At 71.2% G+C, this 46,250-nt stretch carries 36 protein-coding genes (1 of these 36 running past the window's edge); 15 read left to right on the top strand and 21 right to left on the bottom strand.

Annotated elements, in window-relative coordinates; all coding sequences use genetic code 11:
• From INT49_RS21190 to INT49_RS13595, 3 genes are all read left to right on the top strand, one after another.
• The coding region (locus INT49_RS21190) for a hypothetical protein (RefSeq protein ID WP_226850533.1) at positions 1-211 on the top strand (211 nt) is incomplete at its 5' end.
• Positions 212-477: 266 nt separating this feature from the next.
• A complete protein-coding gene (locus tag INT49_RS13600; RefSeq protein ID WP_226850531.1) occupies positions 478-2,283 on the top strand; it encodes an HNH endonuclease in 1,806 nt (601 codons plus the stop codon).
• Positions 2,284-2,416: 133 nt separating this feature from the next.
• Entirely contained in the window at positions 2,417-2,962 is a 546-nt protein-coding gene (locus INT49_RS13595) for a hypothetical protein (RefSeq protein WP_193118279.1), read from the top strand.
• Positions 2,963-3,094: 132 nt separating this feature from the next.
• Here the strand turns inward: INT49_RS13595 and hemL are convergent, their stop codons facing one another.
• The 8 genes from hemL to hemE all read right to left on the bottom strand — a co-directional run bounded on the left by hemL (position 3,095) and on the right by hemE (position 12,165).
• The gene (hemL, locus tag INT49_RS13590) at positions 3,095-4,426 is read right to left on the bottom strand and encodes a glutamate-1-semialdehyde 2,1-aminomutase (RefSeq protein ID WP_193118278.1); all 1,332 of its coding nucleotides are present in this window, start codon (positions 4,424-4,426) and stop codon (positions 3,095-3,097) included.
• A 65-nt stretch (positions 4,427-4,491) separates the two neighbouring features.
• Positions 4,492-5,499: a porphobilinogen synthase gene (gene hemB / locus INT49_RS13585; protein ID WP_193118277.1), complete on the bottom strand. Its 1,008-nt coding sequence runs from the start codon at positions 5,497-5,499 to the stop codon at positions 4,492-4,494.
• A gap of 70 nt (positions 5,500-5,569) precedes the next feature.
• Entirely contained in the window at positions 5,570-6,409 is an 840-nt protein-coding gene (locus tag INT49_RS13580) for a uroporphyrinogen-III synthase (protein WP_193118276.1), read from the bottom strand.
• Positions 6,409-7,425, bottom strand: coding sequence for a hydroxymethylbilane synthase (gene hemC / locus INT49_RS13575; RefSeq protein ID WP_193118275.1), 1,017 nt, complete (start codon positions 7,423-7,425; stop codon positions 6,409-6,411). Before hemC ends, INT49_RS13580 begins: the two co-directional genes overlap by 1 nt.
• Positions 7,422-8,666, bottom strand: a complete 1,245-nt coding sequence (locus tag INT49_RS13570; RefSeq protein WP_193118274.1) for a ferrochelatase — start codon at positions 8,664-8,666, stop codon at positions 7,422-7,424. The genes hemC and INT49_RS13570 overlap by 4 nt, the downstream gene beginning before the upstream one ends.
• Positions 8,667-8,703: 37 nt before the next feature.
• Complete coding sequence (gene hemQ / locus INT49_RS13565) at positions 8,704-9,459, bottom strand: hydrogen peroxide-dependent heme synthase (protein WP_193118273.1); 756 nt, start codon at positions 9,457-9,459, stop codon at positions 8,704-8,706.
• 79 nt (positions 9,460-9,538) lie between these two features.
• Positions 9,539-11,113 (bottom strand): protoporphyrinogen/coproporphyrinogen oxidase, encoded by a 1,575-nt coding sequence (locus INT49_RS13560; protein WP_193118272.1) that lies wholly within the window; start codon positions 11,111-11,113, stop codon positions 9,539-9,541.
• Positions 11,110-12,165, bottom strand: a complete 1,056-nt coding sequence (gene hemE / locus INT49_RS13555; protein ID WP_193118287.1) for a uroporphyrinogen decarboxylase — start codon at positions 12,163-12,165, stop codon at positions 11,110-11,112. Before hemE ends, INT49_RS13560 begins: the two co-directional genes overlap by 4 nt.
• A 286-nt stretch (positions 12,166-12,451) precedes the next feature.
• Here hemE and INT49_RS13550 point away from each other — a divergent pair, with 286 nt between their 5' ends.
• Positions 12,452-14,035, top strand: a complete 1,584-nt coding sequence (locus INT49_RS13550; protein WP_226850529.1) for a glutamyl-tRNA reductase — start codon at positions 12,452-12,454, stop codon at positions 14,033-14,035.
• A gap of 139 nt (positions 14,036-14,174) precedes the next feature.
• Here INT49_RS13550 and INT49_RS21185 read toward each other — a convergent pair whose 3' ends face one another.
• Positions 14,175-14,747 (bottom strand): hypothetical protein, encoded by a 573-nt coding sequence (locus INT49_RS21185; protein WP_226850526.1) that lies wholly within the window; start codon positions 14,745-14,747, stop codon positions 14,175-14,177.
• Between the two features lie 99 nt (positions 14,748-14,846).
• Here INT49_RS21185 and INT49_RS13540 point away from each other — a divergent pair, with 99 nt between their 5' ends.
• Positions 14,847-15,137 (top strand): hypothetical protein, encoded by a 291-nt coding sequence (locus INT49_RS13540; RefSeq protein ID WP_193118271.1) that lies wholly within the window; start codon positions 14,847-14,849, stop codon positions 15,135-15,137.
• A gap of 8 nt (positions 15,138-15,145) precedes the next feature.
• Here the strand turns inward: INT49_RS13540 and INT49_RS13535 are convergent, their stop codons facing one another.
• The 5 genes from INT49_RS13535 to INT49_RS13515 all read right to left on the bottom strand — a co-directional run bounded on the left by INT49_RS13535 (position 15,146) and on the right by INT49_RS13515 (position 25,269).
• Entirely contained in the window at positions 15,146-17,245 is a 2,100-nt protein-coding gene (locus INT49_RS13535; RefSeq protein ID WP_319021622.1) for an acyltransferase family protein, read from the bottom strand.
• A complete protein-coding gene (locus tag INT49_RS13530; protein ID WP_193118270.1) occupies positions 17,242-19,416 on the bottom strand; it encodes an acyltransferase family protein in 2,175 nt (724 codons plus the stop codon). Before INT49_RS13530 ends, INT49_RS13535 begins: the two co-directional genes overlap by 4 nt.
• 18 nt (positions 19,417-19,434) lie before the next feature.
• Positions 19,435-20,745 (bottom strand): M18 family aminopeptidase, encoded by a 1,311-nt coding sequence (locus INT49_RS13525; RefSeq protein ID WP_193118269.1) that lies wholly within the window; start codon positions 20,743-20,745, stop codon positions 19,435-19,437.
• A complete protein-coding gene (locus INT49_RS13520; protein WP_193118268.1) occupies positions 20,742-22,922 on the bottom strand; it encodes a DUF6541 family protein in 2,181 nt (726 codons plus the stop codon). The genes INT49_RS13525 and INT49_RS13520 overlap by 4 nt, the downstream gene beginning before the upstream one ends.
• A gap of 85 nt (positions 22,923-23,007) precedes the next feature.
• The gene (locus INT49_RS13515; RefSeq protein ID WP_319021621.1) at positions 23,008-25,269 is read right to left on the bottom strand and encodes an acyltransferase family protein; all 2,262 of its coding nucleotides are present in this window, start codon (positions 25,267-25,269) and stop codon (positions 23,008-23,010) included.
• A 530-nt stretch (positions 25,270-25,799) separates the two neighbouring features.
• On the opposite strand from INT49_RS13515, the gene tgt reads away from it, so the two are divergent.
• The gene (tgt, locus tag INT49_RS13510) at positions 25,800-27,101 is read left to right on the top strand and encodes a tRNA guanosine(34) transglycosylase Tgt (RefSeq protein WP_193118285.1); all 1,302 of its coding nucleotides are present in this window, start codon (positions 25,800-25,802) and stop codon (positions 27,099-27,101) included.
• Positions 27,102-27,191: 90 nt separating this feature from the next.
• Here tgt and INT49_RS13505 read toward each other — a convergent pair whose 3' ends face one another.
• The 3 genes from INT49_RS13505 to INT49_RS13495 form a co-directional block, all read right to left on the bottom strand.
• Positions 27,192-28,061 carry a hypothetical protein gene (locus INT49_RS13505; protein ID WP_193118266.1) on the bottom strand — a complete coding sequence of 290 codons (870 nt, stop codon included), beginning with the start codon at positions 28,059-28,061 and terminating at the stop codon, positions 27,192-27,194.
• A 115-nt stretch (positions 28,062-28,176) separates the two neighbouring features.
• On the bottom strand, positions 28,177-29,007 hold the full coding sequence (locus INT49_RS13500) for a hypothetical protein (RefSeq protein ID WP_193118265.1): 831 nt from the start codon (positions 29,005-29,007) through the stop codon (positions 28,177-28,179).
• 119 nt (positions 29,008-29,126) lie between these two features.
• On the bottom strand, positions 29,127-32,150 hold the full coding sequence (locus tag INT49_RS13495) for a glycoside hydrolase family 2 TIM barrel-domain containing protein (protein ID WP_193118264.1): 3,024 nt from the start codon (positions 32,148-32,150) through the stop codon (positions 29,127-29,129).
• Between the two features lie 230 nt (positions 32,151-32,380).
• Between INT49_RS13495 and INT49_RS21405 the strand changes: the two genes are divergently transcribed.
• From INT49_RS21405 to INT49_RS13480, 3 genes are all read left to right on the top strand, one after another.
• Entirely contained in the window at positions 32,381-32,638 is a 258-nt protein-coding gene (locus tag INT49_RS21405) for a type II toxin-antitoxin system Phd/YefM family antitoxin (RefSeq protein WP_193118263.1), read from the top strand.
• Positions 32,635-33,030 carry a type II toxin-antitoxin system VapC family toxin gene (locus tag INT49_RS13485; protein ID WP_193118262.1) on the top strand — a complete coding sequence of 132 codons (396 nt, stop codon included), beginning with the start codon at positions 32,635-32,637 and terminating at the stop codon, positions 33,028-33,030. Before INT49_RS21405 ends, INT49_RS13485 begins: the two co-directional genes overlap by 4 nt.
• A 116-nt stretch (positions 33,031-33,146) precedes the next feature.
• A complete protein-coding gene (locus tag INT49_RS13480; RefSeq protein ID WP_193118261.1) occupies positions 33,147-34,730 on the top strand; it encodes a DUF3375 domain-containing protein in 1,584 nt (527 codons plus the stop codon).
• 74 nt (positions 34,731-34,804) lie between these two features.
• Here INT49_RS13480 and INT49_RS13475 read toward each other — a convergent pair whose 3' ends face one another.
• Positions 34,805-36,295 carry an MFS transporter gene (locus INT49_RS13475; protein ID WP_193118260.1) on the bottom strand — a complete coding sequence of 497 codons (1,491 nt, stop codon included), beginning with the start codon at positions 36,293-36,295 and terminating at the stop codon, positions 34,805-34,807.
• 101 nt (positions 36,296-36,396) lie between these two features.
• On the opposite strand from INT49_RS13475, the gene INT49_RS21175 reads away from it, so the two are divergent.
• A complete protein-coding gene (locus INT49_RS21175) occupies positions 36,397-36,630 on the top strand; it encodes a helix-turn-helix domain-containing protein (protein WP_226850524.1) in 234 nt (77 codons plus the stop codon).
• On the top strand, positions 36,627-37,268 hold the full coding sequence (locus INT49_RS13470; RefSeq protein ID WP_226850522.1) for an MmyB family transcriptional regulator: 642 nt from the start codon (positions 36,627-36,629) through the stop codon (positions 37,266-37,268). Before INT49_RS21175 ends, INT49_RS13470 begins: the two co-directional genes overlap by 4 nt.
• A 40-nt stretch (positions 37,269-37,308) precedes the next feature.
• Here INT49_RS13470 and INT49_RS13465 read toward each other — a convergent pair whose 3' ends face one another.
• Positions 37,309-37,680, bottom strand: coding sequence for an MGMT family protein (locus tag INT49_RS13465; protein ID WP_404801951.1), 372 nt, complete (start codon positions 37,678-37,680; stop codon positions 37,309-37,311).
• A 104-nt stretch (positions 37,681-37,784) separates the two neighbouring features.
• Between INT49_RS13465 and INT49_RS13460 the strand changes: the two genes are divergently transcribed.
• Together INT49_RS13460 and INT49_RS13455 are read left to right on the top strand one after the other, a co-directional pair.
• Positions 37,785-38,864, top strand: a complete 1,080-nt coding sequence (locus INT49_RS13460; protein ID WP_226850520.1) for a YeeE/YedE family protein — start codon at positions 37,785-37,787, stop codon at positions 38,862-38,864.
• Positions 38,865-38,938: 74 nt separating this feature from the next.
• Positions 38,939-39,169 carry a sulfurtransferase TusA family protein gene (locus INT49_RS13455; protein WP_096165342.1) on the top strand — a complete coding sequence of 77 codons (231 nt, stop codon included), beginning with the start codon at positions 38,939-38,941 and terminating at the stop codon, positions 39,167-39,169.
• 105 nt (positions 39,170-39,274) lie between these two features.
• On the opposite strand, the gene INT49_RS13450 is transcribed toward INT49_RS13455, so the two are convergent.
• Positions 39,275-40,933 (bottom strand): hypothetical protein, encoded by a 1,659-nt coding sequence (locus INT49_RS13450; protein WP_193118258.1) that lies wholly within the window; start codon positions 40,931-40,933, stop codon positions 39,275-39,277.
• 179 nt (positions 40,934-41,112) lie between these two features.
• On the opposite strand from INT49_RS13450, the gene INT49_RS13445 reads away from it, so the two are divergent.
• The gene (locus tag INT49_RS13445; protein WP_193118257.1) at positions 41,113-41,811 is read left to right on the top strand and encodes a DUF4194 domain-containing protein; all 699 of its coding nucleotides are present in this window, start codon (positions 41,113-41,115) and stop codon (positions 41,809-41,811) included.
• A 212-nt stretch (positions 41,812-42,023) separates the two neighbouring features.
• Here INT49_RS13445 and INT49_RS13440 read toward each other — a convergent pair whose 3' ends face one another.
• Positions 42,024-43,853: a CDP-glycerol glycerophosphotransferase family protein gene (locus INT49_RS13440; RefSeq protein WP_193118256.1), complete on the bottom strand. Its 1,830-nt coding sequence runs from the start codon at positions 43,851-43,853 to the stop codon at positions 42,024-42,026.
• 475 nt (positions 43,854-44,328) lie between these two features.
• Between INT49_RS13440 and INT49_RS13435 the strand changes: the two genes are divergently transcribed.
• Positions 44,329-46,250 carry the 5' portion of a glycosyltransferase family 2 protein gene (locus INT49_RS13435; RefSeq protein ID WP_193118255.1) on the top strand. It continues 76 nt past the right edge of the window, so 1,922 of the gene's 1,998 nt are visible here — the first part of the coding sequence; the start codon lies at positions 44,329-44,331; its stop codon lies beyond the right edge, outside the window.

Here is a 46,250-nt window from a genome sequence, read left to right as displayed (position 1 = left end):
TTCGCTCGACTACTCGCCGGCGAACCCCATGTTGCTTCCACGCTTTGACACCACCTCGGGACGTTCGACGGAAATCATCCTTCCTCCCCACAGGGTGGTTTTCCACATCGTGCTGGTGGGCGATCAGAAAATGTGTCGTGGAGAGGCAATAGCCAACCTTTCCTCCCCAGGGGTGGTTTATCCACAATGGGAGTATCGAGGCGGCCGATGAGTGGCGTGCGGTGCGGCGAGTCTCGGTGTGAAGGGATGTCGTGCGTGCTGTTGACCTGGGATGTTGTGTGCCGTGGTGAGGCATGTCGTGCAGGCTCCTTGCTCGGGGGCGGTCAGCGAGCTTTGAGGGGTCGGGGGTCGGGGGTCGGGGGTCGTCGGGCGGTGAAATCAGCGGAGCGATCCGCAGGGCCGAGAAGGTGCATGGAGGTTATCCACATTCTGTGACCCGCTCTTTCTTTTGTCGGTGCCCGGCGGAACAATAGAGGCATGAACACGGATTCGCAGGATGTCGACGCGGACGACGGGGACCCCACCCGCCGGCAGCTCGATGTTCTGCGGCACGGCGGCCCGGTCGCTCTCGCGGAACTGCTCGGAGACCAGTCCTATCTGCTCGCGGAGCTCGCTCTCGAACCGGGCGCCATGTTCGCTCTCGACGGCCCGGAGCGGCTGTCGGCGCACTACTCCGCTGTCGTCGGGCGGCTCCATGAACAGCGCTCCGCCCTGGAGGCGCTCGAGGCTCGAGCCATTGTGAGCCTGGCGGAATCGATTCGTCGCGAGACCCATGCGCAGGAGGCGGCGAACGCCGCTCAGGAGATCACAGCCATGGCCCCGGAGGCGATCCTCGACAAGCGGGCCGAGCGCGCTGCGACCCGGGAGATCTCGATGATCACCCACCGCTCCCCGTCCGGTGCCGGGCGCACCCTGGGTTCGTGCCGACGCATGGTCGAGTCCATGCCGGAGATGTTCGAGGCCATCGTGACGGGGCAGGTGACCTTCGAGAAGGTCCACAGCGCAGCCGCCTCCGTCGCGCCCCTGTCCCCGGAGCAGCGCCAGCAGGTGGATCGCGGTCTCGCGAAGCGGCTTCCTGCCCTCGACGGTGCGGGCACCAAGAGATGGAAGCGCGAGGTCGCACGGCAGATCGAGGCAGCGGACCCACAGGGGGAGGCGCGACGGCATCAGTATGCCCGCACCCGTCGTCACGTCACAGTGCGGCCTGGCGAGCACGGTATGGCGACCGTCTCCGCGCGGCTCCCCTCCCTGGACGCCGCACTGATCCGCAAGCGCCTCTCGCTCGACGCCGAGAAACTGCGAGCCCAGGGGGACCGCCGGGGTCACCAGGCCATCCAGGCGGATATCTTCGTGGACACGCTCCTGGGTCGCGAGACGGGCATGGCCCCCATGACCCTCGACATCGGGGTGATCATCACCGACCGTGCTCTGTTCACTCCCAGCCAGGGCGACATCGCCCATATCGAGGGATACGGGCCGGTGCCCTCCGAATCGCTCCGTGAGGAGCTGCGCGCCGCGCTCAGCAGCAAGAAGAACGTGATGGACGAGGCGCTGGGGGAGGACGGGCCTGCTGTTCGAGCCGAGCTCAGACGCCTCTATACGCACCCCACCACCGGTGAGCTCGTCGCCATGGAGTCCACAGCCCGAGCCTTCCCTCCGGCGCTCGCACGATTCATCCTCTGGCGCGACGTGACCTGCCGCGGCCCCTTCTGCGACGCCCCCATCCGCCAGACGGACCACATCAAGCCCTACTCCGAGGGCGGTCACACCTGCCTGGACAACGGAGACGGTGACTGTGTTTTCTGCAACGACAAGGAGCAGCAGACGCGCAGCGTCGAACGGGACGATGCTCCGGAGACCCAGGGGCACAGCGTCACGTGGACCAGCGTCAACGGCGTCACCCGCACCACCACGCCAGAGCCGCTCGGTCCGTCCGAGGAGGCCGTGAGTCCACCGATGGCGTCGGGAGGGCAGGACTCGTCCCGAGCATCCGACACATCGACTCCACCCGATGAGTCGACCGCAACCAACAGGTCAACCGCGTCCACCAAGTCGCCCGCATCCAACAGGTCGACTCCGTCCGACAGGGAGGCACCGGCCGGCGGCCCTCGCCGTTATCGCCGAGTGCGTCAGATCCGTGCATCTCGCCGCCGAGGGGACACCAGGACAAGGACCCGGGTGAGCAAGCGCCGTCGCGTACCTCGGCGCAGTTCCCGAGGACGAGGGCCCACGCAGGGCAGAGGACGAGGGTCCACCCAGGATGAAGGGCGGGAGTCTGTCTGATCTGCGGGAGCGGTCTCCTCGGGGCCGGGAACTCCGCCCCGAGCCAGGCCCGCGCGCACCGATGCCCAGGACGCCCCCGAGACCTCCACAACTTCTCCCTCGCCGTGGGGGCCCCTGGTGTCAGGATCTCGTCATGACCACGTATTACGCCTCGGCCGCCGCCTCACCGAGCATCAGAACCAGGGCGAATCCGGCTTCTCGATGGATCGGGGTCGGGGGCACGGCGCTGGTTCTCGCCTATGCCGTCTTCGCAGCCCTTCAGATCCAGGTGCTGAACCCGCTCGCGGCGGTGCCGGGCAGCTCGCTGCGAGAGATCAGCGCGGCGGTGGGGAACACCGCCGACACCATGGGGTGGGGTCTGATGATCGTCGTCCTGGCGCTGGGTCCCCTGATCGCCGTGCTCATCACGATCATCGGGTGGCGCGGACGGATCCCCACCACAGGCATGCTGGTGGCGATGCTCGGGCTGCTCATGCTCGGCACACCGGCGTACTTCGTGGCGTCGTTCCCCGCCGGGATGACTCTGGCCGACACGTTCGGGATCGGCGGAGCCGACCATTCGCCGTGGGCCGGGGTCCTCCACCTCGTCAGCCTGCTCGCACTGATCGCTCTCGTCGTGATCGCAGTTCGCGCCGTGATCCGAGCGACCGTCCGGAGCGTCGCCCCGGGCAACGCCTGATGAGCTCGGGCATGCGGCACTGAGTCCCTGAGTCCCTGAGTCCCTGAGTCCCTGAGTCTGGGCACCGACTCCCGGTGCCCAGACCCCGGGCCCTCACCTGAGGGCGCGCGGTCAGCTCACGCCGCGGTCAGCTCACGCCGAGGCGGCAGCCTTCGCCGCTCCCGGCAGCGCAGCGGCGATGCGATCGAGCACCTCCGGCGTGTGCGCTGTGGAGACGAACCATGCCTCGAAGGCCGACGGAGGCAGGTAGACCCCTGCCTCGAGCATCGCGTGGAAGAACCGGGTGAAGGCCGCGGTGTCCTGCGCCTTCGCGTCCGCATAACCCGTCACCGGATCCTCGCGGAAGAACACCGAGAACAGGGTCCCGGCACTCTGGATGACGTGGGGGACCCCGGCCGTGGTGAGAGCGTCGGCCACCAGCTGCTGCAGCGTGCTCGACGCCGCCCCGAGAGTCTCGTAGGCCGCCTCGTCCAGGCCCGCGAAGGTCGCCAGACCCGCCGCCGTGGCGAGCGGGTTCCCGGACAGGGTTCCCGCCTGGTACACCGGACCGGCCGGTGCCAGCAGCCCCATGAGGTCCTTCCGGCCGCCGAAGGCGCCGACGGGCAGCCCGCCGCCGATGACCTTGCCGAAGGTCATGAGGTCCGGCGCCCAGGCATCATCCGCCCCAGCGACCCCGGTGGGGCCGTCGACCCCGTAGTAGCCCTCACGGCTCGCCCGGAACCCGGTGAGCACCTCGTCGCTGATCAGGAGCGCGCCGTTCGCGTGCGCGGTCTGCGACAGGAAGCGGTTGAAGCCGACCCCGTCGGCCTCCAGCGGCGGGACCACGCCCATGTTCGCGGGCGCCGCCTCGGTGATGATCGCGGCGATCTCGGAACCGCGCTCGGCGAACAGCGCCGTGACCGCCTCACGATCGCCGTAGGGCAGCACCACGGTGTCCCGAGCGGTCGACGCCGTCACGCCGGCGGACCCCGGCATCGCGAAGGTCGCGACCCCGCTGCCCGCCTCGGCGAGCAGGGCGTCGACATGGCCGTGGTAGCAGCCGGCGAACTTCACGATCACGTCGCGGCTGGTCGCCGCCCGAGCCACGCGCAGCGCGCTCATCGTCGCCTCGGTCCCGGAATTGACCAGGCGCAGCTGCTCGACCGGCGCGATGCGGGAGATGACCTCCTCGGCGAGCGTCACCTCACCGGGCTGCGGAGCCCCGAAGGACAGCCCGCGGCCGGCGGCCTCGCGCACCGCCTCGACGACGCCTTCGTGGGCGTGGCCCAGGATCATCGGCCCCCAGGACCCCACCAGGTCCACGTACTCGCGGCCATCGGCGTCGTGCAGCAGAGCGCCCTTCGCGGAGGTCAGGAACGGCGGGGTGCCGCCCACGGATCCGAAGGCGCGCACAGGGGAGTTGACCCCGGACGGAATCACCTTCTGGGCGCGGGTGAAGAGGTCGGCGGAGGATGCACTGGTCATGGGAGGTCTCCTGGAGGGGTCGCGGGAGGTGGGTGGACTGGGTGAGCCGGTCGGGGTGCCTGGCCTCAGCGGAACTCGCGCAGGTGGGCGGGCAGCCCGTCGCGGTACCACTGGGCGACCTCGCTCGCGTAGTAGGTCAGCACGGTCGAGGCCCCGGCACGGCGGAACGCCAGCAGCGACTCGAGGATCATGCGGTCCCGGTCGATCCAGCCGTTGGCCGCGGCCGCCTCGATCATCGCGTACTCGCCGGAGACCTGGTAGGCGCCGACGGGGACCGGCGAGATCTGGGCGACCTCGCGCAGCACGTCGAGATACGGCAGCCCGGGCTTGACCATCACCAGATCGGCACCTTCGGCGAGGTCGAGCTCCAGCTCGCGCAGCGCCTCGCGGCCGTTCGCCGGATCCTGCTGGTACGTGCGCCGATCGCCCTGCAGGGAGGAGTCGACGGCCTCGCGGAACGGTCCGTAGAAGGCCGACGCGTACTTCGCGGTGTAGGCGTAGATCGCGGTCTCCAGATGCCCCGCCGCATCGAGCTCCTCACGGATCGCCGCGATCTGGCCGTCCATCATCCCCGAGGGGCCCAGCAGGTGGGCGCCGGCCTCGGCCTGGGCGAGGGCCATCTCGCGGTAGCGCAGCAGGGTGGCGTCGTTGTCCACGCGGCCGTCGGCGTCGAGCACGCCGCAGTGCCCGTGGTCGGTGAACTCGTCCAGGCACAGATCGGCCATGATCACGGTCTCGTCGCCCAGCTCGGAGCGCAGGCGCGCCAGAGCCCGGTTGAGGATCCCGTCGGGGTCGGTCGCCCCGGAGCCCACGGCGTCCTTGTGCTCGGGCACGCCGAACAGCATCACGCCGCCGACGCCGCGCTCGGCGGCCTCGGTCGACGCGCGCACCAGGGAATCCATCGTGTGCTGGACGACGCCGGGCATGGAGCTCACGGGCTTGTTCTCGTTCGCCCCCTCGCGCACGAACATCGGCAGCACGAGATCCGCCGGGCGCAGGGTGTTCTCCCGCACCAGGGAGCGCATGGCGGCGCTCGAGCGCAGGCGGCGGGGTCGGTCGACGGGGAGGGTCATGGGGTGGCTCCTTGCGGATGGAGGGGACGGGTGGAAGAGCGGGCGGGGGATCCGGGAAGAGGAGCGGCGGTCAGGGGCCGAGGTCGAGCGCTCGCACGACGACGGCGGCGAGGGCTGCGTCGGTCGGCTCCTCGGCCTGGAGGGTGACCCTCAGGCCGGCCTCACGCACCGCCTCGCTGGTCGGGTCGCCGATCGTGAGGATCGCGGTGGAGGGGTGGATCCCGATCGCCGCCGCACGGCGCGCAATCATGGGACTGGTCAGCACCATCGCGCTGTAGCCGCCGGTGCGCAGCGCCTGCGCGGAGGCCTCCGGGAGATCGACGGGCTCGGGCCGGTACACGGTCACCTGGTCGACGCGATAGCCCTTCGACCGCAGCCCCTCGGGCACGGTGGGCGAGGCGGCGCCGGAGGCAGGGAACAGCACCCGGGACGTCGGGGTCGAGCTCGCGACCGGCATCGCCTCCACGAGGGCAGCGCCGGAGCCGGCGGCGACGACGTCGGCCCGGATCCCGATCGCTGCCAGCGCTGCCGCGGTGCCCTCGCCCACGGCGACCACCTGCGTGTGCGGGGGAACGCCGAGGGAGGCGGGGAGCGCGGGCGCACCGGGCGATCCGGTTGATCCGGTTGATCCGGTTGATCCGGCCGAGTCTGCCGAGGGAGATTCTGCGAGGCAGAAGGCCTCCACCGCGGTGCGGGAGGTGAGGACCAGGTGCGAGTACTGCCCGGCTGCGAGGCGCTCGCGGGCGAGATCGACCTCCGGCCCTCTCACGGGGAGGAGACGGGTCAGAGGCCGGTGCTCGACGACCACCCCATGCTGCGCGAGCAGGGTCACCAGACCGTCCCCACGGCCGGCAGGCCGCGTGACCAGGACCGGACGGGACGGGCCGACGTGGCCTGGGCCCTCGCTCATCAGGCCTTCGCCGCCTCGAGGATCTCCCCGGCGCCGCGCTCGATCAGATCCGCGGCGAGCTCCGCGCCCAGCAGGAAGGGGATCGAGGCGGTGCCCGAGGCATCGTCCTCGACGAGGTCGAAGCCGACTCGCGCGGTGCCCTCGACGACGTGGCTGCCGTCGGGCCGGATCGCCAATGCGCGCAGCGCGAGCTCGCCGTCCGCGATCTCCGCATACGCGGCGACCGGGGCGGAGCAGCCCGCCTCGAGCGTGCGCAGCAGCGCCCGCTCCGCGGTGACCGCCGCGCGGGTGGCGGGATCGTCGACGGCTGCCAGCCGCGCGGCGAACCAGGCCGGCGAGGTCTCCGCAGTCTCTGCGGTCTCCGCGGTCTCACCGTGCAGGGCCGCTGTGGTGACCTCCACCGCCAGCGCGCCCTGGGCGGGCGCCGGCAGCATGATCTCCACGCTCAGCAGCTCGCTGATCACGGCGCCCCGGCCCACTCGCTGCAGACCGGCGGCGGCGAGCACCACGGCGTCGAGATCCGCCTCGTCCCCGAGCGCCCGGGCCAGACGGGTCTCGATGTTCCCGCGGATCCCCACCACGTCCAGGTCAGGGCGTGCGCGCAGCAGCTGCGCGGCACGACGCGGCGAGCCGGTGCCCACCCGGGCGCCCTCGGGCAGCTGATCCATCGTCATCCCGTCGCGCGCGCACAGCGCATCGCGCGGATCCTCCCGCACCGGGATCGAGGCCAGGGTGATCTCCTCGAGCGGTTGCGTGGGCAGGTCCTTGCAGGAGTGCACGACCACGTCGACGGTGCCGTCCAGCAGCGCCTGGCGCACGGCGGTGACGAACACGCCGGTGCCGCCGATCTGAGCGAGCGGGCTGACGCGGTCGCGGTCGCCATGGGTGCTCACGTGCACGAGCTCCACCTCGCGACCGGTCCCCTCCACGATCGCCGAGCCGACCTGGCCGGACTGGGTCAGGGCGAGCTGCGAGGCGCGGGTGCCGATGGTCAGAGGGGGGAGCGTGGCCGTCATGAGGAGGCTCCCGCTGCCGCGGCAGCTCCGGCGGCGGCCTCCGACCGGGCGCGGGCCACGTCGTCGGCCGAATCCACGGCGCTCGTGGTGGGGCGGCACATCCGGCCCACGCAGCAGTTCGCGCCGCACACGTCCGGCGTGCCCCCGAAGTCGGTGACCACGCGGCGCGGGAACTGCGCGTCCAGCCGCTCCTGGACCAGATCCGCGAGGGCGGCGATGAAGCGGGGGTCCTCACCGGAGGTCGCGACCCGTCGGAAGGCGAGCCCCTTCTCCTCGGCGGTCTCCTTCGCCTCGGTGTCCAGGTCCCACACGACCTCGACGTGGTCGGTGACGAAACCGATCGGGACGACCACGACGGCGTCGGCCGCATCCTCCTCGGCGAGCTGCGCGATCACGTCGTTGACATCCGGCTCGAGCCACGGGATGTGCGGGGCGCCGGAGCGGGACTGGTAGACCAGCTGCCAGTCGGGGAGCTCCGGCGAATCGTCGTGCAGCTGGTCCATGACCCAGCGGCAGGCCGCGAGATGCTGCTCGACGTACCAGCCGCCGGAGCCCTCGACGCGGGTCTCCTCCGGGCCGGACGCATCGGCCATCGAGGTCGGCACCGAGTGGGTGGAGAACAGCACCGCGACCCGCTCGGCGTCGTGCCCGGCGGAGGCGAGGCTCGCCAGCGCGCGGCCGAGCCCGTCGACCACGGGCTCGAGGAAGCCCGGATGGTTGAAGTACACGCGGACCTTGTCGATGCTCACCTCGTCGACCAGGCCGGTCTCCTCGAGGACCATCCCGAAGTCCTCCCGGTACTGGCGGCACGAGGAGTACGAGGAGTAGGCGCTGGTCACCAGGCCGAGGGCGTTGCGGTGGCCATCGGCATGCAGCGCGCGCACCGCGTCGGCGTTGTAGGGCGCCCAGTTGCGGTTGCCGAAGTAGATCGGGAGGTCGATGCCGCGGCCCGCGAGCTCCTGCTCGAGAGCGGCGATCAGCGCCTCGTTCTGCTCGGTGATCGGGCTGCGGCCGCCGAGGGCGCGGTAGTGGCCCGCGACCTCCTCGAGGCGCTCGTCCGGGATGCCGCGCCCGCGGGTGACGTTGCGCAGGAAGGGGATCACGTCCTCCTGGCCGTCGGGCCCGCCGAACGACGAGAACAGGATCGCGTCGAAGGGCTTGGACTCTCCGCGACGGGTGTGGGTCGCAGAGGCAGGGTCGACGGTGCGGGGGCGGAGCGTCGACGTGGTGGGGTCAGTCACGGAAGGTTCCTTCGCAAGAAGTGGGGTGTCAGGCGAGTCAGGCGAGCAGGGCGGCGACGTCCGCGAGGGAGTCGAGGCGGCGGCCGGTGTGGAAGGGGAGCTCGTCGCGCACGTGCAGGCGCGCATCGGAGTAGCGCAGGTGGCGCATCATGTCGACGAGGTCGTGGAGGTCGTCCGCCTCGAAGGAGAGCAGCCACTCGTAGTCGCCGAGCGCGAAAGCGGCGACGGTGTTGGCGTTGACCTGCGGGTACTCGCGGCCAAGCATTCCATGCTCGCGCAGCATGCGGTTGCGCTCGTCGTCGGGCAGCAGGTACCAGTCGTAGCTGCGCACGAAGGGGTACACGGTGATCCACTGCTTCCGCGAGAACTCGGGGACCATGAACGAGGGCACGTGGCCGCGGGCGAACTCGGCCATGCGGTGCACGCCGACGGAGGCCCACTCGCGGTTCAGCCAGGTGCCGGGCAGGGAGTTCTCGAACTCGCGCAGCGCGGCCTGCAGCGACTCGGGCTTGTCGGCCGCGAGCCACAGCATGAGGTCGTCCTCGGCGCGGAAGCCGGAGACGTCGTAGAAGCCCAGGATCTCGACGTCGCCGTCGGAGGCCGTCTCGATGAGCGACGTGACCTCGCCGAGCGCAGCGGTGATCTGCTCGGTGGTGACCTCGCCGTCCTCGGTGAGGCCGGAAATCCGGCGGAACACGGTGTAGCTCGTGTAGCGCGTGGTCTGCGCGATCTGCTCGGGATCGCTCGCCGCGCCGCTGGTCGCGTCCGTCGACGGGTTCTTCGCCTCGTTCATCAGGGGGTGTCCTTCCACTGCAGGGGAGTTGCTGGATCGTAGGTGGGTCACGTCAGTCACGTCAGTCACGTCAGTCGGGTCAGTCGGGCGGGGTCGCGTCGGGTTCGGGGGCCGGCGCGGCGTCGGCGCGGACGATCGCGTCGATGCCGGTGCCGGCTCTCCAGGAGCCGACGAGCTGAAGGGACGGCTCCTCGCGCAGAACGGCGGTGAGCGCGTCGAGGGCGGCGCGGTGCCCGGGGCGGGGCTGCCGCATGGCACGGTCCCAGTCGATCACACGTGCGGCGAGCAGCTGCTCGCGCGGCAGCGCGACCCCGAGGATCCGGGAGGCATCAGTCAGGGCGAGGTCGACGATCCCCGCGGGATCCGGGAGCTCCTCGCCGGGACGTCCGAAGGACAGTCGTACCACGTGCGGGCTCTCGGCCGACGGGAAGGCCTCGCGGGCGGCGTGCTGCACATGCGCCCACTTGGCGCTCGCGTGGGTGAGCGCCTTGGCCCGGACGCCCGCCGTTCCGGGGGCGACCAGGGCGCCGGTGCCGGAGGGGAAAGAATCCAGGGCCGGGGCGTCGAGCACGAGGACCACCAGGCGCACGGGGGCCGACGGGGTCTGCGGGATGGCCGAGGCGATCCGTGCGACGGTGCCGGTCGTGTCCCTCGGCTGGCCGGTCGGGCCCTCCGGCTGCTGGCCGGTCGGGTCTCCCGACTGCTCTCCGAGCCCGGCCGTCAGCAGGTCGTGGGCCGTGTCGGGCGGGCAGGCGAGGACCAGATGATCCGCCTCGAGGGTCTCGCCGGAGGCGGTGCGGACCCGCCATCCAGGGGCGTCATGGTGCACCGCGGTGGCCTCCACCGACGTGCGCACGATGCCCCCGGCGGCGAGGAACTGCTCCTGCAGAATCGCCGGCAGGGCGGCCAGCGACGGAGCCAGGGTGTGGACGCGGGTCCCGGCGGTCCCCGTGCTGCGGCCGCGCAGCTGCCGGACGGCGGCCACGAGGGAGCCGTGCTCGGCGAGGCCAGCGCTCAGCTGCGGGGACGCGGCGGCGAACTCGAGGGTCGCAGGATCCGCCGAGTGCACCCCGCCGACCACCGGCGCCACGAGGCGCTCGAGCACCGCGGCACCGAGCCGGGTGCGCACCACCTCGGCGACGGTCGCACCGGGGCGGGCCCCGACGGACGCGGGCAGGACGCGCTCGAGGCTCGCCCGCAGGGCGCCGCGCAGGCCCAGCACCGCCCGGACGTCGGCCGCGAGGGGACGCCCCGGGATGCCGAGCAGCGAACCGCCCGGCGCCCGATGCGCTCCGGCAGCGGAGACCACGCGGCTGCCCAGACCCTCGCGCGGGCTGACGACCTGATCGGCCAGGCCCAGCTCGGCGACCAGGGCGTCCACCGCTCCGGAACCGGTCGCGTACGCCTCGGCGCCCGCGTTCAGCACGAGCCGCGCGACAGGATCCGTGCCCGTGCCCGTGCCCGTGCCGGTGCCGGTGCGTGTGCTTCTGCTGGTGCTGTCCTCCGGGTCCTGCGTGACCAGGACGTCGGCGATCGCGCCGCCGACGGGATCGGCGGCCTCCAGGAGCACCACCCGGTGCCCTGCCCGCTGGTGGCGGCGGGCCGCGAGCAGTCCCGCGAGTCCGCCGCCGACGACGAGGGTGCGCTCGCTCATGCCCGGCGCGTGCCCAGCTGGTGGGCGTCCTGCTCGTGCAGGAAGCTCACCAGATCGGTGAGCACCTGCGGATCGGTGTCAGGGGCGACTCCATGGCCGAGGTTCACGACGTGGCCGCTCGCGCGGGACCCGGCCTCGAGCACCGCGCGGGCCTCGGCGAAGCGCGCCTCCTCGGAGGTGAACAGCACGGCGGGGTCGATGTTGCCCTGCACCGGCGTGCCCTCGGGGAGGATGTCGAGCGCCTGGTCCAGGCGCAGCCGGTGGTCCACGCCCATCGCGGTCGCGCCCGCCTCGAGCATCGGGGTGAGCAGGTGCGCGGCGCCCACGCCGAAGTGGATGCGCGGCACGGGGAGGTCGGCCACGCGGGCGAGGGCCGCGGCGGAGTGGGACTGCACGCCGGAGCGGTACATGTCCTCCGACAGCGCGCCGACCCAGGAGTCGAACAGCTGCACGGCGGACGCGCCGGCGAGCACCTGGGCCCGCAGGAAACGGCCCGAGAGCTCGGCGACCCAGCTCGCCAGGCGCGCCCACACCTCTGGCTGGGAGCGCATCAGGGCGCGGGTGCGCAGGTGGTCACGGCTGGGGCCGCCCTCGACCATGTAGCTGGCCACGGTGAAGGGTGCACCGGCGAAACCGATCAGCGGAGTGGTGCCGAGCTCGGCCACCGTGAGGCGCACGGCCTCGCGGATCGGGTCGAGTGCGGCCTCGTAGTCATCGCCCAGCGGCGGCAGGGCATCGACGTCGGCCTCGGTGCGGATCGGGTGGTCGAAGACCGGCCCGACACCGGGCTTGATCTCGACGCCGAGGCCGGCCTGGCGGGCGGGGACCACGATGTCGGAGAAGAAGATGCCGGCGTCGACGTGGTGGCGGCGCACGGGCTGCACGGTGATCTCGGCGGCCATCTCGGGGCGCACGCAGGAGTCGAGCATCGTGGTGCCCTCGCGCAGGGCGCGGTACTCGGGCAGGGAGCGTCCGGCCTGTCGCATGAACCACACGCTGGGAGTGTCTGCTCGGTCACCTCGCAGCTCGCGCAGGACGGACGAATCGGACACTCCACCCTCGGCGACGGGTCGCCGGGCGGGGTGCTCGGAGGGGAGGGCGGACCCCGCTGCGGTGGGATCCGCGGGGGTCTCGAAGGGCGCCGCGGTGGGGGCGTCAGGGGTGGTGCCGTTGCTCGGGCCTGCGGTGATCCCGTTATCTGACACGCGTCGCGAAGAATCTGACGCGATGTCGGCAAAAGATGGCTCTGACGTGGGGTTCTGTGTCATGACACACCTATTGTGCACATCGGATCCGAGAGCGCCATCCAGCCCAGCGGGCAGGCCTACACTGGCGGCCATGCTCGCTGCCCTCCGTGCCTCCCACGAGCACCTCGATCTCGATGTGCTCGACGCCCTCACCCGGGATGCACGCACCCTGCCCGCCGTGATCGAGGACCTCCAGGCCGAGCGCACCGGCGCCAGCGGAGCGGCCCCGATCATCGCCGGCCACGTCGTGGTGAGCACCTGCAACCGCCTCGAGGTCTACCTCGACACCGACCGCTTCCACGAGGGCGTGGACCTCGTGATCGATGCCGTCGCCCGCACCAGCGGCCTCGAGCGCGACGTGGTCTCCCTGTGCTTCGACGCCGCGATGGACACCCCAGTGCCCCAGCACCTCTACGAGGTCACCTCCGGGCTGCGCTCCCTCGTGCTCGGCGAGGCCGAGATCGCCGGCCAGGTGCGCCAGGCCTACGAGGCCGCCCGCCTCGCGGGCCGCACCACCTCGATGCTCCACGACCTCTTCCAGCACGGCTTCCGCTGCGCGAAGCGGGTCGCCACCCAGGCCCCCGTCGGTGCGTCCGGCCGCTCCGGAGCGGCCGTCGCCGTGGACCGCGCGGGCGTCGAGCTGGGCGGCTTCGCGGGCCGCACCGCGCTCATCGTCGGCACCGGCGCCTATGCGCGGCTCGGGCTCGCCGAGCTCACCCGCCGCGGCGTCACCGACCTGCGGGTGTACTCGCCGTCCGGCCGCGCCGCCGGTTTCGCGGAACGCCACGGAGCCCACGTGGTCAGCCCCGAGGGACTCGACGTCGCCCTGCGGGAGGCCGACCTGGTGCTGTCCTGCTCCGGGCGCGGCACCTCGCTGTTCCCCGAGCAGTTCCTCGCGGCCGGCCGCACCATCGTGCTCGACCTCGCTCTGCGCTCCGACCTGCACCCGCTGGTGCGCCACCTCAAGGGGGTGACCGTGCTCGGGCTCGCCGACCTCAAGGTCGGCGTCGATGCGAGCGACGATCCGGCGCTGCGGACCGCCCGCGCCATCGTCGAGGAGAACGTCGAGGCGTTCCGTGTGCAGCAGGAGGTGCGTCGCATCGATCCCGCGATGGCCGCCCTGCGCCGCGAGGTCGCCGACACCGCGGACGACGAGGTCGACCGCCTGCGCCGCGAGGTCTCCGGAGAGACGGCCGACGTGCTCGAGCGCAGCGTGCGCAGGATCCTGGCGAAGGTCATGCACCAGCCCGCCGAGCGTGCCCGCCACCTCGCCGAGACCGGCTTCGCGGACGACTACGTCGAGGCGTTCCACACGATCTTCGGGATCGACATCTCCTCCGGGCGCGGCGCCGCCGACGTCGAGGCCGATCCGGCGGACGCCGCGCCGGCCGGCTGGATGCGCGTGGACCGCACCGTCCCGCCCGTGTTCGGGGCCTCCTTCGCCGGTGCCGGTGCCGGTGCCGGTGCCGGTGCCGGTGCGGGCGTGGGCGTGGGCGTCGGGACAGCGGTCGGGGATGCCCTCGGCCAGGACGGGCGCGGCGCCCTCGCGGAGTCGGAGGGCGTCTCCGTGTCGACCCTCGCCCGGGCCGCCCTGCGCGAGGGGCAGTGCCCGGTCGACCACGCCCCGGCGGATCTCGGTGCCGCCCTGGCGAGCCGGAGCGGGCGCGACGCCTGAGTCGGAACTCGGGATGGCAGTGCCGTGACCTGGGTCGGCGCGATCCGGCTCCGTGCGATCCGGCTCCGTGCGATCGGACTCCGTGCGATCCGGCTCCGTGCGATCGGACTCCGTGCGATCGGACTCCGCGGGATCTGGCTCAGCGCCGTCTGAACAGGCTCCAGCGCGACGCGCGTCGTCGGCCGCGTTCTCCGGGTGCCGGAATCTTCTTCACATCGCCGTGCTCGACGCCGTCCTCGTCGTCCGTGCCGTCCTCGTGGTCCTCGCGGCCCTCGTCGTCCTCGCGGTCCGTCGGCTCGGAGAGCGTGTCCAGGTCGTCGAGTCCCGCTCGGCGCACTGGGGTGTCAGGGAGTTCCGGGAGGTCGGGGGCCGCCGGGGAACCGGACAGATCCGAGGACACAGGGAGCTCCGGAGAACCGGGCTGCTCGACCCGCAGGCCCTCCTCGTCCACCCAGTCGTCGGTCCAGCCGACGTCGGACTCATCGCGCGGGGCGTAGGCCGCCCGCCGGCCCAGCACGTCCTCGACATCGGCGAACTCGATGTCGACGGGAGCCTTGACCTCTTCGCCGCGATGCGGGACCGGGCAGGTCCAGAAGTACGGGCAGCCCGGACACCCGGCGGTCTCCTCGTCGGGAGAGGCCTCGCGCTGCATCTGCACCCCGTCGATCTGCTGCAGCATGCGCAGACGCGACTCGTAGGGATTGATCTCCATGGCCTGCTCAGACTACTGCGCACCGGGACGGAAGGCGTCATCGCCCCCGTAGGATCGTTCCTGCCCCTGCACGCCGTCCCCACTTCGGAGGAGCCCCCGATGAGCACACCGCAGCAGCGTGTCCACGACACCACCCGCCGCCTGCTCGAGCTGCTCGCCAGCGACGACTCCCACACCCCCGCAGTCATCCCCGAGGCGATCGCCCTGCGCACCGAGCTGGCCGTCGCCACCGCCGAGGCGGGACATCTCGAGGATGCCTTCGTCCAGGTCGACGAGCTGCTCAAGGACACCCAGCGCGAGTACGGACGCGAGCACGAGCTGGTCGGCCCGGTCCGGGCCGCGGTGTCGAGGGTCGAGACTCTCGCCCAGCGCGCCCTCGACGAGGCCTGACCCGGGCCTCACCAGCGGAAGCCGGCGTCCTCGAGCTGTCGCTCGACCTCCGGGCCGGCGGATTCCATGTAGGTCGCCGTGAGGTGGTCCTCGTCGAACATGACGTGGATGTTCCCGATGATCGGCGGGCACGCATCCTGCGGGCAGGTGATCGGCAGCAGGTCCACGGGGAACACGTCCCCGTCCTCCCCACCGTCGCCCTCCTCGCTGCGCGCGGCCAGCTCCTCGAGCACCGCGGCATCCGGACGCTGCTGCGGCATCGTGTCCCGGTCCAGGGGGTGAGTGCAGTCCTCGACCGTGCCGCCCGCCTCGAGGCAGGCGACGGGGTTCTCGGCGAGGCGCGGGGCGTCGCGCAGCGCGATCACGTCGGTGCCGCCCGCCAGCAGCGCGGGGACGGTCTCCTCCGTGACCCGGTCCACCCGCTCGGGCCCCTCATGGAGCACCATCGTGGTGGAGACGGCGACGGCTTCCGGGCCGACCTGGTCGATGTACTCCAGCGCCGCGTCGTTGTGGGCGTCGCACTCGGCCCCCAGGTAGGAGTCGATGCCCGGGGTGAACACGCAGCTCGGTGCCCGCAGGATGATCAGTCGCCACCCGTTCTCCTGGGCGGGGCCGCTCAGCGAGACCGCTGTCTGCGCGAGACGGGAGTTGCCCGCGGCGATGATCACGGGCGCGCCGTCGGGGGCATCGGTCATGCGGCAGGACCCCTCGAGCATCCCCTCGGCGGGGGCGAACTCCCCGGAGCACTCCTCGGGCAGGTTCTCCCAGTCCTGGCTGAGCGTGGCGGCGGACGGCAGGGGAGCCGCATCCGGATCCGCGTCCGGGTGGGGCTCGAAGCCCGGCATGAGGGCCCGCGCCCCGGGATTGTCCGCGGTCGCCCGGCGCTCGGCGTCCTGCGCAGCGTCCTCGAGGAGCTGCTTGGCGCCGATGCTCGGGGCCAGACCGATCGCCAGCACCGCCACCACCACGGCGCCGGCCCGCGGCGCCGAGCTGTTCGCCCAGCTCCACCGCCGTATCGGGGTGTCCAGGAAACGGGTGAGCAGGTAGGCGAGGACCACGCTGAGCGCGATGATCGCCGGGCCCAGGAGCGGTCCGGCGGTCGCCCGCTCGGCGGCGACCAGGGTGATGGCGAGGATCGGCCAGTGGATCAGGTACAGCCCGTAGCTGATGTCGCCGAGGAAGGAGAAGGGCCGCGAGCGCAGCAGACGGTCCGCGCCGAGGCGGGAGCCGCTCACCCCGGACAGGAACACCAGCGTCGCGCCCAGCAGAGGGATCGCGGCGATCCAGCCCGGGAACATCGAGCGGCCGTCGATCAGCGCGCCGGTCGCGATGAGCACTGCCAGGCCTGCCCAGCCCAGCCCCACCCGCAGCCGACGGGAGGGCGCGGACCGGGCGGTGCCGGCCGGTGCGGCCGCCGGGAGCAGAGCCAGCAGCGAGCCGGCCGCGAACTCCCAGATGCGCGCCGTGGTGTCGAAGTAGGCGGTCTGCTGCTGGGTCGCGGTGGAGACCACCGACCAGACGAACGAGGCCAGCGCGATCACCGTGAAGACGATCAGCACCACGCGGCGCGGGGCGATGCGGGAGCGCCGGGCGATCACCGCACAGAGCGCGAACAGCAGCGGCCACAGCAGGAACACCTGCCCCTGGATCGACAGCGACCAGAAATGCTGCAACGGCGAGGTCGCGGTGGTCGCGGCGGCCTCGTAGTCGGTGCCGCGATGGATCAGCAGCCAGTTCTCGACCTGGAGCATCGAAGCGATCGCGTCGTGGATCGCGGGCATCCAGGTGCTCGGCGGCAGGAACAGCCGCACCGCGGCGAGGGTGGCCAGCACGATCACCGCCGCCGGAGCGAGCAGCCGCTTGAACGTGCGCGCCCAGTAGGCGACCGGGGCCATCGGCTTCCCGGTCTCCATCCGGCGCACGAAGCTGCCGGTGAGGAAGAAGGCCGAGATGAACAGGAACACGTCGACACCGCCGGAGACCCGGTCCATGAACACGTGATAGAGCACGACGAGCGCGATCGCGAGTCCGCGCAGCCCGTGCAGCTCCGGGCGGTAGGTCGGGGGCGGGGGAGCGCCCGCGGTGACGGGGGACCGGGCGGCGCTCACCAGTGGAACCCCCCGTCGCGCAGCCGGGCGCCCACCGCGTCCTGCATCGAGGCGGCGTAGGTGCCGGTGAGATGGTCGTCGTCGAGGGAGACGACCACATTGCCGATCACCGGCGTGCAGACGTCGTCGGGGCATACCAGGTCGTTCACCTCGAGCGGGACGACGGCGCCGTCGGCAGCGGCGAGCAGCTCGGCATCGGGGCGCTCCTGCTGGAGCGGCTCGGCCAGCGGCGGGGCGCAGTCCGGATCGTCCGCGCCCTTCTCCGCGGTGCACGCCGGCGGGTCGAACGGCATCCGGGGGAGGTCGCGCATCGCCACGACCTGGGTGCCGGTCGCGGCGAGCTGCGGCAGGGTCGTCTCCATGCCCGGCATGATCGTCTCGGTGCCGTCACGGTTCATGAAGGTGGTGTTCAGCGCGACGGCATCCGCGTCGATCCGTTCCAGATAGGCCTTCGCGTCGGCGCTGAACCCGTTGCAGTCGGGCTCCTCGAGGGTCGCATCGGGCGTGTAGGCGCACCCGCCCTTCCACAGGGTGACCAGCGTCCAGCCCTCCTTCTTCGCGAGCTCGATGAGGGAGGCGCTGAACTGCTCGAGGCGGGAGTTGCCCACGCTCACCACGACCGGTGCGCCCTCGGGTCCCGGCACCGTCCGGCAGATCGGGTCGAGCTGCTCCTGCTCCTGGCCCTGGGGCGCGAGATCGCCGGTGCACTCCTCCTCACCGGAGACCCAGTCCGAGCCCATCAGCGCCGCGGTGGGCAACGGCTCGGCCGACGGGTCCGCGTCGGGGTGCACCGTGAAGTCCGGGTCGAGCACCCGGGCGCCGGGGTTGTCGGCGACCACGCGGGCCTCGGCCTCACGCTGCTGCGCGATCAGGTGCTGCTGGGCGGCGAGAGCGGGGGCGAGTCCGAGCACCAGGCAGGTCAGCGCGACGGCCCCGGACCGCCAGGCCTTCGCCGACGCCCAGGGCCAGCGCCGGATCGGGGTGTCCACGAGTCGCGTCAGCAGCCAGGCGGCGGCGAGGGAGACCAGGATCAGGAGGAAGCCGTCGAGCACTCCGGCGCGCTGCTTGCCGGTGTGGGCGAGGTAGAGGGTCAGCAGCGGCCAGTGCACCAGGTAGAGGCCGTAGGAGATGTCCCCGAGCACCTTCGCCGGGCCGGTGGCCAGCAGCTGGTCCACGCCGAGCCGGTGCCCGGTGGTGCCCACGACGAGGACCAGACCGGCCGCGGCGAGCGGCCAGGCCGCGATCCAGCCCGGGAAGGCCCCCTGTACGTCGATCAGGAGGCCGCACGAGACGAGGCCGAGGATCCCCGCCCAGCCGGCGAGCACCCGCCAGGGGGAGACGGCCGACGCCGGACGGCGGTGCCGGCCGCGACTCCGGTCCTGATCTCGATCCCGGCCCTGATCTCGACTGTGCCGCCGCTCCGCGGCCCGCTCCTCCCAGGCCGGCAGCAGCAGCCCCAGCAGGCTCCCCGCCGCGAACTCCCAGAGCCGGGCGAAGGTGTCGAAGTACGCGATGTCCTGCTGGGTCGCCGTGGAGTGCACGGACCAGGCGAAGGAGAGCACGAGGACGAGCGCGAACAGCACCGCGAGCACGGAGCGCACGGAGCGTCGCAGTACGCGGGCCAGGAGCACGCCCAGCGCGATCAGCAGCGGCCAGGCCAGGAACACCTGTCCTTGGATGGACAGCGACCAGAAATGCTGGAAGGCGGAGGGACCGGTCTCCGCGGCCGCGTAGTAGTCCACGCCCCGCTGGATCAGCACCCAGTTCTCGACGTGCAGCAGCGAGCCGATCGCGTCGTCGAGCGCGGGCATCCACCGCTCCGGCGGGAGGATCAGATACACCCCGGCGAGCGTCGCCAGGGAGACCACGGCCGTGGGCGGCAGCAGGCGCTTGAACGTGCGCCCCCAGTACGCCGCCGGGCGGGTCCGCTCGCCCCGGTCGATCCGGCGCAGGAACGTCCCCACCAGCAGGAACGAGGAGAGGAAGAGGAACACGTCGACCCCGCCGGAGACCCGGTCGAACCACACGTGGTAGAGCACCACCAGGCCGATGGCGAGTCCGCGCAGCCCGTGCAGCTCGGGGCGGAAGCGTCCCGCCTGTGTGGAGGTCGGCGGTGCGGCCGGCGGCGGCGAGGGCGGCGTCCGGGGAGGCGCCGTGGCGGAACGGGACATCAGAGGAGCGGGAGCCTCTCAGCCACGCAGGAACGCGGCACAGGCCTGCTGCAGCAGGAGGGGATCCGCGCTCGCGCACATCTCCCGGGCGGAATGCATGGACAGCAGGGTGATGCCCACGTCGATCGTGGTCATCCCCAGACGGGTCGCCGTGATCGGGCCGATGGTGGACCCGCAGGGCATGGCGTTGTTCGAGACGAACTGCTGGTACGGCACCTGGGCCGCGTCGCACGCGGCGGCGAAGGCGGCGATCCCGACGGCGTCGGTCGCATAGCGCTGCTGGGCGTTGATCTTCAGCATCGGGCCCTCGCCGAGGCGGGGGCGGGTGACGGGGTCGTGGCGCTCGGGGTAGTTCGGGTGGGCGGCGTGGCCGGCATCGGCGGAGAGCACCATCGAGGAGGCGAGGAGCCGGCGGCGGGAGGCCTCGTCGCCGCCGAGGGCGGCGTGCATCCGCACCAGCACGTCCTCGAGGAAGGGGCCGGCGGCGCCGGAACGGGTCGCGGAGCCCACTTCCTCATGGTCGTTGGCGACCATCATCGCGATCGGGTCCGAGCCCGCGCTGCGGGCGCTGCCGGCCACCGTGATCAGGGCCAGCGCCTCGGCATGGACGGAGGTGAGGTTGTCCAGGCGTCCGGAGGCGAGGAACTCCTCGTGGGCACCGAACAGGGCCGGCGCCTGGGCATCGACGGTCACCACGTCGAAGCCGACGATGTCGCTCGCCGCGACGCCCGCCTCGGCCGCGAGCACCTCCCGCACGTCCAGCGGGCCGAACCCGAGGATCGGCTGCATATGGCGCTGGGGGTCCAGCTGCAGGCCGTCCTTGTTCACCGCGCGGTCCAGGTGCACCGCGAGCTGGGGGACCCGCAGGATGCCGTCGGTCGCCACCAGCGCGGTGGTGCCGTCGGCCAGGGCGAGACGTCCGGCCAGGCGCAGCTCGCGGTCCAGCCAGGAGTTCAGCAGCGGGCCGCCGTAGATCTCGACGCCCACCTGCGCGAGCCCCTCGGCGCCCAGCCGCGGGTTCGGCTTGAGCTTCAGCCCGGGCGAGTCGGTGTGGGAGCCGACGATGCGCCACGGGGTGCCGGTGTCGACGCCGTCGGGCGTGGACCAGGCGATGAGCGAGCCGTCGCGGATCACGAAGCGGTCGCCGGTGACCTCCGCCGCGCCCCACGGGGCGGTCTCGGTCAGCTCGGTGAAGCCGGCGTCCTGGAGCCGGCGCGCCGTCTCGCGCACCGCATGGAAGCTCGAGGGGGAGGCGGTGACGAAATCACCGAGGTCCAGGGCGGTGGCGCGGGCACGGGGCGAGGGGGCGGCGGCGGAGAACGTAGTCACGACGTCATTGAACCATCGACGCCGCGGCAGGGGAGCATGCGCAGCAGCTTCGCGTCGCCCACCTGGAGCACCACCTCGGCCGCTCCGGACTCGGAGATCTCGTTGAGCCCGGTGTAGGTCGCGCTGCGGCCATGGAGCTCCTGCGCACCGAAGTCCAGGGCGTAGTCGACGTGCAGCTGCTCGGCGGCGTCGCACACCTCGGGGTTGGTCTGCGCCTCGTCGAGCCGCCCGTTGAGCAGGTGCACCTCGGGTTCGGCGGAGAAGCCCATATAGGTGTTCAGCACCGGGCGGTCGGAGATCGCGTAGGCCAGCGAGCTGCCGTTCCAGGCGTTGGTCGCGATCACCGCATCCTCGGGGACCACGTCGGGCAGCTGCTCGAGCAGGGTGTGCTCGTCCGCGGTGAGCAGCGCGTCGCTGTGCCAGTCCACGGCCAGGTAGTCGAGGTTGGCGCGCGTGGCGGGGGAGAGCTGGGCCAGGGCGAGCACGCCGAGCACGCCGAGCACGCCGAGCACACCGGCCACCGGGAGGGCGGCGGCCGTCGGCCCGGCGAGCGCCGCGACACTGCGCGAGGTGCCGGGGGCGATGGCGCCGCGCCGCGCCGGCAGGTGCTCGTCGACCCACCGGCCGAGCGCATCGATCCCCACGGCGAGCACGGGGATCGCGACCACGGGCACGATCGCGGCGATGCGGAAGGTGTCGCTGTACCAGCCGCCGGTGAGCAGGTACCGCAGGTCGCCGACGGGCGTCGCGCGGGCCGCGACGGACAGCGCTGCGGCGGCCAGCCAGGAGGCGACCAGCCACCGGGACCGGGTCCGGAGGAGCACGACGAGCAGGCCCACGAGCATGACCACGCCCAGCGGCAGCCAGGTCGGTGCCGCGTTGGGCGAGAGCGAGCCGACCTGACCGATCGCCTCCCGCCACGAGGCGTTCGGCTCCCAGACGGCGGAGGACTGCGGGGGGCGTGCCCGCTGCCAGACCTGCCAGGCGATGGCGCCGCCGCCGACGGTCATCACCACGAGCGGGAGCAGGCGTCGGACGCTGCCGGGCACCCCGGCGATCAGGTCGCGGGCGCGCACCAGCGTGGCCCAGGCCAGGATCGGCAGGCCCAGCACGACGCCGACGAACACGCCCTGCGGGTGGGCGAGGGCCGCGGCGAGGCACACAGCCGGCAGCAGCACCACGAGCTGGAGCGTGCTCAGGCGCTGCGCGGACTCCGGGGCGAGGCCGGCCAGGTGCACCACCATCATTACCACGAGGGGCATCAGGACGAGCGAGAGGAGATAGGGCAGCACGATCCCCCACGACATCAGGGAGAGCGGGAACGCGCCGGAGACCCCGGCCAGGGCGCCCGCCGCCATCCAGCCCAGCGGGCCGCTGCTCGTGGTGGTGCGCACCAGGGCGACCAGGGCCAGCGGCCACACGAGGACCCCGACCACCAGCATCATCAGGTTCGAGACCAGGATGATCTCCTGCCCGGACAGCTGCACCGCGAGGCTCACGGCCTGGTGCCACAGGGCCGGGTAGTAGACGGCCTCCCCGGGGAGCGCGGTCATGCCGCCCACCACCCACGCGGAGCCGTCGCCGGCGCGCAGGATATGCCGGATCGCGTTGAGGTGGAAGACGTTGTCGTAGGTCTGGCTGAGCGCGCCGACGCTCCCCATCATCGTCAGGGCGCGCGCCAGCAGCACGCCGCAGCCGATGACCAGGCCGCCGAGGATCGCCAGGGCGGCGCCGCGCCGGCCCGCGAGGAGCGCCCGCACCCCGGCGAGCTCCGGGGACGGGGCGACGGCGGGGTCCGCAGCCGCCTTCGCGCTCGAGGGTGCGGGATGCGAGGGTGCGGGAGGCGAGAGGGAGGGATGCGAGGGTGCGGGAGGCGAGAGGGAGGGATGCGAGGGGGCGCGAGGCGAGGGGGCGGGAGCGGCTGCGCGGCGGCGGCCGACGAGGAGCAGGCCCGCTCCGAGCAGCAGGCCGAGCACGAGCGGGGACAGGCCCGTCCAGCGGATGCCGAGCTGGTGGCCGAGCTCCGCGGAGATCGCGATCAGCAGGAGGGAGACGGGAGCGAGCACGGCGACCCCGGTGAGCGGTCGCAGCCGCAGCGCGAGGACGGCGGGCAGGCCCGGGACCACGAGCACGGCGAGGGTGGCGAGAAGTGCCGCGAGCACCCCGAGAACTTCCACGTGGGCGAACCTGCTTCCTGCTGGGCGGGGCGTCGGAGCGCCCCCGGGACGGGCACATCGTAAGCCGTGCAGGTTGCGAGCGGGTTCACCGGGAGTTCGCGAGCAGTTCGGTCACCCTGGGCGCGAGGGTCTCCTCGACGAACAGGCGCGTGAGATGGTCGTCGTCCATGTATACCGAGACGTCCCCGAGCACCGGGGAGCAGCGGCCCTCAGGACAGATCTGCGTCGAGAGGTCCAGCAGGGTGACCTCGGCCGCGGCGCCGTCTCCCGGACCTGCCGGGACGAGGTCCGCGAGGGGCTTCGCCGGATTGCTCGCGGCGAGCTTCTGCGAGGCGTCCGCGCCGCAGGCCTCGTCGGCCTCGGCCGGGGTCCCGCCGCCGTCGATGACGTCCTCGGCGCACTGGAACTGGTCGCTCTCCCAGCGCGGGGTGTCCCGGGCCGCGATCACGTCGATCCCGCGGTCCAGCAGCGCCTGCACCGAGGAGGCGGCGCCGTCGGGCAGGGTCTCCTCGGCCGATCCGGCATCCGTGAGCGTGACCGTGGTCAGCACCGTGTCGGGGTCGATGGAGTCGACGTAGGAGAGCACGTACTCGTCGTAGCCGGCGCAGTAGCCGTCGCGCTCCGCACCCGCCAGGAACTGGCAGCCGTCCATGGTGAGGTTCACGACCTGGGCGCCCCGTGCCTCGGCCGTGGGCAGCAGGGCGGGGATGTACTGGCGCGAATGCGAGCTGCCCACCACCACGATGGTCTCGGAGGTGTCGACGTCCGTATCGCCGGGGAGTAGCTGCTGGCAGGTCACGTGGGGGAAGCTGACCGACGGGGCCCACGGGCCGGCGCACCGCTGCGGAAGGTCCGGCCACTGCGAGCCGAGCTGCCAGCCGGCCGGGCGGATGACGGTGGGCACCGTGGTGGCGACCTCGTCGGTGGGCAGGTCCTGCGCCGACGCGGTGGTCTCCTGCGGGGACTGCTGGTTCAGCACCAGCCACCAGCCGCCCGCCCCGGCCAGGACCAGTGCGAAGCTCGCAGCGATCGCGGTCAGCGCGCGCCAGGGGCGGGCCTCGAGCCAGCGGGAACGCCGCACCGGGGCATCCACGGCGCGGGTCACCAGCCAGGCCAGCAGCACCGAGCCGGCGAGCACCACGAGGCCGTCGAGCAGCCCCGCCCGCTGCTGCCCGCTGTGGTGGAGCCAGAGCACGAGGACCGGCCAGTGCACGAGGTACAGGGCGTAGGAGATGTCGCCGACGAAGGCGGCCGGCCGGGTGGACAGCAGTGCGTCGATGCCCCAGCGGTGCCCGGAGTGCCCGGCGACCACCACGGCGCCCGCGGCGGCGAGCGGCACGATCGCGATCCATCCCGGGAACATCGTCGAGACGTCCAGCACGATGCCGCAGGCGAGCAGGGCGGCGATCCCGGCCCAGCCGGTCAGGGCGCGCGCGAGGCGCAGCCGGGGAGGACGGCCGTCCTCCGGGCGGTACGCCCCCGTGATCCGGTCGATCACGGGCAGGGCGAGCGCGAGCAGCGAGCCGGCGGCGAACTCCCACAGCCGGGCGGCGGTGTCGAAGTAGGCGACCTGCTGCTGGGTCTGGGTGGTGATCACCGACCAGGTCAGCGAGGCGGCACCGATCAGCAGCACGAGCACGATGAGCGGCCGGCGCACGCTCTTCCCCCGCCGGGCGCGGCGCACCACCAGCAGGAAGAGCAGCGGCCACACCACGAAGGCCTGCCCCTGCACGCTGAGGGACCAGAAGTGCTGCAGCGGGGAGGCTCCGCCGGCATCACGGGCGTGATAGTCCACCTGCAGGAACACCAGCAGTGCGTTCTGCACGTAGGCGGCCGACGCCACCGCCTCCTGCATCACCGTGGGCCACAGCGAGGACGGCAGGAACGCGGCGGTGCCGACGAGGGTGAGCAGGATCGTCACCGCCGCCGGGGGCAGGAGGCGCTTGAACGTGTGCAGCCAGTAGCGGGGGATGCCGAGCGGGCGTCCGCTCTCCAGCCGCCGCACGAACGTCCCCGTGAGGAAGAAGGCGGAGAGGAACAGGAAGACGTCGACGCCGCCGGAGACCCGACCGAGCCAGATGTGATAGATCGCGACCAGACCGAGGGCGACGGCGCGCAGGCCGTGCAGCTCGTGGCGGAAGACGGGCCCGCTGCGGAGTCCGCCGTCGGCCGACGTACCGTCGATCGAGCCACCCGCGGGGGACGCGGCGCCCTCCGGGCCCGTCCGCTGCGGGGACCGGGAGCGGCTCTCCTCGGCCGGCGGCCGCCAGGTCCCGGTGACGGAGCCCGCGGTGGACCAGGCGTCCTCGGCCTCGCGCTCGACGTGGAGCTCGATGGGTCCCTGCACCCAGTCGTCCAGGGACGACGTGGCCGTCGGGAGCGGTCCGGAGGTCCATGCGTCCAGGCTCGAGCCGGGAGAGCGGTCCGAGCGGGAGCGGGTGGGGGTCCGGGACTGGGAGTGGGAGTGGGGGCGAGCGCGGTGGTGCGGGCCAGGGGTTCCCAGGGCCTCGGGGAGGGCCTCCTGGGTCCAGTCCTCGAGGCTGTCGCTCCGCGGGTGCGCACGATGCCCGCCCCGGTTCCCGGCGCGCGGGGTGGGGGGATCCTGGGGCGAACTGATCGCGATCCCCTTCCGTGCTGCTGTCGGCCTGAGCATCCGCATCGCCGCGCGGGCGGGACGATGCGTCGCTGCGCTGGATCCTAGTGGATCCCGGTGGGAGTGATCCGGTCCGTCCTGCGTTCAGGAGGCCGAGGAAGCGGGGCCCGGGCCAGGCGGAGGAGGCTTCTCGATCCTAGAGGGATGTGACGCACGCCGCCCCGCCGAACGGGTCGGCGCGGCCGTGGGATCATGATCCGGTGACCGCCGACGCCCCCCTGCCGATGCCCGCCGACCCGACGTCCACCCCTGCGCCCGCCGCGGCGGCCCCTGATGGGGGCGCTGCCGGGACCGGCTTCGAGATCGTCGCCCGCGCCGGGGACAAGGCCAGGGCCGGGGTGATCTCCACCCCGCACGGCCAGATCCGCACCCCGGCCTTCGTGCCGGTGGGGACCAAGGCCACCGTCAAGGCCGTGCTTCCGGAGTCGATGAGCGAGCTCGGGGCGCAGGCACTGCTGGCCAACGCCTATCACCTGTTCCTCCAGCCCGGTCACGACCTGATCGACGAGGCCGGGGGTCTGGGCGCCTTCATGAACTGGCCCGGCCCGACCTACACCGATTCCGGCGGCTTCCAGGTGATGAGCCTCGGCGCCGGGTTCAAGAAGGTGCTCTCCAGCGAGTTCTCCGGCGGGGAGAAGGCCCGCACCTCCTCGGGGGAGGATGACGCGGTCGCCGAGGGCAAGGAGCGCCTGGCCCACGTCGACGACGACGGCGTCACCTTCCGCTCCTTCCTCAACGGCGACGTGCACCGCTTCACGCCCGAGGTCTCGATGCAGATCCAGCACGGGCTGGGAGCGGACATCATGTTCGCCTTCGACGAGCTGACCACGCTGATGAACTCCCGCGGCTACCAGGAGCAGGCGCTCGAGCGCACCCGGCTGTGGGCCATCCGGTGCCTGGCCGAGCACGCCCGCCTCACGGACGAGCGCACCCATCGCCCCTACCAGCAGCTGTGGGGCGTCATCCAGGGCGCCCAGTACGAGGACCTGCGCCGTCGGGCCGCCCGGGATCTCGGTGCGATGGACGTCGAGGGTCAGACCTTCGACGGCTTCGGGATCGGCGGGGCGCTCGAGAAGGAGAACCTCGGCACGATCGTGGGCTGGGTGACCGATGAGCTGCCCGACGCGAAGCCCCGCCACCTGCTGGGCATCAGCGAGGTCGACGACCTGTTTGTGGCGATCGCGGCGGGCGCGGACACCTTCGACTGCGTCTCCCCGTCACGGGTGGCGCGCAACAGCGCCGTCTACACGGCGCGGGGGCGCGTGAACCTCACGGGCTCGAAGTACCGCCGCCAGTTCGCCCCGATCGACGAGACCTGCGACTGCTACACCTGCACGCACTACACCGCCGCCTACGTGAATCACCTGTTCCGCGCCAAGGAGATGATCTCCTCGACCCTGTGCACGATCCACAACGAGCGCTTCGTGGTGCGCCTGGTGGACCGGATCCGGGCCTCGCTGATCAACGGCGACTTCGACGCGCTGCGCGAGGAGACGACGGGCGCCTACTACGGCGAGGCGCGCTGATCCGGTGATCCGGTGAGCGGCAGACCCGGTGAACGGCGGGCCCGGTGAACGGCGGGCCCCTCCGCGGGCCGGTCGCCTTCCCGGTCCGTCTCAGGCGGAGAGCCTCTTCGAGGCGGTGATGCTCACCTGGGAGACGCCGACGCCCATGGCCAGGATCACGAGGAGGACGCGCAGGGCCTCGACGACCCCGATGAGCCGATAGCCGTTCGCCTCGACCCCGCCGAGATCGCTGTCCATCCCCAGGGACACCAGGACGATCGCCATGATGATCGTGACCACCCAGTAGGCGATGATGGAGACGGGGATCATCGCGGCGACCACGATGCCGCCGACCCGAGCGCGGCCGCGGGCCATCACCGCGACGATGATGCCGACCACGATCATCGCGAGGCTGACCACGACGTTCGCGAGGTACAGCACGATGGCGACCAGCCCGGTGCCGAGGGCGACAGTGCTCATCTCCCCGCCGGAGTCCTGGGCGGCGAGGCTGTCCGCCCCGAAGTAGGTGGTCAGGGCGATGCCGAGCCGGACCACCATGAGCAGCATCAGGCCGATGGTCAGCAGCGTGCCCAGGAGCTTGACGCGCCTCCAGTTCACGCCGTCGCCGGATCCTGGCTGCGGGCCGGGGTAGCTGGTGGAACCCGGGTAGGCGCCCATCACGGGCCTCCGGTCCCACGGCGTCTGCTGCGCCGGGGTGGGCTGGCCCCACGAGGGCTGGGGTGCGGCCTGCTGCGGAGCGCTCCACTGCGGATGCTGCTGCGGCGATGGCGACGACTGCGGCGCGGGGAAGGGTGGCACGTTCTGCCCCCACTGGCCCTGCGGGTTCTGCTGGCCCTGCTGGCCCTGCTGGCCCTGCGGGTTCTGCTGACCGTGGCCCGGTCCGTACCCCTGCGATATGGTGCTCCCTCGCCCAGCGTCAATGCGACGCCACGGCGACGTCGCCTCGAGAATATCGGGCATCGCCCGGGCCGGGTCAGGGCGAGGCACCGTGCCTGTGCCTGTGCACCGTGCCTGTGCCTGTGCCTGTGCCTGTGCCTGTGCCCGTGTCCGGGCCCGCGCCCTGCGGCTCAGGCGGTCAGGCGCCCTGCTTCACGCCGCGCCGCACCATGAGCCCGCCGACGATGAGCGCCGCGAAGACGATCAGCGAGCGGATGACCTCGACGATCGCGTAGATGATCGCCACGACCCCGATGGTGGAGTAGTCGGCCATGTTGTAGATCACGGCGACATAGATGCCGTAGCCGATCCCGTACAGGACCACGGACAGCACGAGCGTCGCCGCGATGATGATCGCGCCGGTGCGGGCGCGGCCGGAGGACTTCACCGCCACGAAGATCGCGAGGACCAGCAGGCCGAGCGTGACGACGCCGTTCAGGAGCAGGAGGAGGAGCCCCAGGAGCGCGCCGCCGCCCGCGACGGCCATTCCGCCGTCGACCGCGCCGCCCGAGGACATCGCCCCGGAGACGAAGCCCGCCCCGAAGCCCACGGCCCCGCGGATCACGCGCACCACGATCACGACGATCACCGCGATCATCGTCCACTGGGCGACCTTGGCGAGGGTCGGGTCCGCGCCGGCTCCGGTCGCAGAGGCAGATCCCGTGGCGCCCGGGTGCTGCGTGGCTCCCGGGTACTGCTGCGCCCCGGGGTACTGCGACGCCCCGGGGTACTGCGACGCGCCGGGGTACTGCTGCGCGCCGGGGTTCTGGGGCGTCCCGGGGTAGGAGGTCAGGTCCGGGGACGGGTTCCACTGCGGCTCCTGGGCGGGCTGCTGTGCCGGCGCGGGCGAAGCCTGGCCCCACTGCGGCTCCGGGGCGGGCTGCTGCGGCTGCTGCCCGTACGGGTCGCCGGGGGACCCCTGCCCCCACTGTGGCTGCTGGGCGTCGTCCGGTCCGTACCCCTGAGTCATGCGTCTCCCTGCGTCGTTATCCAGGGGACGCCGCACAGCGCCCCGGACCACCGTATCGGCCCGGGGCGCTCCCTCCCGTCACGGGGAGGTTGCGATGATGTCGCGCGCAGCGGCCGGTCTCATGCGGAGCGGGTTCCCAGACGGAACGCGAACGTCTCCTCGCGCGCGGAGAGCACGTACTGCGGCAGCGGGATCGGACCGCACGCCGCCGAACCCACGCCCTGCAGCGCCGACGAGAGCGTCACCCAGGTGCGGCCGTCCGGACGCAGCGCCCCGTCGTGCGAGCGCGCATCGAGCTCGACGGTGGACCAGGGGCGCACCGCCAGTCCCAGCCCGGCCGGAGCCTGCAGCTCGAGACCATCGGCCGTGCCGCCGCTGAGCAGCGCCCGGACCACGTCCGCCCGATTGCCGTTCTCCTGCGGGAACACGTAGGGCACCTGGAAGTCCGCGAGGGTGGAGGACCAGGTCGCGAAGGTGGTGCCACCGCCGGTGTCCGGGTAGGACTCGTGCGGGCCGTACCCGGTGTACTCCACCTGATCGGGGGCCGACGGCAGGGCGAAGGTCCAGCCGATGCGCGGCAGCGGCAGGTCCTCGGGCCAGATCGCCGACGGCGACACCGTCACCTCGACGTCGACCCCGCCGCCGACCTCGACCCCGTCACTGCCGGAGCCCCCGGGGCCGCCCGCATCCGCGCTCCAGCGCTCGGTGACGTCCGCTCCCAGCGCCGAGCCGTCCAGGCCCAGCCGGCTGCGCACCACCAGGGTCGCGCCGTCGGCCGTGATCTCGACCAGGCGCCGCCTCGCGACGTCCAGCCCGATCCGCTTCCAACGGGCCTCGAGCGGGTAGTGGGTGCGGGCGCGCTCGTTGTCCACCGGCGCGCGGTACAGGTCCACCCCCGCGTGCTCGATCTCCAGCTCGCCGAGGCGCACGAGACGGCCCAGGTCGTCGAAGCGGGCCGGGCCCAGGGCCCAGCTGCCGTCCTCGTTCCGCTCCGGAGCGAGCGGGGTTCCGGCCGACGCGGTGACCGCGGCGCGGCGACGCTCGGCATCCACGTGGTCCGCGGCGACGATCAGGTGACCGGCCGGGACGGGGCCCTGGGCCTCCCGGGTGGTCAGCCGCACCGTGGTGCTCGGCCCGTCGTGCGTCGGGAGCGCCACGTCGAGTGCCTCGCCCGCAGCGATTGCGGGCAGCCCGAGCTCCTGCCAGCTCGCCTGGGCGTCCAGCGACACCTCGGCGCGCAGGTGGGCGAGAGAGGAGAAGGCGTAGCGGTTGGTGATCCGCACGCCGCCGGAGGAGACCTCGAGGCCCACGGGGGAGTAGTGGTGCTTCGCATCCAGGAGCGCGGGCGAGGGGGTGCGGTCCGGGAGCACGAGCCCGTCGGCCACGAAGTTCCCGTCGTGCAGGCGCTCGCCGAAGTCGCCGCCGTAGCCGTAGATGCGGTTGCCCTCGGCGTCGGTGGTCTCCAGGCCGTGGTCGATCCACTCCCAGATGAAGCCGCCGTGCAGGGCGGGGTGCTTCTCCGTGAGCTCCATGTACTCCTTCAGGGAGCCGGCGCCGTTGCCCATCGCATGGGCGTACTCGATCCACAGGAACGGCTTGGACAGCGCCGGCGGATTCGCGAAGTGGCCCTCCGGCACGTCGAGCGCGAAGCTGCGCAGCATGCGCGTGAGCTTGTCCTGGTACTCGGGGGAGAGGTCCCGGCGGCCGATCTGCTCGGACTCGTCGACCGTGGAGTACATCAGCGAGAACACGTCCACGTACTCCGCAGCGTAGTCCTGCTCGTAGATCACGGGGCGGGTGTCATCGGTGGCGCGCACGCGGGCGACCATCGCCTCGGTGACCGGACCGCTCGCGGCCTCGTTGCCGATGGACCACATGATGATCGAGGCGTGGTTGCGGTCGCGGCGCACGAAACGCTCCGAGCGCTCCACGAGCGACTCCTCGAACAGCGGGTTCTGCGCCGGTCCCTCGGCCGCGCCGGAGCCGTCCTCGCCCCACGTGGAATCGGCGTGGAAGCCGTGGGTCTCGAAGTCGCCCTCGCAGATCACGTACAGCCCCGCCTCATCGCACACCTCGAGGAACCGCTGGTGGGGCGGGTAGTGGGAGGTGCGCACGGCATTGAGGTTGTGCTGCTTCATGAGCGCGACGTCGAGGTCCTGGTTCGCCAGCTGCTGGGTGCGGCCCACCACCGGATCCGCCTCGTGGCGGTTCACGCCGCGGAACACGATGCGCTCGCCGTTGACGCGGAAGATCTCGCCGTCCACCTCGACGCGGCGGAAGCCGAGGCGCAGGGTCACGGTCTCGGAGTCGGTGCGCACGGTGACGTCGTAGAGATACGGGTCCTCGGCGGACCACGGCCGCACCTCGCCCACCTCGAGGGCGTCGGCGCCGGTGGGGGAGGCGAGCTCCAGGCCCGGGACCTCGAGAGTGGCGGGCAGCTCCGCGCCGTCGGCACCATAGGCGGTCGCGCGCAGGGTGCCGGTGCGGGTCGCGGGGTCGAAGTCCGCGACGGTCACGAGGTCGTGGATGCCGCCCGTGGGGCGCAGCAGCAGGTCCACGCTGCGGAAGACGCCCGAGGCCCACCACATGTCCTGGTCCTCGACGTAGGTGTTCACCGACCACTGCACCACGCGCACGTCGAGCCGGTGCTCGCCCGGGGCCGCGAGCGCCTCGGTGACGTCGAACTCCTGGGTGAGGCGGGAGCCGGCCGTCACGCCGATCTCGATGCCGTCGATCCAGATCTTCGCCGCCGAGTCCACACCCTGGAAGCGCAGCAGCACGCGGGCGCCGCCGGTGAGATCCCTGGCCCAGTCCTCGGGCACGGTCACGGTGCGCGAGTAGTGCCCGGTGGGGTTCTCGTCCGGCACGTGGGGGACGTCGCGCGGGATCGGGTAGATGACGTTGGTGTACTGCGGGGCGCCGTAGCCCTGCAGCTGCCAGAGCCCGGGCACCTCGATCTCGGCGCTCTCGCCGAGGTCGGAGCCGTCAGCCCGGGTCCCGTAGCGGAAGTCCCAGGTGCCGTCGAGGCTGAGCTCGCGGGCATCGGAGTGCAAATGGGCGCGGCCGCGCAGGCGGTTGCGGCCCGCGGGGAGCTCCTCCCACCAGCGGTCGGTCGGATCTGCGAGCGGCAGCGGCGTGCTCATCGGTGAGGTTCCTCCTGAAGTCTGGGCGGGACGTCCGGACACGTTTCGTGAACGTTCCCGTACCCCAGGTTACTCGGAGCGCGGAGCGGCTGTCGGTGCGTCCCCGGCAGGGTGCTCCTTCGAGAGCGCACGAGGCGTTGCACTGGTGTCGGTGGGCCCTGCTTGCTACGGTGTGCTACACGATGCCATGCGGTATCCGATCGCTAGAGAACGCCATGAATCGAGGGGCCATGTCCACGATCCCGCACCGCGAACTGCGCAACCACAGCGCCGAGATACTGCGTCGGGTCGAAGCCGGGGAGACCATCTCGATCACGAACAATGGCCGGCCGGTCGCTCGACTCGTGCCGTACTCCAGCTCGCCGCTCGACGCGCTGCGGGAAGCAGGCAGGGTGAGCGCCGCACGGCATGTCGATCTGACCGCGATCCCGGCGGCGCGCGGCGTCAGCAGCCGCGAGATCCTGGACGATCTGCGAGGCGAGGAATGATCGTCTACCTCGACACCTCGGCCGTGCTGAAGATCCTGATCGATGAGCCGGGCACGCAGGCGATGCGAGAGTCGTTCGAGGGGTGGCAGGCGAAGGGGGACGACGTCGTCTCCTCGTATCTTCTGCACACCGAGCTGCACTGCGCCGCCCGGCGACGAGGGTTCGTCGAGCCGCAGGTCATCGACGAGCTCCTCGCCGGCATCGGACTGATCGATCTCGACCGTTCGCTGCTCCTCGCCGCCTCCCGGATCCCGCACCCCCTGCGCAGCGCGGACGCCATCCACTACGCCACCGCGCTCTCGATCGATGCGGAAGTGCTGGTCACCTACGACACCGAGCTCGTGGACGCTGCTCACGGCGGCCCCCTCGCGCCCCTCAGCCCGGGGACCTGATCGGAGCCCTGCTGCTGCCTCGGTGAGGTGCTCAGCAGCCATCCGGCGGCGCTCGCCACGGGACGATCGCTGAGGGCCGCCGACCCGCGTCCCCCGCGCCGGTAGACTCCCTTCTCGTGACCACGACCGAGCCGAACCGGTGGACCGACCGCCGCAGCGACGCTGTCTCCGCGCGCAAAGAGGCCTACGAGCAGCTGCGCCGGGCAAGCACCTGGCGCCTGCTCGCGGCGACCAAGGCTCCCGCCGTGCTGGCGATCCTGCAGTCCGTGTTCCCGGCCGGGGACCGTCGGCTGGCGCGCAGCGAGCTCATCGCCCGCGTCGGCGCGCACCTCCCGCTGCTCCACGACGACGAGCCGGCCGCCGAGCCCACCGGCGGCGCCGCGTCGGACCCGGAGGCCGACGACTCGGATTCGGAGGCCGACGGCGCGGATCCGGAGGCCCGCAGCGGCCGCAGCGCCGCAGAGTACGTCGACGGCTGGGTGCGCGAGGGCTACCTCACCCGCCGTGACGACCCGCAGCACACCGAGACCACCTTCGAGCCGTCCCCCGCGACGATCGACGCGATCCAGTTCATCTCCTCCCTCGAGGAGCACCGGCCCACCACCACGCAGTCCCGCCTACAGCTCGTGGTCCAGCAGTTCGAGCGCCTCGCCCAGGAGACGGAGACCGACCGCGACGTGCGCCTGGCGGATCTGCAGCGCCGCCGCGAGGGAATCGAGGCCGAGATCCGGAACCTCGCCGAGGGTGAGCTCATGCTCCCCAGCGCCGAGGCCTCCACCGACCGCCTGCGCGACATCCTGCAGATCGCCGCCGAGCTCTCCGGCGACTTCCTCCAGTACCGCGAGGACCTGCGCGCCGTGGACCTCCACCTGCGTGAGCAGATCCTCTCCCCGGAGTCCTCCCGCGGCGAGATCCTCGAGCAGCTGCTCGCCGGGGACGACCTGCTGGGCCAGTCCACCGTGGGCCGCACCTTCACCGCGTTCTTCCGGATGCTCAACGACCCGGTCCAGACCCGCACCACGCAGGAGCTCGTGGACCGGCTCCTCGAGCGCGACTTCTCCCGCACCCTCCAGCGCAGCGAGCGCGAGAAGCTGGCCAACGTGTTCAGCGACCTCTATGAGCCCGCGCAGGAGGTGCTCGACGTCAAGACCGAGCTGTACCGCTCGCTGGCACGCTTCGTGCGCTCCCAGGACTTCCGCCAGCACCGCGTGCTGCTCGAGGCCCTGCAGGAGGCGCAGGGCGTGGCCCTCTCCCAGAAGGACGACGTCCCCACGCGCACCCCGTTCCCGCTCGAGCTGGACCTCTCCCGCGTGCAGCTGTCCTCCGTGGCCCAGCACCGGCTGAAGGATCCCACCGACCCCGGCGCCCCCGCCGAGGCCGAGGTGCACGATGCCACGTCGCTGAGCATCGAGGTGCTGCAGGATCTGGTGCGCACCAACGACATCGACATCGTGGGACTGACCGGTTCGGTCAACGAGGTGCGCGGGGTCAGCGGCCAGGCCTCGATCGGGGACGTGCTGCGGGCGAAGCCCGCCGATCAGGGGCTCGCCAGCGTCATCGGGCTGATGTTCCTAGCCACGAACTATGCGCAGGAGCGCGAGGGCTCCACGGAGATCGTCGGCTGGCAGGAGCTGGACGGCAACGAGTATGCCGCCCGGGTCCCGTCGTTCTACTTCCTGGACGACGTGCCCGTGGAGTGAGTCGCCCCGCGGCGTGACGTGCCGGTGGAGGGACGTCCCGGGGGAGCGACGTGCCGGTGAAGTGACGCGGCGTCTCACTCGGCGGTCGGCGCCGTCTCCCGGTGCGACCGGAGCGAATGGGCGAGGGCGACGAAGAGCAGTGCGCACCCCACATGGATCCAGAACACCGTCACCAGAGCGTGTTCCAGGTGCTCCTGCTCGGGTCCGGCGAGTGTCCAGAACAGGCCGCCGAGCAGTGCCACCCCGAGCGTCAGCCCGAGCTGCTGGACGGTGGCGAACAGGCCGCTGCCCACCCCGGCCGCCCACTGCGGTGCGCGCGAGAGCACCGTCTTCAGCACGGGACCGAACATGAGTGCCTGCGCGACGCCCAAGGGGATCAGCGCCCATTGCAGCGAGGCGATGTCATGGTGGCCCGTGCTGATCAGCACCGCGATCGCCGCGAGGATCACCGCCTGGGCGAGTCCGGCTGATGCCATGGTGAGCTCGCCGGCGGCCGGGATCAGCCGGGGCAGCGCCAGGGACGCGGCGATGAACGCGATGCCGAACCCGAGCACCAGCAGCGCCGGGCCCAGCGGGCCCATGGCGTAGCGGTGCTGGGCGAAGGCCGAGAGCTCGTAGAGGAAGGCCCCGTAGGTCATGAAGAACAGCAGCGTCATGAGCAGCCCGCGGCGCACCGGCGTCAGCCGCAGCACCGACGGCGGCACCACCGGTACCGTGCCTCGACGTTCGGAGCGACGCTGAAGCGCCCAGAACGCGGCGAGCAGCGCCACCCCGACCAGCAGCGAGACGACGGTCCAGGACGGCCAGCCGAGCGAGCGGCCGATCGTCAGCGGCACCACGATCGGCAGCAGGCTCGCGCCGAGCACGGAGGCGCCGATCGCATCGAGGGAGAGCGGGGCCGACGAGCGCGTGCGCGGCACGGTGCGAAGCCCGGCGACCGCGGTCAGGGCGATGAGCCCTGTGAGGATCTGCACGGCGCGCCACCCCAGGTGCTCCGGCAGCGCGTGGGCGACCGTGCCGGCCACGATCTGCCCCACCACCGTGCTCGCTCCGCTGACCGCGACGAACAGCATGAGGCCTCGAGTGCGGGCCGTGCCCGAGGAGGCAGACTGGATCGTCGCGAGCACCTGAGGAGTGAGCAGGCCTGCCGCGACGCCGAGCAGGACGCGCAGCGCGACGGTGGACGTCAGGTCCGGGACGAAAGCAGTGGCGACGCTGATCACGCCCACGCCGAGACCACCGATCAGGAGCAGGCGGCGTCGGCCCCAGCGATCGCCGAGCCGACCGGCGATGACCAGGGTCGCGGCGAAGGCAGTGGTGTAGGCGGCGAGCACGAGCTGCTGCCCGGCGGCGTCGGCACCGAGATCCCGGCCGATCGCATCGGCCAGCACGTTCACCGAGCCGAAGGTGAAGTTCACCGGGGCATAGGCGACCAGCAGCACACCCAGCCCCCAGGCGGTGAGCGACGATGCCCGCGGGGGAGCGGCCGAGCTCGTCGGAGCAGGAGGGTCTGCTCGGCCCGGTGGCACTGGAGCGGGAGGAGCGGTGAGGGTTTCGCAGGACATGGATGCACGGTCCCTGCGTGCGGATCCTGGAACCAGGAGCCTGCTCATACTGGTACCAGCACCACCTGGCAGGAACGGGCGCGACGTCGCACACTGGAGGGATGGAGAGCTCCGCCGAACGACGCAAGCAGCTGGGCGCCTTCCTCCGGGCGCGCCGCGAGAAGGTCACACCCGAGCAGGTGGGCCTGCCGCCGCTGGGTCGTCGCCGCACGCCGGGGCTGCGACGCGAGGAGGTCGCGCAGCTCTCAGGCATCGGCACCACCTGGTACACCTGGCTCGAGCGACGGGCGTCTCCGACCAGGTGCTCGAGGCCGTCGCCCGCGTGCTGCGGATGACCGACGCCGAGCGGCACCACCTGTTCGTGCTCGCCGATCGCGCCCCCGCCAAGCTCGGCCCGCTTTCGGCACTTCGCCCTGAGCACACCGCCCTGCTCGAGCAGCTGCTGCCCTTCCCGGCCGCGGTGCAGACCGATGCCTATGAGATCGTCGCCTCGAACCGGGCCTACCGATTCCTCTTCAGCGACCTCGATGCGCTGCCGGTCCAGGACCGCAACTGCGCCTGGCTGATGTTCACCGATCCCGTCTGGCGGGGCAGCCTGCCGAACGAGGATCTCGTGCTGCCCGAGATCGTCGCCCGGCTCCGTGCCCATCGGGCCGAGCATCGGGGCGATCCGCGATGGGACGAGCTCGTCGACCGCCTGCTTGCGCACTCCGCGGACTTCCGGGAGCTCTGGGAGGCGTACGAGGTGGCCGACGACCGACCGCACCTGCGCGAGTACGACTCCCCGCACGCCGGTCATCTGACCGTGCACTTCCAGAGCCTCTGGCTCGATCCGGACCGGGGATCCCGGCTCATCGTGATGGTCCCGGCCGACGAGGTGTCCCGGGAGCGGCTGGAGCGCTACTCCGCCCTGATCGAGGCCGCGCCGAGCTGGACCGCCCGGGACGACGTCGAAGCCTCTCGGGCCAGCTGAACCGACCGACCCGGGGCATGGAGTCGTTCAGGCGTGCAGGTCAGGGGGCGGGGTCGTCGTCCAGCTGCGCCAGGGGAGCCGCCGTCGCGCGGCGCAGCTCCGTCAGGTCCGCTCCGAACTCCGCCATCCGGCAGCCATGCCCATTGGGCTTCACGGTGATGCCCTCGGTCTCCCAGTACGGGAGCGCCCGGGCGAGCAGCGGATGGTCGCCCGAGGCGTTGGTGACGCGCCACCATGGCACGTCCGACCCCCAGGTGCGCATGATCCGGCCCACCAGGCGCGGTCCGACGCCGACGATCGCCCCCACCTCGCCGTAGGCGGCGACCCTCCCCGCGGGGATCGCCTCGACCACGCGCAGCACCCGCTCGACGGTGACGTCGTCCATACGGGTACGGGGGAGGCCTGGGGTCATGCGCCACAGTCTCGCACTGTGCCAGGCAGGGAGTCGGCGTCGTCGGCCGCCATGAACCGCCTTACGGGTTCACCTTATGACGCTCATTAGCTACCGTGTGCCCCATGATCCTCACCGGCCTCCTCATCGGCGCCGCGCTCGGCTACGTGCTGCAGCGGTCCCGCTTCTGCGTCACCGGCGCCTTCCGCGACATCTACCTCTCCCGCTCCACCCGCTACTTCACCCCGTTCATGCTGGCGATCGCCATCCAGGCCGTGGGCGTCGCCGCGCTCACCAGCGCCGGCGTGCTCGCCCCCGAGGCTGCGCCCTTCGCCCCGCTCGCCGTGATCGGCGGCGGGCTGATCTTCGGCGTGGGCATCATCCTCGCCGGGGGCTGCGCCACCGGCACCTACTACCGGGCGGGCGAGGGCCTGATCGGCTCATGGGTGGCCCTGGTCTTCTACGCCCTGTTCGCCGCAGTCATGAAGTTCGGCCCGCTGGGAGGCTTCACGGAGGCCGCCCGCGCACGCACCGTCGGCTCCGCCACGATCCAGGAGACCCTCGGCGTGAGCGTCTGGGTGCCGACGGTCGTCTTCGCCGGGCTCGTCGCCGCGCTCGTGGTGTGGCAGGTGCGCCGCAACGCCGCGCGCTCCGCGGGCCGGTCCGCCGTCTCCCTGCCGGCGCGTCGCACCGGGATCGGTCACTACCTCGCCGACATCCCCTGGAGCCCGTGGGTGGGCGGTGTGCTGCTGGGCCTGATCGCGATCCTCGCCTGGGTGGCCTCCACCGCCGCAGGCCGCAACGGTGGCCTCGGCATCACCACGCCGTCGGCCAAGATCGTCACCTTCCTGTCCACCGGCGACGTGACCCTCGTGGACTGGTCCGTGATGCTGGTGCTCGGCATCCTGGTCGGGTCGTTCATCGCTGCGAAGCTCGCCGGTGAGTTCCGGTGGCGCGTGCCGGACGCATCGACCATCCTGCGCAGCGCGGGAGGCGGCGTCGCGATGGGTGTCGGTGCGGCGCTGGCCGGCGGCTGCACCATCGGCAACTCCCTCGTGGAGACGAGCCTGTTCAGCTACCAGGGCTGGGTGTCGCTGATCGCGATCATCCTCGGCACCTGGGGCGCTGCCTGGTTCCTGCTGGTGCGCCCGCAGCGGGCCGCCGCCTCGAACCGTCCCGCCCCGGTGCTCACCCCCGCGGCCTGACCCGCGCCCCGCGTATCGAGCCCGTCGAACATCCCGATCCCACGACTACTGCCACTTCTCTCCAGGAGGACCCCATGGCCGCTTACACCCTCGAGACCAACGGCGCCGTCTGCCCGTTCCCGCTGATCGACGCGAAGAACGCGATGGAGCAGCTGACCACGGGCGATGACCTGATCATCGGATTCGACTGCACGCAGGCGACGGACTCGCTGCCGCAGTGGGCTGCTGAGGCGGGCCACGACGTGGTCGCCTTCGACCGTGCGGGCGAGGCCGGTTGGACGATCACCGTCCGCAAGGGCGCCTGACGCGTCGCGGGCTCACGCCTCACACGCGACTCACGCCTCACATGCACTGCGGGCCGGGAACCTCGGAAGGTTCCCGGCCCGCAGTGTGTGGAGCAGTGGAGGAGGTCAGCCGCGGAGGTCCGGGCCGTCCTCGTCCAAACGCTCGCCGTCGTCCAGGCGCTCGCCGTCGACTCCCTGGCCGCCGGCGTGACGGCCCCGCTGCGGATTCTCCCCGCGGGGGTCACGGAACTCCGGGGCGCTCGGCGGGACATTCCCGTCGGCGTCCTCGAAGCGCGGCTCCGTCTGGCCGCCGTCGTCCCGGGTGAGGGGCCGGCCCTCGTGCGGCTGTCCGGAATCGTCCGGGTTCACGGTCCGGATGTGCTCGTCGTAGCCGTCCTGCTGGAACTCGGCCGGCTCCGCCCCGTACTGACCCGCCCCGTAGGGCGAGGCCTGTCCGGGCTGCTCGCCGAAGCGTGCGGCCTCGGCATCCTCCCGCGAGGTGGGCTGCGCACCGGCTCCGGCTCCGGCTGCGCCACCGGCCGCCGCGCCGCCGGCATCGGCACCGGTCGGCGGAGCACCGGCATCGGTCGGCGCAGAGCGCTGCACCGGACGATCGGCCTGCTGTGCGGGGGCACTGCCGCCGCGGCCCTCGACGCTCCCGCGGTCCGCAGCCTCGGCGCGGCCCTGGGTGCTGGCCGCGTCGTCGTCGCGGTGGACGCGATCGCGGAGGGTCTCGTCATCCAGCGGCTCTCCCTGACGGGGACCGTCGGCGGCAGGAGCCTGCTCGGCGCGGACGTCCCGGCCGATCGGCTCCTCGCGCGGGGGCGCACCTGCGGTCCCGGCACCGGCGGCACCGACTCCCGCAGAGCCGGCACCGGGATGGCTTGAGCGGTCACGCTCGATCGGCTCGCCGCGGTCCTCGCGGGGAGCGAGCGGTTCCTGTGCACCGCGGCCCTCGCGGGACGCGGCAGCATCGCGGGTCTCGCGGGTCTCGCGGGTGTCGTGCGTTCCGCGGCCGTATGCGTCCCGATCCTCCCCACCGGGGGCAGCGGCAGCTCCGGCGCCGGCCGCGCCGGCTCCGCCGACAGCTCCGGCACCGGCGTCGCGGTGATCGGGGGAGCGGAGCGCATCCTCGTCGCGCTCCGGGGCACGCCGCTCAGGGGCCGCCCCTCGCTCGGGAGCGGGCTGATCGGCACGGTGCGCGCCGGGGTCGGCTCCGGCGGGGCCAGCGGCCTCACGCACCGGCTCACCACGACCTGCCTCGTCACGGACGGGGCCGTCAGCCTTGCGGCGACCGCCCTCGTGCGCGGCGGCACCGGCAGCGGCGCCACCGGCCACTGCGCCGCCTGCTGCGGCGCCACCGGCCGCGGCCCGACGGCCATCGGCGGGGGTATCGGGATCGAGCCGATCCGCCTCGGCGAGCTGCTCATCCACGGAGCTGCGCTCCTGCTCGACCGACGCACGCTGCTGATCGGCCTCCTGGCGGCGACGCTCGGCGGCCACCTGCTCCTGCTCGGCCGCCTTCGCCTTCTTCTCCGCGTCCAGACGGGCACGGTCGGCCTCGAGCTCGGACTCCTTCGCCGTCAGGTCGCGCTCCTGGACGGCTCTGTCCTTCGCCTGCGCTTCCTGCCGGAGCTCGTCGGCGCGCCGACGGTCTTCTTCCTGCTGCTGGGCCTTCCGGCGCTTCGAGGACTGCGCGCCCACCACGATCAGAATGACCAGGAGGACGAGCACTACCACGATGATTCCGATGAGGACGGGCAATGAGATGGGGAGGTCGTTCATCGTCGGCTCCTTGCTATCGGCTCCTCCGCTCGATCGAGCGGAGGGAATCCTGCTCTCGACACGATTGCACCAGATCTGCCGCCCGAACGCACGAAGTTCACCTCCACGGGTCTCGGCATGGCCTCGTTCACGTCCGTGATATCGCCGCCGGCGCGGGGTCGCCGGTAAGGTGAGTCCCTGTGACCAGCTCAGCGTTCCGCACCGCAGCCGACGATGCCCCGGACCCCGGCGAGGAGTCGCCGTCCCTGCCCGGCTCCGCGCTCGTGGACGAGTCCCGACGGGTGCTCGTGCACCTCATGCAGGGCCCGTTCCTCGACGGTCGGCGGGACCCCGCCCGCTACGCGCAGCTCCTGCGCGACCGGGCGGCGATCGAGACCCGGCTGGCCGATATCTTCCTCGAGCTGGTGGTGGACGACGACGCCCAGGTCGCCTTCGTGCGCCAGAGCGAGGCCGACGCCGACGCCCCGAAGCTGCTGCGCCGCCTGACCGGTCTGAACCGTCTGGACTCGGTGCTCCTGCTGGTCCTGCGGCAAATGCTGCTCACCCAGTCCTCCCGTGGCCAGCGCACCGTGGTCTCTGAGGCGGAGGTCCAGCAGGCGCTGGCCGCCTATCGCCGCACCACCTCCACCGACGAGGCCGGCTTCGCCAAGGAGGTGCGTGCGTCGATCGCCAAGATCCAGCGTGCGGGCCTGCTGGACGAGCAGGGCGACGACTACGAGGTCTCCCCGGTGCTGCGGCTCATGATCGGCCCGGACACCGCCCGCGAGTTCATCGCGCTGTACCGGGAGGCCGGCGTGGGCGGGCTCGAAGATCCGGCCGACGATGCGCAGGACGACGACGAGTCACCGACTCCCGCCGCGGGTTCCGAAGACGTCTGAGCGCGGCATGCGGCGAGCGTGCCGACCGGATGGTCAGGGCATGCTGATACCGAGACGTGACGCCAGACCGGAAGCCGACGCAGCTGACATTCCGGACGAGGACAGCGACACCAGGCACGCAGCACTGAGGCCCGGATCCACGTGGATCCGGGCCTCAGTGTCTTGTGTCAGAGCTTCGACGGGGTGACCGCCGAGCGATCAGGTGAACAAGATCAGTTCTCGCTCTCCTGATCCTGCCCCTCGTCCTCACCGACATCCTCCTGGCCGCTGCTGACGGCGTTCGGGGAGTCCTGGCCCTCGGTGGTCTGCTCCTCGGAGCCGCCCTCCTCGCGCTCGGTGGGAGCATTCTGCGCGGCAATCGACTTGCGCTCATGGAGCACGACGTGTCGCGCGGCATCGACGAAGGCATCGGCATAGTTCTCGGACGGGAACGGGCCGAGGTAGTGATCGCGGGTGGCCTTGCGCTGATCCGCCTTGGAGTCGTGCACCAGCAGCTCGTCGAGAGCGTCGCCGAGGCTCGTCAGCTCGCGATCGATGACATAGGCGGAGCGCGCGAGCGGGAACGCCTGCTCGAACTCTTCGATCGTCGAGGTCATTGTGACCAGTCCGTACGGCTTGCCCGAGTACAGGAAGTCCGGGACCACCGAGGAGACGTCCGAGATCATGGCGTCGGCCGCGTTGAAGCAGCCGAAGGCGTCGAGGTGCTTCTCGGCCGGGCGACCGAACAGATGCTCGCGGCCCGTCGCCTCCGCGTCCGCGGTCAGCATCTGTCGAATCTCGCGGATGCGCTGCCTTGCCTCGGGGTTGCGGTAGCTGAAGGGATGCGGGCGGAAGATGACAGTCCGCTCGCGAGCCAGGAGTTCGCGAATGATCTCCGGCCCCACCGGCAGCGAGCCGTAGTTCGTATCTGCGTAGTGCCCCTCCCAGGTGGGGGCGTAGAGCACTGTCTGGACAGGGATGTTCTCGGGCCCCTGCTGCTCTACGGTCTCGACCTGCGGGCGACCCACGATCGTGAACTTCTCCTTCGGGATGTTCACGCCGTTGTCCTCGTAGCGGTCGATCGCGGCCTGGCCGGCCACGAAGACCTTGTCGTACAGCGCGGTGACGGGGTTGAAGCTCGAAGCCTTGTCACTGTCGCCGTGCAACAGCTGGACATGGATCATGTGCGGGTAACGGACCAGGTGAACGTTCGGGGCGGAGTTGTTCACGTAGAACGCAGCGGTCATGTTCGGCGTGATCACATCGTCGAGCTGCCAGATGTTCGTACGCACCACCACGGGGGCGTCAGTGAGTCGGGCGATCTCTCGGAACGCGGAGGTTCGGCGGAGTACGACGATGAACTTCTCGCCGATGCGCTCGAGGTACTCGATCCACATTCCGACCTGGTACGACGAGCCCGAGGGGACGCCGTAATACAGCACGAACCGGGGGTCGTAGGCCTCGACGGCCGCATAGAGGTCGTTGTCCGCGTGCACCGACTCGCGGATGCGCTGGAACGAGTCCAGTGCGGAGAACCCAGCCAGGCCCAGCGCGATGATCGGCAGAGGGAGGAGCGCACCCGCCGGGACGTGGACCAGCAGCAGAATGCTCGCGAGGGCCGTGAGCGACAGGTCCGTGACGAGGATGAGGTTCACGGGCAGGCGCGGAGGCCGCGTGTCGGTGATGCCGGGAAGGTTCTCAACGCGGAGCTTGCGCCCTGGGGCGACCCGGGCGACGACCGGCTCGGCCAGGGGCACCAGTGTGAAGAGGCTGAGTGCCACCCAGCCGACAGCCCCAGCGGCGCCCATGCTCCAGGCGATGCCGAGCGGGAGGAGGGCGAGCGCGAGGCGGATCCCGTGCTCGCCCGACAATGCGGTGCGTGACACACGCTTGCGCAGACGGCGGTAGCCGCGGCGGATCAGGATGAAGAATGGGTAGACCGCAGGAATGGCGGCGATCGCGGGATGAACGCCGATCGCGAGCAGGACCAGCGGGGCCAGCGCGAACACCGTCTGCGTGAGGCGGCGGCGCAGGCCTGCCATCCGGCCCCAGGGGATCGTCATTCGGCGTCCCGGCGCAGCTTCGCTGCCTGGGCTTTCGAGCTGAGTCATCGGCGAGGGACTCCTTAGTGGATGTGCGGTTGGTATACCAACGGGTCGAAGTGGCAGGGACGGTGCGCGCTGGTCGAGCCCGACCATGGAATGGTGCGGGATTCGCCCTCACCAGACGCCGCCGAGCCCGGAACTTTCGCTAAGAGGTCACCCTACGTGCGCGGGGACGTTCGTGACGGATGCCGACGTGCTTGTGACGTCTGGGCGCGTACGTCGAGCTCGCGCCGACGTGCTTCACGGTCGTCGTGGTTGATCGTCACGACGGGTCAGGGAGCGGCTGTAGCGATGATGCATAATTTGCAAGCGACGTATTGCATGGCCCTCTATACTAGGGTTTGGTTGCCAGCGTCCCGGCAACGGGTCCGCGGTGCTTGACCATTGAGCCGATCGTCCCGGAACATTTAAGCTAGCTGTGGGGAGTATCCGCATGACGACCGCTGAAGGACCGAAAATGCCATTGGTGTCAATGATTGTCCCGGTGTACAATTCTGTGTCGTATTTAGCCGAGACTCTAGATTCTATGCTGGACCAGGGGCTGTCAGAGGCCGAACTGGAAGTCATTACGGTGGACGACGGTTCCGATGACGGGTCGGAGGTGATGCTTGATCAGTACGCTGAGAGATATTCGAACTTCCGAGTGATACACCAGGCCAATTCCGGAGGGCCAGCCAGCCCGTGCAATGTTGGGCTCGAAGCGGCTCGCGGCCGATACTTCTTTGTGCTCGGGTCGGACGATGTGATGACGCCGAATGCGCTTAGGGATCTGGCGACTGTGGCTGAGCGCGAGGGTTCTGATGTCGTTCTCGGGAAACTTGGAAGTATCGGCGGACGACGCACTCCGGGGCGGGTTTTCGAGAAAACTGTGTATAATGCAGATTTGGTCGAAGACTATCTTTTTAACACTCTCAGTGCTATCAAGTTGTTTCGCACCTCACTGGTGCATCAGACCGGTGCCCGATTCCCGACGACTATGCGAATCGGCGAGGATCAGCCATTTGTTGCCACTTTGTACCTTGCGGCGCGAAAGATAAGTATTTGTGCCGACCGCGACTACGTGCGGATTCGGACCCGGGATGACGGCACTAATATTACGGCGCAAAAGCGCAAGCCGAGCGAGTATATGGACCTTCTTAATCTCCTCATTCCAGTCATTGTTGCCGGCACTGAGCCCGGCGACGTAAGAGATGGGGTGATGCGGAGGCCTTTCAGGAATTCTCTCACAAAATCTCTCAGAGTGAATTTTCTGAAGGAGGACCAGGATACCCAGCGGCGCCTAATAAAGGATATTCGCAGTACGATCGGCCCGGTCTATAGCAGTGCCGCTGCAGCGCACCTCGACCCGCTTCCGCGCACTAAGGTTGAGCTGGCCCTAGATGGTGATTTGAAAACGCTCCGTCTTCTTTTGGACTGGGAAAAGAGTGGCAAGAGTGCTCGCGTGGTGCATGATGGTTTGCGATTCGCATACAACTTGCCTGGAGATCTCGAAAAGCGGCTGGGTCAGGAGAGAGTCTATTCGCCTGTCGTGAGAGGTGACGTGGTACTGGCCCACGTGTCTTGCCTGGGTGCCGTCATAGATCTCGATTTCACAGCTCTAGTTTCAGATTGCAAGACGCCAGCACGCGAGACCCTTCTGCGCATGCGAAATCGCGAAACGGGTGATGAGGTTGAAGTGTCGACCGAAACGCAGCGGCAGGTGACGCAGGGGGCGGGCAGTGGCCACGAGTCGCGCGCACGCCTCGATATGAGCGAATTCCCGCGCGGCGTTTGGGACGCCTACGTCGTCCAACGTTTTGGGGAGGACGAGGTTGTCACTCGCTTCGGAGCAAAGAAGGTCGAAGGCGTTCCAGAGAAGCCTGCTTATCTGTTTGCAGGCGGCGAGGATCTGCACGCTTTGGGGAAGCTCTACTACACGCGTGGGCCTGGGAACTTGTCCGTAGATATCGGGTTTAATCTCACTAAGAACGAGCTGCCGGAGGTGGCGGCCCGCGGAGTGGTTCAAGTGGGTGCGGGCGAGGAGTTGCTCTTAGTGCATGTGCTCAATGAAGATGCCATCGAGTTCTTTGTAACTGAGTCCGAGGATTCCTGGGTCAAAGCGCCTCATGTCGCACTAGACGGGAATTTGCATGCGGTGAGTCTTCCAGCCGGTTTGCCGCCGCATGGGACGGATCGCTGGCTTCTGGTCCGCAGCAGCGGAGAGGAGCGGAAGATTCCGCTGCCGGAATCGTCTTCTCTCAGGGGCGCCGAAGCGTCTGACACAGCCAGGGTGCGCTCTGCACGACATGAGGGAGAGCACACAGCCGACATCTTTCGAGGTGCGGTCCGGGATCTTTGCGTCGTCGGCCGCCGCTC

This window comes from Brachybacterium tyrofermentans (assembly GCF_014897585.1).
GTDB lineage: Bacteria > Actinomycetota > Actinomycetes > Actinomycetales > Dermabacteraceae > Brachybacterium > Brachybacterium tyrofermentans.
The sequence above is the reverse complement of the archived record's forward strand: the minus strand, read 5'-3'. Positions and strand labels throughout refer to the sequence as shown.

Excerpts from the sequence above, each read along its gene's own strand:
- INT49_RS13600 (WP_226850531.1), top strand. The coding sequence starts at position 478 with ATGAACACGGATTCGCAGGATGTCGACGCGGACGACGGGGACCCCACC.
- INT49_RS13595 (WP_193118279.1), top strand. The coding sequence starts at position 2,417 with ATGACCACGTATTACGCCTCGGCCGCCGCCTCACCGAGCATCAGAACC.
- hemL (WP_193118278.1), bottom strand. The coding sequence starts at position 4,426 with ATGACCAGTGCATCCTCCGCCGACCTCTTCACCCGCGCCCAGAAGGTG.
- hemB (WP_193118277.1), bottom strand. The coding sequence starts at position 5,499 with ATGACCCTCCCCGTCGACCGACCCCGCCGCCTGCGCTCGAGCGCCGCC.
- INT49_RS13580 (WP_193118276.1), bottom strand. The coding sequence starts at position 6,409 with ATGAGCGAGGGCCCAGGCCACGTCGGCCCGTCCCGTCCGGTCCTGGTC.
- hemC (WP_193118275.1), bottom strand. The coding sequence starts at position 7,425 with ATGACGGCCACGCTCCCCCCTCTGACCATCGGCACCCGCGCCTCGCAG.
- hemQ (WP_193118273.1), bottom strand. The coding sequence starts at position 9,459 with ATGAACGAGGCGAAGAACCCGTCGACGGACGCGACCAGCGGCGCGGCG.
- INT49_RS13560 (WP_193118272.1), bottom strand. The coding sequence starts at position 11,113 with ATGAGCGAGCGCACCCTCGTCGTCGGCGGCGGACTCGCGGGACTGCTC.
- INT49_RS13550 (WP_226850529.1), top strand. The coding sequence starts at position 12,452 with ATGCTCGCTGCCCTCCGTGCCTCCCACGAGCACCTCGATCTCGATGTG.
- INT49_RS21185 (WP_226850526.1), bottom strand. The coding sequence starts at position 14,747 with ATGGAGATCAATCCCTACGAGTCGCGTCTGCGCATGCTGCAGCAGATC.
- INT49_RS13540 (WP_193118271.1), top strand. The coding sequence starts at position 14,847 with ATGAGCACACCGCAGCAGCGTGTCCACGACACCACCCGCCGCCTGCTC.
- INT49_RS13530 (WP_193118270.1), bottom strand. The coding sequence starts at position 19,416 with ATGTCCCGTTCCGCCACGGCGCCTCCCCGGACGCCGCCCTCGCCGCCG.
- tgt (WP_193118285.1), top strand. The coding sequence starts at position 25,800 with ATGCCCGCCGACCCGACGTCCACCCCTGCGCCCGCCGCGGCGGCCCCT.
- INT49_RS13505 (WP_193118266.1), bottom strand. The coding sequence starts at position 28,061 with ATGCCCGATATTCTCGAGGCGACGTCGCCGTGGCGTCGCATTGACGCT.
- INT49_RS13500 (WP_193118265.1), bottom strand. The coding sequence starts at position 29,007 with ATGACTCAGGGGTACGGACCGGACGACGCCCAGCAGCCACAGTGGGGG.
- INT49_RS13495 (WP_193118264.1), bottom strand. The coding sequence starts at position 32,150 with ATGAGCACGCCGCTGCCGCTCGCAGATCCGACCGACCGCTGGTGGGAG.
- INT49_RS21405 (WP_193118263.1), top strand. The coding sequence starts at position 32,381 with ATGTCCACGATCCCGCACCGCGAACTGCGCAACCACAGCGCCGAGATA.
- INT49_RS13485 (WP_193118262.1), top strand. The coding sequence starts at position 32,635 with ATGATCGTCTACCTCGACACCTCGGCCGTGCTGAAGATCCTGATCGAT.
- INT49_RS13475 (WP_193118260.1), bottom strand. The coding sequence starts at position 36,295 with ATGTCCTGCGAAACCCTCACCGCTCCTCCCGCTCCAGTGCCACCGGGC.
- INT49_RS21175 (WP_226850524.1), top strand. The coding sequence starts at position 36,397 with ATGGAGAGCTCCGCCGAACGACGCAAGCAGCTGGGCGCCTTCCTCCGG.
- INT49_RS13470 (WP_226850522.1), top strand. The coding sequence starts at position 36,627 with ATGACCGACGCCGAGCGGCACCACCTGTTCGTGCTCGCCGATCGCGCC.
- INT49_RS13465 (WP_404801951.1), bottom strand. The coding sequence starts at position 37,680 with ATGACCCCAGGCCTCCCCCGTACCCGTATGGACGACGTCACCGTCGAG.
- INT49_RS13460 (WP_226850520.1), top strand. The coding sequence starts at position 37,785 with ATGATCCTCACCGGCCTCCTCATCGGCGCCGCGCTCGGCTACGTGCTG.
- INT49_RS13455 (WP_096165342.1), top strand. The coding sequence starts at position 38,939 with ATGGCCGCTTACACCCTCGAGACCAACGGCGCCGTCTGCCCGTTCCCG.
- INT49_RS13450 (WP_193118258.1), bottom strand. The coding sequence starts at position 40,933 with ATGAACGACCTCCCCATCTCATTGCCCGTCCTCATCGGAATCATCGTG.
- INT49_RS13440 (WP_193118256.1), bottom strand. The coding sequence starts at position 43,853 with ATGACGATCCCCTGGGGCCGGATGGCAGGCCTGCGCCGCCGCCTCACG.